Raw genomic sequence first — 57,671 nt, forward strand, 5'->3', positions numbered from 1 at the left:
AACGCCAATCCGGTGATCCCCTGATCGACCTGTTGCCGTGGAACGTGAACATCAGCGATATAATGTGAACTGCACGGTTTAATTGAGCGCTTACGTTTGAAATACTCAGCGGACAGACTTTCTACATACAACTAATTAGACTATCCTCGTTCTCCAGAAGTCGAGTAAGGTCCGCTGAAATCTATATTATGTAGCAAACTAACAGGCCACAGCTTTCGCCATACCATGAGCATCATTATCCATAAGCAGGGTTACAATACAGCTTGGATTGAAAGCCAACTTACCCCATTGATAAGAACTCTATCCGTGGTGCCACAACCATGAATCATGAGTAATATCTGGATAATACAGCAAGCCAGATATTTTTCCTTTTTTCGATTTGACAACCTCTTTTATATGGTGGACACATATATGAGTTTATCCAAGGATAACCAAAACTCTAATAAAGAGTGGGTAATGAACTACTCTGAATAAGAAAGAATCAAATACAAGATGTAGTTCTATGATTATTTTTATACAAATTACTGCTGTTTCCCTTTCTCATCGATTTAAATAATGAGAAAACTCCCATTCTTTATATTGCTGATTAATTTCTTTCACTGACATGAGTTTTATCTTGGGAATTGATAAGCTTTCGTAAATTTCAGTATGACGTTTTCTGCTTTTGGGTACAGCAAAAATAATGTGATGTATCATCTCCCATTTTATACGTTCTTTAGCTCCGAGAAGAGCACCATGTCGGTGACTTTGGAGTAAAGTCCTATTCATATATCGAGACAAGCTTAGCAAAGTAGGAATATCTAATAAAATTAATCCGGTAGCCCGGGAAAGACGCTGAGGAAGCGCTTTTTTATAGTTTCCATCTATAACCCATTTGTCTTCATTTATTACTTTATCGTGTAATGTAATAAATTCATCATAAGGGCGCGGTTGCCAATCTGAATCAGCCAAATGAAAAAGTTGGTCCAAATGAGTGGCTTTCAGATTGAGTTTTTCCGAAATTGCATTAGCCAGTGTGGATTTCCCGCTATTTGATGGTCCTATGATACATATTCTGCTACCAAGATCTGAGAGTTTCATTGCGGCTCCATTTATAAATATACCCTCTTGTCAGCTACATAAGAATGACCAGAGCTAGTAATTCGAAAGGGCGGAGATTTTATCAACTATTTCTGTCGAAAGAAAATCCGGGTGGTCTCAACTTTGGGATCAGGCTTCTTGTCTGTAAGCGAGTAAAGTCATTAGGACATCACCAAACCGATAAACTAAACGAGTATAAATCAGATATCCAAGCACATTGGTTACCTCTGTAGAGCTAAAGCCCTCCGTTTCCGCCACACGATAAATATCATTTCTATATGAGCAGGGATTTAATACGGTTTAGATTGATGTTGCAGTGGTATGGAGTTATTCAGATAGGTTGAAAAAGGGAGAGAGAAATAATGTGAGAGATTTGGAGAAAAGCACATGATATAACCATCTAAACATCAAAATGTCTAGATGGTTGATATCTGCAACACAAATCAACTTTATTTATGTCTTAAATACCTGAGTCTGGTGCCATTCAATAAATCTATCTGCTGGATAATACTGACGATTACGCGGCAGATAAAGGCTTTCGCCATCTCTGGCCCAGAACAATTGCTCAACAACCGGACTACGATTGACTCCATCAGAGATCTTAATCTTCAGATTCTCGTCTATGCCGATTGCACCTCTATCAAAAGCGGAATGATGAAGTGTGCAAAGTGCCAAACCATTCTCCACTAGGCAAGGGCCACCGAACTGTTTCCATTTGATGTGGGCGGCTTCCAGACCGACCAGCGAGCCATCCAGACGTAAATCATAGCCACAAACGGCGCAGCGGTAGTGATAAGCGCGTAAAACCATACCACGAAAACGTGGATCACGGCTATTTAGCCCCTTGTTAATATCAAAACCTAGTCGCTCAGCCAGGCTTACCTGAACGCTTTCCGGGAAATGTTCATTGAGGATCTGTTGTGCCAGTTCATCAGCAAGTGAAGGCTGACGGCGCAGTAGTTGGAAACTGGCTGAATCAAAACCTCCGGCAACCTGATACTCAATCAGTTCTTGTTTTGGTGGCTCTTTGCTTCTCGGACGTGGTGTGCAATGTTCTGCATTTTCCAGTTCCCAGAAGCCATCTCCCCGTAAACGCCAGAAAGGCATTGAAGGATAGTGTTTTTTGCGACTGGGGCCAAAATCAGTGAGTAATTGTAATAGTGGTTGATGAATTTCATCACCGTAATTAAACAGTTGCCCATGCCCTTTTTTGTACTCAGACAACACATACAATAGCAATAATGGCTTATGTGGTGCGCGTTGATCGCCTTTACGCCAGACGGTGAGTTTTGATATCGCTGTTTGCAGTGCTGCGGGTGAAGTCATAACTATTAGCTAAACTGGTGAATGAACTGCGATCATGCTCGCAAAAGTGAATGAGTTCAATACATAGTTGATGCTGAGTATTGAACAGTCTGTTCAGATAGGAAAAGAAAAGACCAAAATAGGTCAATTATTTATGAGGACCTTTTTTATAAATCAATCACATTTCACATCTTATCCCTTCAATTACAGCACACCTGATAAAACTAGAAATTTAACTTTGTGAAAACCCTGGATTCTCCTTAGTCTAGTAAACACCTCTAGCTTATTTAGTGAATAACTCCCAAGAATTTCATTATCTAGCCGATACTTTGCCAGCCAGTAGAACTATGTTGGATATTATGGAACTCGCAATGAATAGTGCAAGGTTAGGTTATTTCCCCGCAACCCGCCTTTTCCTGAAAGAACATATATGCCCATCACGAATCACTGTTTTCCACTTATCTCAAGTAAGCTATTTTAAAAACACGTATTAATGCTAAAATTTTTGTACCATTTCTACAGATGCGAAATCATACTCTTAACAAACTATTACAAAGATATCTTCGCTGATAATCCGATTGACTTTATTAATCTGTATTCGCAAACGCATAGCACTGTCTATTCAGAAGGAGAGCTTATGAAATCAAGAGCTGCTGTTGCATTCGGACCAGGCCGTCCCCTTGAAGTCGTTGAAATCGATGTAGCCCCGCCCCAAGCCGGTGAAGTGCTGGTCAAAATCAGTCATACCGGTGTATGTCATACGGATGCCTTCACCCTGTCAGGGGATGATCCGGAGGGCGCTTTTCCTGTCATACTCGGGCATGAAGGCGCCGGCGTAGTCGTTGAGGTTGGTGAAGGCGTCACCAGCGTTAAACCCGGTGATCACGTTATCCCTCTTTATACCGCAGAATGCGGAGAATGCCTGTTCTGCAAATCAGGAAAAACCAATCTGTGTGTGTCCGTGCGAGCAACTCAAGGAAAAGGCGTAATGCCGGACGGCACAACCCGTTTTTCCTACAAAGGGCAGCCTATTTATCATTATATGGGATGCTCCACATTCAGCGAATACACAGTCGTAGCCGAAGTATCACTGGCAAAAATCAACCCGGAAGCAAATCATGAAGAAGTGTGCCTGCTAGGCTGCGGTGTCACTACCGGCATCGGTGCAGTGCATAATACCGCTAAAGTACAGCCCGGTGATTCCGTTGCCGTCTTTGGGCTCGGCGGCATTGGCCTTGCCGTAATTCAAGGCGCTCGTCAGGCAAAAGCTGGCAGGATCATTGCCATCGATACAAATCCAGCAAAATTTGAGCTGGCAAGACAGTTCGGTGCAACCGACTGCCTGAACCCAAATGATTACGACAAACCTATTCAGCAAGTCATTATTGAAATGACAGAATGGGGAGTAGATCATACTTTTGAGTGTATTGGTAATGTCAATGTGATGCGTGCCGCACTCGAAAGCGCACATCGTGGTTGGGGGCAATCAGTGGTTATTGGTGTGGCCGGTGCAGGGCAGGAAATATCAACCCGACCATTCCAACTAGTCACCGGTCGTTCATGGCGAGGCACCGCCTTTGGTGGTGTAAAAGGCCGCAGTCAGTTGCCTAAAATGGTGGAAGAGGCAATGAAAGGTGAAATTGAGTTAAAACCTTTTGTGACTCACACCTTGCCGCTCGAACGTATCAATGAAGCATTCGATCTAATGCATGAGGGAAAATCCATTCGTACAGTTATCCATTACTAAGCTGTTCTAAGGGAGTTAAAGACCATGCTGTAATAAGCGGTTTTTAACAAAACAGGAAACGATAGCCTCAGGTTCACCGTCAAATGAGTGAACCTGTAGATTTTACAGAGAGGAAAAAGAATGGAGAGGATTGAACGCCACGCTTATTTTGGAGGATGGCAGGATGTTTATCAGCATGAATCGACCATGCTTGGCTGTACCATGAATTTTGCAGTCTACCTTCCTCCTCAGGCTGAACATCAGAAATTACCGGTGTTGTATTGGCTCTCGGGATTAACATGTAATGAGCAGAATTTCATCACTAAAGCAGGAGCTCAACGCTACGCTGCCGAACAGGGTATTATTCTCGTTGCCCCAGATACTAGCCCTCGCGGTGAGAAAGTTGCAGATGATGACGCCTATGATTTAGGTCAGGGAGCCGGTTTTTACCTCAACGCAACACAAGAACCTTGGGCTCCGCACTATCGCATGTATGATTATGTGGTGTCAGAGCTACCCGTACTGATCGAAGCACACTTGCCGGTGACAACCGCTCGGGCCATTAGTGGCCATTCGATGGGTGGTCATGGCGCACTGATAATCGCGCTACGCAATCCAGATCGTTACCACAGCGTATCGGCCTTTTCACCGATTGTCGCTCCTTCTCAAGTTCCTTGGGGAGAAAAAGCTTTTCGCGCTTATCTGGGAGAAGATCGTGACACATGGAAAACCTATGATGCAGTCGAGCTGCTGGCTAATAACGCCGAGCCATTGCATATGTTAATTGATATCGGTACCGATGACCCATTTCTTGAAGAGCAATTGCGCCCCGAGCTGTTGAAGGATGTATGCGAAAGCACTAAGCATCCCTACACACTGAACCTGCGCACCGGTTATGATCATAGCTACTATTTCGTCGCCAGTTTTATTGGTGAGCATATCGCATATCATGCCAACGTATTGAAGGAGGTTTGTACTGATAATCAATAAATTACATACGAATCCATTAATATTTTTACGATAAAGGATGACTAAACCAATACACTGTTGTGTCATTTAGTCGATTCGATACAAACTCAGACAAAAAGCCCTAGGTTAACAAGGTAGTAAAGACATTTTTTACCCTATTTACCTTGGGTCAATCCTGTAGAGTAGGCCGCTGGTTTGAAGTGCGTTCTCCAGCGGCATCCCACCAAATCCTGCAACAATTTTATGAAGAGTTACTTGAATAGCTTAATAAGGGAAGAAGATATTAGGAACAAACTTTTTATCGGTGACAAAATGGAAAATAAGATTAGTTATGAATAAACTGAATAATCTCCCACATCAGACATTAAGATACTAAACACCTAATGAATTATTTTTAAATTAAAAAATTATCTTATAATTTTAGATAAAATCATTTTCGCTTATTATGCAAATGTACAGACTTTAATTAAATGTTAAGAAATAAATGATTGTCATAAACCAATTAGATAATCGACTGAGAAAAAATCAGGATGTAAAACATCTAATAAGTTATTAAAGAAATACGAAATTATTTACTCACAGTGTGATTATTTCTCAGTTACTATGATAAACCGCCAAACATTATAAATTGAAATCATTACCAATTAAAACAATAAAATTGTCATTATATAAAATAAATACCTCATTGTATTATAAAGAAAAGATAGGGACTAGATTAAATATCTAACGAAAGGAAATTATTTATTATTGATACTTATCAAGATAATTTTTGTTTTTTCATAGAAAATATATGATAATTATTTGTCCTAGTGGTTTTAATGTGTTATTTATTTCACTCACTAAGATTTACTTTCATTTAACACATCTTAAACGGCTTATGTAGTTGAATAGCTAAATGTTATTAATTTTTTCTCAAAAGGAGACTGTAATGACATTACAAGAAATTGGCAAGATGAGTCTTAAAAATTCAGGTGGATTTGTTGCCAGAATCCAATTTAGTTATATGGATGGCGACGGTGAAAAGCATTTAAGTAAACAAGGTAATAATATTACTCTTGGATTAACAGATACTGTTGACCCTGGAGATCTTGGAGTTCCTGATGGCTCAATAGTTTTTATGCATGTATTTGTAGTATGGGGAAATGATAATGAAGCCCGTAAAGCTTTTTTATACAAAAAAGGAAGCCAAGCGCTTGCCAGCTACGATATCAGTGGTACGACATTAAGCAATGATCTTGGTTTGATCGATATTTCGTAATACATATATACCCAATGGATTTCAAGATGCATCGCGACGGCAAGGGAGCGAATCCCCGGGAGCATAGATAACTATGTGACCGGGGTGAGCGAGTGCAGCCAACAAAGAAGCAACTTGAAAGATGACGGGTATAAACCTTCCATTTTTAAACTGCCCCCTATGTACGGATTGATGTCCAACATTTGGGGGACAGTTCATGCTTGCACTCTCTCACATTCCAAGCCTGAGTACACATTTATCTGGCGTTGCTCCTAATGTTTCAGTCCCCCTTCTACATGTACGCCATCACATCAAGGGTGTGTTACTGTTTATAGTTATAGAAAAATTCTTCTTCGTGATTTCAGTTACAAAAATCCCTTTGGGAAAAAATAGTTCTGTTCATCTTCAATACAGTACTGTTATTTTAGTATAGTTATATCTTCTTATAGAGCTCCGGTATTAAATCATTACCTATTATTTGGTTGGAAATATAGAGGTGAAGACTTGAGCGACTTTGTATTCTCGAAAAACCATATTAACCCCTTTCAATCTCAGTTGGAGGAACTTGATTCAAAATTAGTTCCTATTGAGGGAGAGGTTCCTTCAGAGTTAAAAGGTACTTTCTTTAGAATTGGTCCCGGTCGCCTGCATAGGGGAGACGAATATTATAATCATCCATTTGATGGGGATGGGATGATATTTAAAGTAACGTTCAGTGATAATGGAATATTCTATAGAAACAGACATGTGTTAACAAAGGAATACTTAAAAGAGGAAGCAGCTCAAAGGTTACTGTATCGCTCGATTGGAACCGTCCCCAGAAAACTAAAACTCAGGATGAGATTTTTTATTATTAAAAATCCAGCAAATACAAATATTGTGTATCACTCTCATAAACTTCTGGCGTTATGGGAAGGAGGAATGCCACATTTAATTAATCCGGTAACTCTTGAGACAATTTCAAAATATGACTTTTCTGGAAAGCTAAAAGCACGATTTTCTTTCCTTCCCAAACTTAACCTTCGTGAAGTACCATTTACAGCACATCCTAAAAAAATACCAAATGATGATAATTTATATGGATTTGGTGTGACATATGGTATTGGGTCTAAGTTGACGCTATACAAAATAGACAGTGCCGGAGATATGACGGTTATACGCAACATTCCGCTTAGAAAAAGGTATTTAATTCATGATTTCATAGTGACAAAAAATTACTTTTTATTTTTTTTAGGTGGGCCGCATATAAATCTTAAGTTGAGGAATATAATTGGCAATGAAAGCATCCTTGCATCCATGAATGCACGTGAAAGTGAAGATGGCCGGGTTCTTTTAGTTTCAAGAGAATGCCATGATGCGAAATTCTATGATGCAGTTCCTGGATTTATTTTTCATTTCGCAAATGGCTATGAAGATGCCGATGGGAATGTGATTTTCGACGCCTCATTTTGGCGGTCGTTCCCAGTATTTACACAGAATATATTTAAAAATAATAGTTCAGAACTTTGTCGTTTTACTTTATGCACTGCATCCGGGAATGTTGATAAAGAAATTTTATTCAAGGGGAATACTGATTTCCCAGCCATAAACCCGACAGTCTGTGGTAGACAGCACAGATATGCCTGGTTCGTTTGTTGGGGGGATTCTGAAAGTGAAGGGAGATCAATAATTAAATTTGATTGTTTTGATAAGAGTGTATTAAGCCACAGTTTTGATAATGATTTGCCGGAAGAACCTGTTTTTGTAGCCAAACCGGGTGCTGTTAAAGAAGATGATGGTTGGCTTATTTTTAAGGTTTATGTCGAAAAATTGCACTGTACAGATGTCGTAGTTTTAAATGCTGATGATCTCTCAATGGCGTGCAGATTACGTTTGCCGCACCATATTCCAATGGGAATGCATCACTGCTGGATAAATGAAGTTATGCTATACCCAATGGATTTCAAGATGGATCGCGACGGCAAGGGAGCGAATCCCCGGGAGCATAGCAAACTATGTGACCGGGGTGAGCGAGTGCAGCCAACAAAGAAGCAACTTGAAAGATGACGGGTATATAAGCCTGAAAACTATTGTAATATAAGCTTATCATTGTTTTTCAAATGGCTTAGTGAAATTATTTACGTGATTCGGGAAATATTTATGAACGTCAGTACTGCACGAGCTATGAATTACGAAGAGACATTAATGGAGCTACAGAGTGCGCTACAACAGCACCTAGAACGGGTACTTCCTTCTGGAGCACCAGATGATAAAGTCTGCGCGGCCATGCGAGAAAGCACACTGGCGCCTGGAAAACGTATCCGCCCCCTCTTATTGCTACTCATAGTCCTGGATCTTGGAGAAAACCCCTGGAAGACTGACTTTCTACAGTTGGCATCTGCAATTGAAATAGTGCATGCAGCCTCATTAATTTTAGACGATCTTCCCTGTATGGATAATGCTGAGTATCGGCGCGGACGCCCGGCTATTCATCGGCAGTATGGTGAAAGTGTAGCGATCCTAGCGGCTGTAGCCTTGCTGAGCCGGGCTTTTGGTCTCATTGTAGAAACAAACCTTTCTGAACACGATAAATCCGCTGCTGTCGCCATACTTTCCCATGCAGTTGGTTTAAACGGTCTTGTCCAAGGGCAGTTTCGCGATCTGAACAATACATTATGTGCTGGTAATTATCATGCCATTGCTACCACCAACGATTTAAAAACGGGTTTGCTTTTCGACACAACATTTCAGTTAGCGGCAATTGCTGTGAATGCGCCTGATATAACTCGCCAGGCATTGCGTCATGTATCACAACATCTGGGGCAGGCGTTTCAATTACTGGATGACTTGAGCGATGACCTGAATAATACAGGGAAAGATATGTATCAGGATAAGGAAAAGTTAACAATGGTTACGCTACTTGGAAAATCTAAAGTGCATAAACACTTACGCAAGCACATCAGATATATTGATAAATATTTGGCGATAGTGTATCGCAGAAATTTAGCTTCACGATATTTTATACGACACTGGTTTGATAAAAATATTGCGATGTTTAATTAATTTCAACCTTGGCCCGAAAAAAATGAAAAAGATCGATCACACTCAGCGTAAGAATGAGCATCTGGATATTATATTCCGTCCTCCTCAAACTGAGCCTCAAGTAAGTACGGGGTTTGCTGAGTGGCGATTTCAGCATTGTGCTCTGCCAGAATTGGATCTGGACAGTATAGATCTTAAGTGTTCCCTCTTTGGAAAAATTTTACAGGCTCCACTGCTCATAAGCTCTATGACTGGAGGGGTTCATCGTGCTCATGCGATTAATCATCATCTTGCAGAGGCAGCTCAAGTATTGGGAATTTCAATGGGGGTCGGGTCGCAACGTGTTGCTCTTGAAAATGAAGCAAACGATGGGCTTAATCGCTCACTACGCCAGATAGCTCCTGATATTCTCCTTTTCGCTAATCTCGGGGCAGCCCAAATTCGTGGCGAGCGCGGGTTTAATTATGCTCTACGAGCAGTACAGATGATTGAAGCCGATGCTCTAATTATCCATCTGAATCCGCTACAGGAGGCGCTGCAACAGGAAGGAGACCGTAACTGGCGCCATATTCTATATGCTATTGAACAACTCGTAACAAAACTTGGGGTTCCTATAATTGTTAAAGAAGTAGGTTCAGGTTTATCGCTTCCTGTCGCACGCCAATTGGCAGAAGCTGGAGTCAGTATGCTGGATGTAGCCGGGGCTGGGGGAACCAGTTGGGCAGCGATTGAAGCAGAACGAGCATCCACACCGTATCACCGCGCATTAGCTATGGCATTTGCTGACTGGGGAATTCCGACCGCGACAGCACTGCGTGAAATACACGAGGCACTCCCAAATATGCCGTTGATCGCCTCTGGCGGTATCAGAAATGGTGTTGATGCTGCCAAAGCTTATTGCATGGGGGCACAATTGGTCGGCCAAGCCGCTGCCGTCATACATAGTGCTGCTCTCTCCACTGATGCAGTTATAGAACATTTCCAATTAATTATTGAGCAGATAAAAGTCGCCTGCTTTTGCACAGGAAGCGCCGATATTGCTGCGCTGCGTACAGCTGTTTTGCTACCAGCATGAGTTTTTCAGCTATGACTGAATATCTTTAATCTCTTTCAACAAACACGAATTTCCGTGATGGATGTGACTCTTGATGAGGTTAATAACTTTGTGATTGTCGGAGGATCAACAAAATGATGTACGACTGGGATCTGATTTTGGTGGGAGGAGGATTGGCCAACGGACTGATCGCAATGCGTTTCCAGCAGTGTAAACCCCATTTGCGAGTGTTGCTTATTGAAAGCACAGAAACAATAGGAGGCAATCACACGTGGTCATTTCATCAACATGATCTTACTGAGGCGGAACATAGGTGGATAGCACCGCTGATCACCTATCACTGGTCAGGTTACGACGTCATTTTTCCAGCATTTCAACGCACATTGCCACATTCATATTTCAGTATCACATCCCAACACTTTGCAAACATACTCCATGCGTATTTGGGCGAGCGTATACAGACTCGTGTATTGGTACAGGAGCTAACTCCACAGAAAGTCTACTTACAGGACGGCACATCTCTAAGTGCCGGCGCAGTCATTGACGGGAGAGGCTGGCGACCAGGACCATTTATGGGGAGTGGCGCCCAGGCATTTTTTGGTCAGGAATGGGAGCTGGAAGAGTCGCACTCTTTAACCCACCCGATTTTAATGGATACCAGTGTGGGGCAGGACACTGGTTATCGATTTATCTATGTCCTGCCGTTCTCCTCAACTCGTCTGCTGATAGAGGATACTCATTACGTTGATCGGAGGCCACCTGACAAAGCCTTGTCGCAAGCAACTATTGCAGAGTACGCGAAGAAGCATGGCTGGAAACTGGGTAAACTCATTCGAGAAGAGAGCGGTTGTCTTCCAATTACACTTACGGGAGATTTTACCTCTTTCTGGGCACAACTAGCAGGACAGCCCACCTGTGGGTTGCGTGCAGCTTTGTTTCACCCCACAACAGGCTACTCTCTGCCACACGCCATTCGGTTGGCAGATCGTATTGTTGCTCTGCCGGAGCTTACCGATACCTCCTTATTCATTACCCTCAGGGATTACGCACGACAGCAGTGGCAACATCAGCGCTTTTTCCGTCTTCTAAATCGCATGCTCTTCCTAGCTGGAGCTCCACAACAACGTTGGCAAGTAATGCAACGTTTCTATCAACTTTCCCCAGATCTGATTGCACGTTTCTATGCGGAGCAACTTAACTCCGTCGATAAGGCCCGGATTCTCATAGGTAAACCACCAGTGCCGATAAAGGGCGCCTTAAAGGCAATGTTTAAACAACACAAGAAGCTTCAGGGTTTTTATTATGATTAAAGCGCTGGTAATTGGTGCGGGTTTTGGTGGGCTGGCACTAGCAATAAGGCTCCAGTCTGCGGGAATTCCGACATGTATTTTGGAGCAACGGGATAAACCAGGTGGACGCGCTTATGTTTATAAGGAACAGGGGTTCACCTTTGATGCCGGCCCCACTGTAATTACCGCTCCCAATGTCATTGAAGAATTGTTTACACAGGCTGGTAAACGTATGGCTGATTACGTCGATTTACTTCCCGTGCGCCCTTTTTATCGGCTCTGTTGGGAGTCGGGTAAGATGTTTGATTACGATAATGATCAGCAACATCTGGAAGCACAAATCCATACATTTAATCCAAAAGATGTTAACGGGTATCGACGCTTTCTGGACTATTCCCGGGAAGCCTTTGATGAAGGCTATCTGAAACTTGGAACGGTGCCCTTCCTCTCTTTTCGCGACATGTTGAGTTCGGCTCCACAGTTGCTACGTCTACACGCATGGCGTAGTGTTTATAGTCAGGTGACGCGCTTTATCAAGGATGAGAACCTGCGCCAGGCATTTTCATTTCACTCGCTACTGATAGGAGGCAACCCCTTTGCTGTATCTTCTATCTATACTTTGATCCACGCGCTGGAACGAGAATGGGGAGTCTGGTTTCCGCGCGGAGGAACCAGCGCCCTAGTTGAGGCAATGGTGAAATTGTTTACTGACATTGGTGGAGAAATTGAGCTTAACGCAAAGGTAAAACGCTTCACCACCCATGACAATCGGGTCACAGGTGTCCAATTAACTGATGGACGAAATATGACATGTGACGTTGTGGCCTCAAATGCCGATGTTATTCATACCTATAAGCACCTGTTGGGTCAGCATCCGGTCGGAATAGCCCGCGCCCGAACACTGGTGCGTAAACGAATGAGCAACTCACTGTTCGTGCTTTATTTCGGTCTGAACCATCACCACTCGCAATTAGCCCATCATACAGTTTGCTTTGGTCCACGCTATAAGGAACTCATCGAAGATATTTTTTATCATGGCCGACTGGCGGAGGATTTTTCACTCTATCTCCATGCCCCTTCTGTTACTGACCCATCCCTTGCTCCCCGAGGATGCGCAAGTTACTACGTTCTGGCCCCTGTACCACATTTGGGGACAGCTAATTTAAACTGGGATATAGAGGGGCCACGCTTACGTGACCGTATTTTCGCGTATCTGGAAAAGTACTATATGCCCGGTCTGCTCAAGCAGTTAGTCGTTCATCGTATTTTTACCCCATTTGATTTTCGTGACCAACTCAATGCCCATCTCGGTTCGGCCTTCTCCTTTGAACCGTTGCTGACACAAAGCGCTTGGTTCCGACCACACAATCGGGACAGCCGCATTGATAATCTGTACCTCGTCGGCGCAGGCACGCATCCTGGAGCAGGTATTCCCGGCGTGATTGGATCAGCAAAAGCCACAGCCACATTGATGTTAGAGGATATCGCTAGATGAATCCCGCGCTACTTAAACACGTTACTCAGATAATGGAGCAAGGTTCAAAAAGTTTTGCCAGTGTCACCCGACTTTTCGATACAGCAACACGACACAGCACAATGATGCTGTACGCCTGGTGCCGTTATTGTGATGATATAATAGACGGGCAAGAGCTGGGGAGACAAATAAGCAGTGTTGATAAGCATAGCGCCCGCGAGAAACTTCAAATGCTGCAATACCTGACGAAGCAGGCTTATGACGGTTTACCGATGACCGAACCTGCTTTTGCAGCCTTTCAGATAGTAGCTCTGAGTCATGAAATCCCTCAGCAACAAGCCTTCGAACATCTGGAAGGATTCGCAATGGATGTACTCTGTGAGCCTTACAGAACGTTGGATGATACTCTGAGATATTGCTACCATGTCGCGGGAGTAGTTGGGCTGATGATGGCAAGGGTTATGGGGATTCACGAGACGAGTGTGCTGGATCGGGCCTGCGATCTAGGAATTGCTTTTCAGTTAACTAACATTGCTCGGGACATTATTGAGGATGCGAAGGCCGGTCGTTGCTATCTTCCGCTAGAATGGCTTTCCCAGGAAGGGCTAATGCCAGACACACTTATTTATACCGAAAACCGTCCTGCGCTAGCTCGGGTAGCATCCCGGTTGATTGTAGAAGCGGAGTCTTATTATACCTCCGCTCTGACAGGGCTTGTTAGTTTACCTTTGCGTTCAGCCTGGGTCATAGCTTCTGCTCATGGTATCTATCGTGAAATCGGCATTAAAGTGCAACAAGCAGGAGTACGGGCCTGGGAATGCAGACAAAGAACTAATCGTAGAGAGAAGATTACCTTATTAATGGCCGGCGCAATGCAGGCGCTTATGTCTCGGGTGGCGACAACAACGCCTCGCGATCCCAAATTGTGGCAGCGACCTCATTAAAAATTAACTTCACTTTGTGGTAAAAGAATCTGTTTATGTAAAACAAGAGTGGCTGGCGCAAAGTAAATTATTTCCCCCGCAACCAGCCTTTTCCTGACATGCTACACTCCCTCTTTCGAAGTGCAAACCCATTACTGAGTAAGGATTAATCAGGCTCTCAATAGGCTATGATTATCATAAGGAAATATGATAATCATTTGTTTTATAAAGAAAAATATCGAAATCAGAACGGAATATCATCATCAAAATCCATTGGTGGCTCATTGCTTTGTGGAGCGGAAGGTTGAGCTGGACGCGCAGGAGCGCCGCCACCGCTGAACTGCTGAGATTGTTGCTGTGGTTGTGGCTGCTGCGGCTGTCCCCAACCACCGCCTTGTGATTGTTGGCTATCCTGGAAACTACCACCACCAGCACGACCACCCAACATTTGCATGGTCCCCCCCATGTTTACCACTACTTCCGTGGTGTAACGCTCTTGACCGTTCTGATCCTGCCATTTGCGGGTTTGCAGAGAACCTTCAATATAAACCTGTGAACCTTTACGCAGGTATTCACCCGCGACTTCCGCCAGTTTGCCAAACAAAACAACCCGGTGCCATTCAGTCTTCTCTTTCATCTCGCCGGTCTGTTTATCGCGCCAGCTTTCAGAAGTCGCCAGAGTAATGTTAGTCACTGCACCGCCGTTTGGCATATAGCGGACTTCCGGGTCTTGCCCCAGGTTACCGATTAAAATAACTTTGTTTATGCCTCTGCTGGCCATTGGGAATACTCCTGATGAAATGAATTTCTACAATTATTAAGCAACACAGTTTAACATGCGATACTAAAAATGAAACGCAGCTGCTTTAGAACAGACTTTGCGAAGCTCACCGTAATTTAATTCCGTACTTATTACATTATTTCACTTAAATACTGTATATCTAATCAGTCAACTCTGTGTAATAATAACTCACTTATTATTATTTATGCACGTATGAATAACCCGGGAAATGGTTCATGGACAACATCGAAGTTCGGGGCGCACGTACCCACAATCTCAAAAATATCAATCTGATAATTCCCCGAGACAAGCTGATAGTTATCACCGGTTTGTCCGGTTCAGGTAAGTCTTCTCTGGCATTTGATACGCTTTATGCTGAGGGTCAGCGTCGTTATGTGGAATCGCTTTCAGCTTATGCGCGCCAGTTTCTGTCACTGATGGAGAAACCTGATGTTGACCATATTGAAGGGTTATCCCCGGCCATTTCCATTGAACAGAAATCTACTTCCCATAACCCACGTTCAACTGTGGGGACTATTACCGAAATTCATGATTATCTGCGTTTGCTGTTTGCCCGTGTAGGTGAACCACGTTGCCCAGATCACGATATTCCATTAACGGCACAGACTGTTAGTCAGATGGTAGATAATGTGCTAACACTGCCAGAAGGTCATCGTCTGATGTTGCTGGCGCCGATCGTGAAAGAGCGGAAAGGCGAGCATACTAAATTGTTGGATAATCTGGCAGCACAAGGTTATATCCGCGCCCGTATTGACGGTGAAGTCTGTGATCTATCCGATCCGCCGAAATTAGAATTACAGAAAAAACATACCATTGAAGTGGTCATTGATCGCTTTAAAGTTCGTGCCGATCTGGCACAACGCTTGGCTGAATCTTTTGAAACAGCGCTGGAACTTTCAGGCGGCACCGCTATTGTCGCCAATATCGATGATAATACAGCCGAAGAGCTGATTTTCTCTGCTAACTTTGCATGTCCTGCATGTGGCTATAGCATGAGTGAGCTGGAACCTCGCCTGTTCTCTTTTAATAATCCAGCCGGGGCTTGCCCGACTTGTGATGGTTTAGGTATTCAGCAATTTTTTGATCCCGATAGAGTCATTCAGAATGGTGATATCTCCCTGGCCGGTGGTGCAATTCGTGGTTGGGATCGCCGTAATTTCTACTATTTCCAAATGCTACGTTCATTGGCAGAACATTATAAATTCGACATCGAAGCACCCTTCAATTCCCTCAGCGCCAATATTCAGAAAATAGTGTTGTACGGCTCCGGTAAACAATCCATCGAATTTAAATACACCAATGACCGTGGCGATACCACAGTGCGTAACCATCCGTTCGAAGGCGTACTGCATAATATGGAGCGCCGTTATAAAGAGACGGAATCCACCGCCGTTCGGGAGGAACTGGCGAAATATATTAGTAATCGTTCATGTATTTCCTGCCACGGAACTCGCTTACGTAAAGAAGCCCGCTACGTATTTATTGAGAATACCACTCTCCCGGAGATCTCAGATTTCAGTATCGGCCATGCGATGGATTTTTTTCAAAACATGAAACTCAGTGGTCAACGTGCGCAAATTGCTGAAAAAGTACTGAAAGAGATCCGCGACCGTCTGAAATTCCTGGTTAATGTTGGTCTGAATTATCTGACTCTCTCTCGTTCTGCCGAAACTCTGTCCGGTGGCGAAGCTCAACGTATCCGCCTTGCCAGCCAGATTGGCGCCGGTTTAGTGGGAGTGATGTATGTACTTGATGAACCTTCTATCGGGTTACATCAGCGGGATAATGAACGCTTGCTGGAAACGCTAATCCACTTACGCAATCTGGGAAATACCGTGATTGTGGTTGAACACGATGAGGATGCCATCCGGGCTGCCGACCATATCATTGATATCGGCCCCGGCGCAGGCGTACATGGTGGTGAAATCGTGGCGGAAGGCTCAGTTAAAGACATTATGGTGAGCAAAGATTCACTAACAGGTCAATTCCTGAGTGGAGAGCGTGAAATTGCCATCCCAGAGAAGCGTATTCCGGCAGATCCGAAAAAGGTGCTGAAACTGATCGGAGCGAAAGGTAATAACCTGAAAAATGTGACGTTCAATCTGCCAGTTGGGTTATTTACTTGTATTACCGGGGTTTCTGGTTCCGGTAAATCAACGCTAATCAATGATACTCTATTCCCGATTGCCCAACGCCAGTTAAATGGCGCAACCAATATCACCCCTGCTCCTTATATCGATATCCAAGGGCTAGAGCATTTCGATAAAGTGATTGATATTGACCAGAGTCCGATTGGCCGAACTCCCCGCTCTAACCCGGCAACTTATACCGGCGTATTTACACCAGTCCGTGAATTGTTCGCTGGCGTACCTGAATCACGCGCCCGTGGTTACACACCTGGACGATTCAGTTTTAACGTTAAAGGTGGGCGCTGTGAAGCTTGCCAAGGTGATGGCGTTATTAAGGTAGAAATGCACTTCTTGCCTGATATTTATGTCCCTTGTGATCAGTGCAAAGGTAAGCGTTATAACCGTGAAACACTGGAAGTCAAATATAAGGGCAAGAATATCAATGAAGTATTGGATATGACGATCGAAGAAGCTCGTGAATTCTTTGATGCAGTTCCTGCTCTGGCCCGTAAGCTACAAACCCTCATGGACGTTGGTCTTTCTTACATCCGTCTGGGTCAATCAGCAACAACGTTATCAGGCGGTGAAGCGCAGCGGGTAAAACTGGCGCGTGAACTATCCAAACGCGGAACTGGGCAGACGTTATATATTCTTGATGAGCCAACAACAGGTTTGCATTTTGCTGATATTCAGCAGCTATTAGCGGTTCTGCATCAGTTACGCGATCAAGGGAATACCATTGTGGTTATTGAACATAACCTTGATGTGATTAAAACCGCTGACTGGATCGTAGATCTTGGCCCAGAAGGAGGTAGCGGCGGCGGTGAGATTCTGATTTCTGGTACCCCAGAAGAGGTCGCCAAATGTGAGAAATCACATACTGCACGTTTCCTGAAACCTATATTGAAGAAAGAAGCATAATCTGCAAACAGGGGCGATTTAAGCCCCTTTTTTCCTGTGTTCAGTTTCCTGTTCTCTGTTTTCTGTAACGACTGTTTTCCCAGTAACAACAGGCAATTTTCGCTGCCAGTTCAGCGTTATTAAGTACCAACTGAATATTGGCAGACAAGCTACCACCCCCAGTTAACTCAGCCACTCTGGATAACAAAAACGGCGTACACGCCTTGCCATTTACTCTCTGTTCTATGGATTCGCGTACTGCCTGTTCGATAGCGGCATTGATCTCCGCTTCCGGCATGGCGTATGGTTCAGGGATCGGATTGGCAACTACTAAACCGCCCTGTAATCCAGTCTCCCATTTTACTGCCATCGCCTGAGCTATCTGTTCTGGGGAATCCAGACGAATATTGACGGGAAATGGGCTGGTACGACAGAAAAACGCTGGTAAAGAGTGAGTCTGATAACCAATCAGCGGCACACCGTGAGTTTCAAGATATTCTGTTGTCAGGCCAAGATCCAAAATGGATTTAGCACCAGCACAGACTACCGCAACACTGGTTTTCGCTAATTCCTGTAAATCCGCCGAAATATCAAAAGTCTGTTCCGCTCCCCGGTGCACACCTCCAATACCGCCGGTAGCGAAGATTCTAATCCCGGCCATTGCCGCAATAATCATGGTAGAAGCTACCGTCGTCGCGCCATTTTTTCCGGCTGCGATAACAAAAGGTAAATCACGACGACTGACTTTAGTTATCTTGTCACCTTCTCTAGCCAAAAACGCTATTTCTTCATACGACAAACCTGCTTTCATCATCCCATTGATAACAGCAATTGTTGCAGGAACAGCGCCATTTTCCCTGATTTTCTGTTCAACTTGTAGCGCAGTCTTGACATTTTGCGGGTAAGGCATTCCATGAGCAATAATAGTAGATTCCAACGCCACAACCGGTCGGTTATGCTCTAAAGCCTCTATAACTTCCGGGGAAATATCCAAATATTTATTGCTAATAGCATGATTTTTCATGATTATAATTCCAGCAGTTTTTGGACACTGCCATTTGATAGATTTGGATTATTGGTAAATTCGCAAGAGAGCGTGAGCGCAGAGCACCCTTGAGCAAAGCGAACACTTTCTGCCAGCGTCATATTTTCTAGCCAGCAGTTCACCAATCCAGCCATCATGGCATCTCCGGCCCCTGTTACATTGACAATCTTGATACTGATAGGAAGTGACCAGCCTGCCACACCATCGCTTTCACTAAAGTAGACCCCCTCTCCCCCCATACTAAGCACTAACCGCTGCACACCTTGATCATGAAACCACCGCGCCACTGCCGGAACATCGGTAGGTTGAGTGATTTTCATTCCACTCAGTGCTTCCGCCTCCAGACAATTAGGTTTTAAGGTGTGAATATAGGAAAGCCAGTTTTTAATCTTAGGTGCTTTAAATGCAGATACTGTATCCACAAATACCGGCACCGTTCCGGCATTAGTCAACAGCCAAACCAAAGCTTCTTCAGATAAATTGCAATCAATAACCAGTACGCCGGCATGTTTAATAAGATCATAATGATTCGCTAACAACGATGGCGTCAATTTTTCCAAAATATGCATGTCATTAATGGCAACCAACATCTCCCCACCGTCATCTAATAAGGAAACATATGTCGAGGTATTTTCACCATAAAGCTTATAGCAGTAGTTGACATTAACACCTGCGCATCTGGCCTGATCCAGTAAAGTGCTACCATAGAAATCATCGCCAACAACAGAAATAAGATGACATTCTTTACCTAATAAAGCGATATTTTGGGCAATATTTCTTCCTACACCACCCGGGGTACATTTTATTTTTCCTGGGTTAGAATCTTGATAAATGAGTTTATCCGATGCATAACCGCAAACATCCATATTAATAGAACCAACCGTTACTACATAATTATGATCAGATAAAATATAACCTTTCCCTTTTATATATCCCTTATTCATTAAATTCATAATATGGCCAGCAACACCAGAGCGACTTATACCTAAAATATCGGCAATTTCCTGCTGTGGGATCAACGGATCTCGTCTCAGAAGTTGTAATATTTGTTTTTCCCGATTCGTCATTTTTGGACACTTGTTTGTTCTTAAACACGCGTTTGTTTTATGTGTTAAAGGAAAAATAGTAAAGTGGGATTTTTTACTTTACAACGAAGTTGGGAGAATGATCGTAAGAGTTTATGACTGGATTATCAGCCCTATTTTATGTGATAACCATCAAGTTAAATCCTGTTGAAAAATCTTTTTTGCTGAATATTAATAATCAACCGATGTTCTATATTAGAAATAAATTCAATAAAACAAAGCACTAAGTAAATCCTTGTCGAAAGCTAACAAATGTTTGGATATACCTTGAAATGGTGAAAATTATTTTTCACCATCTGAAACATGTTTCATGAAAAATTGATCTGTTTCACATTGAAAAAACATACTTCATAGCCGAAAATATCCACGAACAAATTATATACGCTGCGATTATACCCTATGGATTTCAAGATGCATCGCGACGGCAAGGGAGTGAATCCCCGGGAGCATAGGTAACTATGTGACCGGGGTGAGCGAGCGCAGCCAACAAAGAGGCAACTTGAAAGATGACGGATATAGAATAATTTTCACGTCAGATTTCATCCTATAAAGAATAAATCTAAATGTTCATAACTCTATTACGCTTATAAACAAAAATGCTTATAAACCTCTTGCTTATATAAACAAAAATGTTTATGTTTATTTTCAAGTTAAACAAACAGGAGGAGGCAGTGAAGCAAAGCGAGTTTCGCCGGTGGCTTAAAGCTCAGGGAGCAGAATTCAAAGATGGGACTAACCACTTGAAAGTTTTCCTGAACGGTAAGCAAACCACGATGCCAAGGCACCCTAGTAAAGAAATCCCAGAACCACTGAGGAAATTAATATTAAAACAGCTAGGCATCAAATGACAGACCGGCCCCAAGGGGCTGGTTACTCGCATAAATTCACTGAGTAAAAATATGCGATATCCAGTAAAATTCGAACATGACGAAACAGGTTGGGCTGTGATGTTCCCAGATATCCCAGAAGCCTTAACAGGCGGAGATACCAGAGAAGAAGCATTAGCTATGGCGCAGGATGCTCTGGTTACTGCGTTTGATTTCTACTTTGAAGACCGGCGCGAAATACCAACACCGTCGACTAAAGGTGAAGCTTTTGTCGAAGTACCAGCCAGTATAACGGCTAAGGTTTTACTGTTGAATACGATGCTTCAAACAAGAACAAGCAACGCAGAACTTGCACGGTTATTGGGAACTCGACCGCAAGAAATTCAACGTATAGTGTCATTAAGTCATAGCACTAAAATTGACACTATCGCGAATGCGTTAAATGCCTTGGGCAAACATCTGGAACTTGTTGCCATTTAAACATCTCCATCAAATAGTCTTAAACCTTGCCACAGCAAGGTTTAAGTAACTAAATTTAAATTACAACTTCATGACCATTTATTTCGATAGCCGAATGATTATTTAATACCAATATTTATCTGTTTCAATTTTATTTTTAAAATATGATTCAAGTGTTGTCATCCATTCTTTTTTTACATCGAATGCACCATTATTAATATTATCTTCAATAGGAAGCCCTAATTTTTCTATTACTGAACCATCATCGCCCAGATCTCTAGAATACTCCTCACCAATAAACTCTTCCGTTTTTTTATCAAACCACGCAATATTTAACTTTAATCCCATAACTTACCGCATAAAAATTTTTTAATGTTACGTTCTAATCATCCGCTGCTAATAACTCACCACATTAAATTAATATTAAAAAGAAAAATAAGCGCACTATTTATAGTGCGCTTCAAGGAGGTGTTTATTTCTATCTTACAAAATTGTCGATAGCAAATCATTTACATTAAAATTTATGACCTATTTACCGCCGCAAATGTTTCAGCAATACGTGCAACATTACGATGGTTGACACCCGCCATACAGACTCGGCCATTACCGACCAGATAAACAGCAAACTCTTGGCGCAAACGATCCACCTGTTTCTGGCTAAAACCGGTATAGCTGAACATCCCGCGCTGTTTCAGAAAATACTCAAAGTTTTTCTCTGGTAATGCGGTTTTCAGAGCATCCACCAGCACCGTACGCATTTCCAAAATACGCAAGCGCATATGTTCAACTTCTGTCAACCATTGTGCCTTCAAAGCAGGATCAGTCAGTACTTTCGCCACAACCTGTGCACCAAAATTCGGTGGGCTAGAGTAGACGCGACGCACACCCGCTTTCAACTGCCCCAATACCCGCTCTTTGGTCTGCTCGTCATCACAAATAACAGACAAGCCACCTACTCGCTCACCATACATAGAAAATATTTTGGAGAAAGAGTTGCTCACCAGACAAGGCAAACCGGCTGTCGCCATAGCACGAACAGCATAAGCATCTTTTTCCATCCCATCCGCAAGCCCCTGATAAGCAAGATCAAGGAATGGCAGTAATTCTCTCTCTTTAACAATCTGAACAACTTGATCCCATTGATCATAGGTCAGATCCGAACCGGTTGGGTTATGGCAACAAGGGTGCATCACAATAATGCTTTTTGCCGGCAATTTCCTGAATGTTTCCAGCATTTCATTGAATTTTACCCCTTTAGTCTGTGTATCAAAATAAGGGTAATAGTTCACCTTAATGCCAGCCCCAGCAAAAATAGCTGCGTGGTTTTCCCAAGTTGGATCACTGCACCACACTTCTGAATCAGGGAAATAGCGATGCAAAAAATCAGCACCAATTTTAAGGGCGCCAGAACCGCCTAATGATTGAATCGTTGCCACTATCCGTTGTTTCAACACCGGATGATCTTTACCAAATAACAGTTCCTGAACCGCAAGACGATATGATTCCAATCCCTCCATTGGTAGATAAAGAGAAGCAGTCTGTGACAACGCTCTAAGTTGTTCTTCTGCGGTAGCCACCGCCTGCAATTGCGGAGTCACACCCTGCTCATCGTAATACAGCCCGATGCTCAGATTAACTTTTTCCGCACGAGGATCTTTTTGAAATTCTTCAGCTAGCGAAAGAATCGGATCACCAGCATAAGCATCAACATTCTGGAACATCAGGCTCTACTCCTTATCAGTCAGTTATTTAATAAACCATATAATCTACAACATCATTCGTCCAGATATTCCATCACCACTCTGGAAGTAAGCTTAGTCACCAGCTCGTAAGTAATGATACCGGTGCGTTCAGCAATCCGTTCCACCGGCAGCACATCTCCCCAGAGCACCACTTCATCACCCACTTTATCTGTCGCATCAGGCCCCAAATCAACCGAGATCATATCCATCGAAACTCGGCCAGCAATCGGCACTTCACGGCCATTAATATATATTGGCGTTCCCGAAGGCGCACTGCGCGGATAACCATCACCATAACCGATAGCCACAACCCCAAGACAAGTATCACGTTCACTGACCCAAGTCCCACCATAGCCAACCGACTCGCCAGCGTTATGCTTACGAACAGCAATTAAGCTCGATTTTAAGGTCATCGCGGGGATCAGGTTAAAATCCACGGCCGTTTTATCAGACAATGGCGATACACCATACATCATCAGCCCAGGACGCACCCAATCTTGATGAACTTCCGGCCACAACAAGATACCTCCCGATGCATCAATAGATTTTTCTCCCGGTTTGTCCGCACAGAAAGCCTGAAAACAAGCTATCTGCTGGCTAGTTGTATCTACCATTGGCTCATCAGCCCTGCCGAAATGGCTGACAATATTGACGGGCTGCTGTACATTTTTACAACGACTTAGCCGTTGATAAAATTCTTCGGCATCTTCCGGCCGTACACCTAAGCGATGCATCCCGCTATCCAGTTTCATCCATACTTTTACCGGATGAGATAACTTAGCCTGCTCCAGTGCTTCCAACTGTTCAATGCTGTGAACCACAGTTTCAATATGGTTAGCAACCAATACTGGCAGGTCAGCCGCATCAAAGCATCCTTCCAGTAACAGAATCGGTTTGACGATACCACCATGACGCAATGTCAATGCTTCACCAATTCGCGCTACACCGAAACAATCGGCGTCGTCCAGCGTATGTGCTGTCTCCAGTAAACCGTGGCCATAAGCGTTTGCTTTCACAACTGCAATCAGATTGCTTTTAGGAGCAAGCTCCCTTACCCGTTGCAAGTTATGTCGCAGAGCGCGGCGGTCAATAATTGCGGTTGCCGCTTTCATTCTATTCCTTAAATTTATTAATTCTTTGGTGGTTAATACTTATTCGTCGTCATAACTTGGTCCGGCATAGTTATCAAACCGCGACCATTGACCATTAAACGTTAGACGAACTGTACCGATTGGACCGTTACGCTGCTTACCAAGAATGATTTCAGCCACACCTTTCATGTCGCTATTCTCATGGTAAACCTCGTCACGATAGATAAACATAATGAGGTCGGCATCCTGCTCAATAGAGCCGGATTCACGTAAATCAGAGTTAACCGGGCGCTTATCTGCCCGCTGCTCAAGGCTACGGTTGAGCTGAGAAAGTGCAACCACCGGCACTTGAAGCTCTTTAGCCAAGGCTTTGAGTGAACGGGAAATCTCCGCAATTTCCAAAGTACGATTATCGGATAAGGCCGGAACCCGCATTAATTGCAGGTAGTCGATCATGATCAGGCTCAATCCACCATTTTCGCGGAAGACGCGCCGAGCCCGGGAACGAACTTCGGTAGGCGTCAGGCCAGACGAATCATCAATGTACATATTGCGTTTTTCCAGCAATATCCCCATCGTACTGGAGATCCGCGCCCAATCTTCATCATCAAGCTGACCGGTACGGATACGGGTTTGATCCACCCGTGAAAGGGACGCCAGCATACGCATCATGATCTGGTTGCCGGGCATCTCAAGACTAAAGATCAAAACAGGCTTATCCTGCATCATGGCTGCGTTTTCACACAGGTTCATGGCAAAAGTGGTTTTACCCATAGAAGGACGCGCAGCCACAATGATCAAGTCTGATTTTTGTAAGCCTGCGGTTTTCTTATCCAAATCCTGATAACCGGTTGAAACACCGGTTACACCATCATGAGGGCGTTGATAGAGCTGCTCGATACGCTCGACGGTTTCTTCAAGGATCTGTTCTATTCCTTTCGGCCCTTCATCTTTACTGGCCCGATTTTCAGCGATCTGGAACACCCGTGATTCGGCCAGATCCAATAATTCTTCGCTGCTCCTGCCTTGAGGATCATAACCCGCATCTGCAATTTCATTTGCAACAGTGATCATCTCGCGGACAACAGCACGTTCGCGGACAATATCCGCATAAGCATTAATGTTCGCTGCACTTGGCGTATTTTTAGATAATTCAGCCAGATAAGCAAAACCCCCTACATTATTTAGCTCCCCGCTCTGTTCAAGGGATTCCGATAATGTAATCAGGTCGATAGGATTGCCCATCTCCAGCAACCGCTGCATTTCAGCAAAAATGCGCCGATGTGGACGGCTGAAAAAATCATTGCTAGTAACACGTTCGGAAACATTATCCCAACGTTCGTTATCTAGCATTAAGCCACCTAACACAGACTGCTCTGCTTCCAAAGAGTGCGGCGGAAGTTTCAGCCCTTCCATTTGGCGATCTTTTGGTTCAGCCATTTTGTTGTGAGTTGATTTTTTTCCCGCCATGAATCCTGCAATAATCCACTGATAAATTTACAACAGCACAGAGTATACGCTATGAAGTGCCTTGAGTAATTACATATAGTTTGTAATTATTTCTGGCACATTAAAGCCTGTTTACAATGAATTCAACTACTACGTGCACACACATTCCCCCTTATATTGATGAGGTTGAGTCATGGCAAAACATATCGAATTTTCCTCTATTGGCAGCCCCGAGGTCCTGCAATATTGTGAATTCACCCCCAAAGCTCCTGCTGACGATGAAGTACAAGTAGAAAATAGAGCGATTGGAATCAATTACATCGACACTTATATTCGTAGCGGGCTATACCCGCCGGCACAATTACCAAGCGGCTTGGGCACTGAGGCCGCAGGCGTAGTGACCAAAGTGGGTTCCGCTGTGACTACCATAAAAGTGGGTGACCGTGTAGTTTATGCGCAATCAACTTTGGGCGCTTACAGTGAGGTGCATAATGTCGCGGAAAACAAAGTCGCTGTTCTGCCAGATACCATCTCCTTCGAACAAGCTGCTGCTTCTTTCCTAAAAGGGCTGACAGTCTACTATCTTCTACGCCGTACCTACAAAATCCAGTCCGGCGAACCCTTTTTGTTTCATGCCGCCGCCGGTGGCGTTGGGCTAATTGCCTGCCAATGGGCAAAAGCTTTGGGTGCAAAACTGATTGGAACAGTCGGTTCTGAAGAGAAAGTACAACGCGCTAAAGATGCCGGTGCATGGCAGGTTATTAACTATAACCGTGAAAATATTGTCGAACGAGTTTATGAAATCACCAACGGTGAAAAAGTCGGTGTAGTTTATGATTCTGTTGGTAAATCGACCTGGCTGGATTCACTGGATTGCCTGAAACGCCACGGGTTAATGGTTAGCTTTGGCAATGCATCCGGGCCAGTTACCGGTGTCGATTTGGGGATTTTAAATCAGAAAGGCTCACTGTTTGTTACCCGCCCTTCTATCGCCGGCTATATTTCAACGCGCGAAGAGTTGGATGAGGCGAGCAAAGAATTATTTGATCTGATTGCCAGCGGCAAAATTAATGTGGACGTACCAGAAAATCAGAAGTTCCCGCTAAGTGAAGCGACAAGGGCACATCAGATTCTGGAAAGTCGGGCAACGCAAGGATCAAGTTTACTGATCCCTTAATGGTGAGATAAGTGGGTTATTAACTAAGCCATGCAAGCCTAATATACCCGTTATCTTTCAAGTTGCCTTTTGTGGCTGCACTCACTCACCCCGGTAACATAATTATCTATGTTTCCGGGGATTCGCTCCCTTGCCGTTGCGATGTATCTTGAAATCCATAGGAGATAGACAGAGCAATACCCCTATTGGTAGAGCATACCTCATGCAGATAAGTAACGATAAGATTGAGGCGCTGTTATCCCTTGACCAAGCATATTTAAAGGCAAAGGCTTATCGTATTTTTTAACATTACCAATACTAATTGCGACAGCCTTTTCTCTTCCCTCAAAATAACTATCAAAAAAATCCTTCGTTGTACCTGCAAATTTATGAGTCATTTCCCATACAACGGAAGGAGAGTTAGAAATGATCTCTTTAATTTCAAACTCACCGACAATCATTCCTATCGGCATAGTTGCATATATAACAACAGATTGAACTTGATTATTCTTAAAAGCAACTTTCCTAAATTCAAATTTCTTTGAACCATCAAGTATTCTATCAACATATTCAGGCTTAATTGATAATAAAACTTTCATTAACTTCACTCAGTTTGATGATTTTATTAAATTGATCATCGGTTAATTTCATCATACCCCAATAATCACTACTGTTTAAACCAACTTCATTAATGAGTCTATCACGAATAATTCTTTTGGGTAAAGCCATATTATAAGTAAATCTTATTATGTACGGGTACTTTCTTATTTTATATTTTTCAATTAATTCATTTTCACTAAAGACACTAAATTTACTACAATAATCAATATAGCTTTCTAACGTTGAGAACTCATTAATACACCTGACTTCTTCAACAACGCAAAGTGAACTAATCACAGATCTATACCGTGCTGGCCCTTGCTTATCAGCCGTTCTATATATAACAATAATATCCCCTCTCTTCATATGAAGAACATCTTTCATTGCACATATATATATTTTATGAATACTATTAGTATGTGAAACATCCCGAACAATATCAGGTGACTCAGTGAAAAGCCGCGAATCAGGGAAAAGACGTGTATGAAATTCTGGATATATTGATAATAAATATTTATTTTTTTCTTTATTAACTATCAACGGATAATCAAGAAGAATATCACCATTTGTCAATGTTAAGTCTCTAACATATACAAACTCTATACCATTGTCTGTATGTTTTTCGCCATGCTTATATACCCGTTATCTTTCAAGTTGCCTCTTTGTTGGCTGCACTCGCTCACCCCGGTCACATAGTTTGCTATGCTCCCGGGGATTCACTCCCTTGCCGCCTCGATGCATCTTGAAATCCATAGGGCATAGAAACCATATTTTTCAAATAAGCGAATAAGGTAATCATGTTTTTCAAAAACAGTCACATAGATATTATCAACTTCCATCACTATTGCTGTATCGAATACTTTCTTTATAAAACGCTGTCCACGCAATGTCCCTTTTGATTCAAATTTAAATGTACCTATTTTAAGATGAGTATTACCAGGTAAAGGAGGATCAACATCTGAAACATTATTCTCAAGTTTTAAATAAAGAAACCCGTCTATTTTACCAGTAGTATCATACAATACATAATCTGATTCATTATTTCTAGCTTTCTTATTTAACCAATCTGGAAATTCAATATAACTTTCTTTTAATGAGTTGAAAAAAGCGTCATTATGATTGAAATAGCTGAATTTTTCATATCTTAAACTATCCATAAACATCTAGCCTCCACAAGGGTAATTTTTCGTTCTGGTGTAACAGCCTAGTGGTTTTACTAACACCAGTGCTCTTATGTTTGTATTCTAATGTTATCCAAACATAAAAGTTTTATCTTGAATAACATCTCTTCTTACAAGCTATCATTAGTTACTTACCTTACTATGAGATATTTATTTAGTATCCATTAAGCAATCAATAACTTCTGGATATCTTAGTCCTTGTCTACTGTTAATAATCATAATATATCATTATCGAAAAAATAGAAATGCCTAATGTTCATACCTTCCGTTCTGGATAATACCTAACTAACTAGTTGCTATGTACTTACTATCAGCAAGAATCACGTAAACTGGGATATTATTGCTCGGAACAGTTGTCCAGATCCCAATATGACAAAATTAATTTATTCGAACAGCATCACAATATTTAGCAAAGATATATGGATATCTATTTTTGTCCGATAATGAAAAACTAACTCGAAAAAACAGATTAAAGCACAGTAAAAAATCACGCAATATCCATAAATATTTTAGTGCTCAATTCTCATATATGACTGTGCCTTTAACAGTAAAATGAGCGGATATTACATCCGCTCAGTCACCATAGCTAACGCCTGTTCCACGACAGAAACATCCGCGCCCGGTTTATGTGCATTTTCACTAAGATGACGACGCCACTGGCGTGCCCCTGGAATCCCTTGAAAAATACCTAAAATATGACGGGTAATATGCCCCAAATATGTTCCTTTTGATAGTTCCTGCTCTATATAAGGATAAAGTGCTTTGACCACCGCAACGGTATCAACCACCGGCATTGAAGCATCAAATAATTCATGATCAACCTGTGTCAAAATAGACGGGTTCTGATAAGCTTCACGCCCAACCATAATTCCATCCACATATTGTAAATGCTGTTTCGCTTCTTCCAGCGATTTAATACCGCCATTAATAGCAATCGTTAATTGAGGGAAATCCTTTTTCAATTGATAAACTCGTGGGTAATCCAGCGGGGGAATCTCACGGTTTTCTTTTGGACTTAAACCAGAAAGCCAAGCTTTACGAGCATGAATGGTAAATATATTGCAACCACTGCGTTGCACAACAACATCAATAAAATCACATAGGAATTGGTAACTGTCCTGTTCATCAATACCGATACGGGTTTTAACTGTCACCGGCACATTAACCACATCCTGCATGGCTTTGACGCAATCAGCGACCAGTTTAGCTTCCCCCATTAGGCACGCACCAAAACGGCCATTTTGCACCCGGTCAGAAGGACAACCGACGTTTAGGTTAATTTCATCATAGCCACGTTCCTGTGCAATCTTCGCACAATGCGCCAACGCCTGCGGATCACTGCCACCCAGTTGTAGTGCTATCGGATGTTCTTCTTCGCTGTATGCCAGATAATCGCCTTTACCATGAATAATCGCCCCGGTTGTCACCATTTCTGTATATAACAGCGTTTGCTGACTTAATAAACGATGGAAATAACGGCAATGGCGATCTGTCCAGTCCAACATAGGAGCTACGGAGAAACGGTTAGGACTATATTTGACTGTTTCTCTATCTTTCTCGCTGAATTTAAACGTTTTTTGAATTTCTTTACTTTGGTGCATTGCTATACTTTTTTAGATTATTTTGGCATTCTCAGTACCCCATAAATAAGGGAATATACTGCGGAGAATGATATTAAATTACGGCCTACTATAGCATAGTGAAACGTCCCCGTACTGATGACACTATTAGGTATCGTTGACAATTGACGTTAAGAAGTATCACAGGTGATTTAATGTAGAGCCGTACAATTTGCTATCAGGAATATTTTGGGGAAACGCAGAGTACGTTGACTTTAGCGTAATTATTTCAGCTAAAGGGATAAACGGGACCAAAGTCCCATTCCTTTTACTGATATTGAACGTTGAAGTTAATAACCGCGCCACACGCTGCCGCATAACGTTCCAAGGTCTTCATACTTGCGCCAAGAGGATTTTTTCAAGCCCTTGTCGGCCTCCTTATACGCAGCGATAGACTCCGCGTCATTCAACATCAACTCCTTCAATTCGATCAGTGATATTGGTTTCATTTGAACTCCTTAAGCCTCGTATGGGCTGTCTTGATGGCTGCTGCCGGGGTTTTGTCGGTCTTCTTCACGAATGCATGTAGCAGATAGATATTCTGACCTCTTGCAAACGCATACAGTGACCGGGTAATGTTTTTATCTCCTCTACCCTTTCGAGGTTACCTGATTGTGCTCATTTTCTCCCTCAATGTGACTACACATGGTCCTTCTATTTATGTTATTTTATATCCATATAGGTATAAATCAATGCACGGAATCTCGCGTAATGAAACCTCTTTATTGGGTTGGTAGCAGTAAAAAAGACCTCCAGTCGCTTCCCGATGATGTTCAAGACATTTTTGGCTATGCCCTACATGTTGCACAGACTGGGGGAAAACATTCGCAGGCCAAGCCATTGAAAGGATTTGGTGGTGCCGGTGTATTAGAAGTCGTAGAAGACTACATTGGCGACACTTACCGGGCGGTATATACCGTTAAATTTGGAACTGCTATCTATGTTCTGCATGTATTTCAGAAGAAATCATCGACAGGGATAGCAACACCTAAGCCAGATACGGATAAAATTCGTGAACGATTGAAAATCGCAGAAGACCATGCCAGAGGAACATAATATGAACCACAATATCGAAGTCAGTAGCGGTAACATTTATGCCGATCTCGGTACGGCAGATGCCGAAGAAATGCAAGTCAAAGCACAACTTGCTACCACCATCGGCAACATCATTAAAAGCCGCCGCCTAACACAGGAAAAAGCCGCACAATTGTTAGGCATGACTCAACCCCGCTTATCTAACATGCTACGTGGGCAGTTCCGGGGGATCAGCGAGGCAAAAATGCTAGATTGCCTGAATCGACTAGGGCGGGACGTTCAGATTGTGATCGGGAAACCACGCCGAACACCCGGTAGCCTTAAAGTCGTTTTTTCTTAATACAACTTTCACAATAGCCCAATCTTCTGGGCTATTTTTATCTGTCGTGCATATACTCAAGCTCAGTTCTTGTCAACAGATCTGACTGGTACCGAACCTTTGACTACAGCCCTTTTTCGTACAGTTCCTAATCCTGCTGTCGCTCAATTAAATCATTTTAAGCTGGTTGATAATAAAAGGATTCGCCTGAAGCAACAACAACAGTTTTCTTGATGCGCCAGTGGGATAACGGCGTTGGCTTTCCCAACTTTTCACCAAGTCATAACTTACCCCGACCGCCACAGCAAAATCTTGCTGCTTCAAGCCGGTAGCTTCGCGTATTGCTTTAACATCAATTTCGGTGAAAGTATGAACATGTTCCGGTTTCGGTGTCAGCTCACCATTCTCAATTTTCACCATTTCTTCTACACTGGCCAGCAGATCGGCAAATATTTCATCTTTCATGCGATTTCTCCGCTCTTTAAGCGTGGGAGTTACTCCCCATAAATAACGCAACTAATTCAGCCCATCCGAAGATACCTCACTACACTTGTAACGACACTATCTACCGTTTCAGGCAGCAGATCGACAAATAGAATAATTATTAAGCACTACTTAATCAGTGCCAATATCATCATGGCCTTCTTCAAATTCCCATTGAATATTATATTTGTCGATAAAATAAAAATATCTTATCTTGCCCATAATCTCGCAAGTTTCTTGCTTTAAAACAGAGTTTTTTTCATCCTCCTCGTTAAAGAACATAAATTCATCACTGGTAATTTCATCTATTTTGTATGGCTTATATAATAGTGATAAATTTATCAATCTTACATCAGGAAAGTTTTTTATATATTCAAATACACTATCTATATTTTGTATTCTAAGACAAATATGCCCAATACCACCAATATCATTAGCTTCCTTTATTTCAACCCTTTTTTCTCCCGTCGGATGATGATATTCCATTAACTCAATAAAAACCCTAGTTCCAGGAATTTCCAAAAATGCCATTGATACATCAATCTGTTCAGGGTTATCAATAAAACCCGCTGACTTTGCAAAACCCTTATTTTTAAAATGAGGAAAGAATTGTCTTGGTATTGCCCCAAATAGATTTTTATAAAAGTCTATTGCTGCCATCATGTCATCTACAACGATATTAATATGACCCAATCCTTTAAAGTCTATCATTATTTTCCCCATTAGTTTATATAGAATATAATCTCATATAAAATAAAGAATAATAAAATTAGCCTACAGAAGATAATCAACAATTAAGATTTAAATTGGAAGCCAGATATACCCCCAAAAAATCAAACAGGTCAATTTTGGGGGTGGATTGAAAAACTTCGTCTATTTATTCTTCAGGTTTTTCCGGCCAATCAATATCCATTGCCTGTGAAACATCTATCCGATTAAGTATTACTCTGTATTCTTTCCATGCCAATAAAGCTATTTTCTCTTCCTCAGTTGCAATACCTAAATCAACAGCGTCTTGCAGTGGTGCAATTTGATTGGTTGCCTCAGCAATAAGTTGTTGTTTTTGGAATTCAGCATGTTGCCGTAATTCATCTTTCGTTGGCGGGGGAATATCTGCCCACTCCGGCAAACCGTTTTTATTTGCTACACGGTGTTTCCCTTCTGGAGCATGATTAGCAGCATATTCCTGATAAATATCATGACTGACTTCTATAATATCATCAGGCAATGAACCAGCAGCAATATAATTTTGTTCCAATTCTACCGGGTAGAAAGCATTAGTTTTTGCACTGTAATAATACATAGTTAGTATCCTATCGCTATCCAAAAGAATGGGCTATCCCATTTGGCATTTACCCAAGAATTTAATAAATCGAAAGATGAATTATCAATTACATTTACATAGCCAACAGATGCCCCCATAAAACCCATTTTACTTTGAATAGAATTAATATTGACGGCATAATGCGTATTGGAAAAACTAATTGGCAATTGAATACGTTCTATATGGCCAGCATCAATGACCTTAGTACGACCCCATTGGTAAATAACGCCGGTATCTCCACATTTCCACCAACCATTAACCGCTTTACTGGCAGTATTCCTATTACCTTTGGCATTAACTTGGTTATCTACTTCTTCTTTTGTGTACACCCCAATATCCACAGCATCCAGATCAATATTCTCAGATAATTCCTTACCATTCACTTGCCGAATGTTGGGCACTCTGCTATTAATATTTTCACTAAGATAATTTACTATTTTCTGAGCAAGCTTTTGCGTAACAGCTAATATGTCACTATCACCGAGTACATCTGTAAGTTGAATAACACCTTTTTGTGTTAATGAAGCACTTGGAATTTCTATTAAAGCTTTTTTCTCTAAAGCTGTATTTAATTGGGCAGTGAGCTTATCTATATCACCGTCATCCAAAACATCATCACCACATTGTGTATAAATAAAATTAGCCACCACTGATGATATGGTTGACGATTGACGCAAGACCTTATTTAATAAATCAATGGAAATAACATTGGGAAGAATTCCCATATTCAATTCCTGACTCTCTTCATATTCTTCCTGAGAAACAATATTCGCATCTGGACTAATAGAAAAGGCTTTAAAGTCATTCTTATTACTCATGAGTTCTCCTTAAGGAAAAAACTTACGTTTTCATTAAATAAGACTTTGAGTTAATGAAAATTAAAATATCCACCTGATCATCACATATACTTTCTAGATTGCATTTCAATAATAGCCTTTTTCTGATAAGGAATGATGAAATATTTTTATAACTTAGTGAAATTAACTATTTTATTATAATTTATGTATCTAATAATTAAATATTTGAAACCAAATTTATACCCAAGTTTCTCATTTACATTCAGCATCCAAAGCCTCTCGGTTTGAACTGCGCCCCAAAAACTCAGGTAAGCAAATAAAATAAGCGACCATACTTTAATCTGAACTTTGTGATGTTCCTCTCACAACAAAGAATCACCAGTTCCAATCGGCTTTATCAGCTTATAAAAACATTCTTAAGGATTTATTAGCTTGAATTATCCAGAATAGGTCTATTCTTAATATGTGGACAAATTCTATTGTCAATACTTATTAAACCTACTAAGTAAGGGAAAATTATATGCCATCAAGAAGAGACGTCATAGTTGGAGGATTAAGTCTTGCTGCTGCCGGTACGCTATCTGCTGTATCCTCAGCCAACGCTGCAACTGCTAACATAAAACTGACAGGAGCCTACAAAACAAATAGTGCAGAAAAATCCCTTGATATTATTAATCTTTATGACCTGGAAGAAGAAGCGCGTAAATTGATTCCTGCGCCCCAATTTGGCTATATCAGCGGCGGCTCAGGTGATGAATGGACTCTACGTGAAAACACCAGAGCCTTTGACGATTTCCAAATTATTCCCCGCTATCTCGCAGGAATAAAAGAGCCTGACACAACAACCGAATTGCTCGGCAGTAAAGTGGATATACCTATTTTCATTCCCCCAATGGCAGCCCATGGGCTATCTCATACGACTGCTGAATTGGGAACAGCAAGAGGCGCTGCCGATGCTGGCACACTGTTTACCGCACAAACTCTGGCTAATTCACCTCTTGAAGAGATAGGGAAAGTGAGTAATGGCCCCAAATGGTTCCAAATTTATTTTACCAAAGATATGGGCATTAACCGCGAAATGATACGCCGAGCCAAAGCAATGGGGGCAACAGCAATCGTCTTTACGGTCGATTTAGAGTGGAGTGGTAACAGAGAAACCGATAAACGTAATAAATTTGTTTTCCCACATTCATTACCATTTCCGAATATTCCAGGCGTTCCCGCAGGGGCAAGCTTATCAGAGATTACAGCGCTCTTTAAACGGGATCTTGATTTTAATGACCTGGAGTTTCTCGCCAAGGAATCAGGTCTGCCAATCATCGTAAAAGGTATTCAATCCGCCGAAAATGCTAAAGAATGTGTTGATCACGGCGCCGCAGCGATTCAAGTTTCTAATCACGGCGGCCGACAGTTGGATACTGTCCCGGCAGCAATCGCTTCATTACCGCACATTATTGAAGCTGTCGGATCTAAAATCCCAGTCTATTTAGATGGCGGCATCCGCCGCGGTACCCATGTGTTTAAGGCTCTCGCATTAGGTGCCAAAGCTGTCGCTATCGGTAGGCCCATTTTATATGCGCTGGCATTAGGTGGAGCACCAGGAGTCACTTCCGTTTTAAACCTACTTAAAGATGAGCTAAAACTCTGCATGAAGTTGGCAGGATGTGCGGCCATTAAAGATATAGAGAGAAAATTTATTAATTTGATTTAACCCATTAACTAATAAAGCAAATATTGGCCCCGTTTCATTTGAAACAGGTGATTTCAGGAAACGGGGTAAATTATGTTGCCTTTAGAAATAATGGATACCATAACGAAAAAATCCGTTCTCTCACTTATTACACCATATTTCCTATATTAATTATTTATTTCCCTTTGAAATGTTCTTCAAAGGGAAACATTTCATGTAAATATTAATGGAGTACACGAGACGCTGACAGCTCAGTAATATCAAATTCATAACTTTGTTGCTCTTCCATGTTACTGCGTAAAACATCTTCTACTAATGCAGAAAAACCTGTCATCATCTGCTTTTCCATCATGACGCCTTTTGGTTCAGGCCACGGCAAACTAGCAATTGGCCAGTCACAATGTGACTTATAATAATTAAATTGTTCCAGCCGCTCTTTAGACCGATCAAAATCATTACTCCAGTAAGCATTGCCCAGCCGAAAATTTGTATAAAATTCATCAAAACTACCGAAGATTTCATAAACATAATCAGCGGTTTTCAGCATATTTTTCCATGCCATTTCCTCACTGATATAACCGGCGCAAAAACAGTTACGACTTAAAACAATCGCAAGCCACAAATCAAACCCCCACACTAATACAGGAGGGCGTCGATTAATAGGTTTGGCACATTTATGAATATAGTCAGGTGTTACTTCAACTAATTTGGCCAGCACTTTAAACATTTTCCCATCACTAAGAGCGGCATCAATCGCAAAATGTTTTGAATGTACCCCCTCCCACAAACCCGTTAGCATTTTCATATACCCTTCTTCATCAATAATTCCCCAGTCGCTATATAATTGGGATTGATGTTCTTGGGTCAGAGATAATGGAAGCAAGCAGTAACGATAGTTATCATGGGCAACCCGTGATTGTAGAGGATAATGCTCTAGAGTTTCACTCCAAAAACCTAGCCAATAGTCACTAACAATATTTAACCGTAACGCCTGGCGCTTCTCTTCTGGTAAAAGAGATAAACCTGCTTGTTGATAATAACGCCGTTGTTCCCATTCAGGCCGCTTAACAATGCGATAAATAATAACAGAGAGCAACATTACACCTAATAATGCTACACCTCCTACTTGTGCCAGAAGTAAATAATCGGCATCAGGGACAGATACATTACCTATTATAAATAAAACAATTGCTACAGATAATACAATACCCATACATACTGCAATTACAAATAAAATATTAATCAATGCATATAATGCTCTTAGAAAAGGTAACTTTCTTTTTTCACAGATAATATGCTTCATTACCTGATAGCCTTTAACTGGGAACTGTCTATAATGAGGCTGATTTTGTAAAAGCTCTTTCATCACAAATGCTTCCTTTCCGAAAATTATCTGTCATATACGATAATTCTTGTCTGTATTATCATAAACTTCAAGAAAACATTATTTTTGCTATTGAGTACCAATTTAGCCAAATTAACTCCATCAGGGGACAATCACAATGAACTTTACTGGATAATATTTTCTATTGAAGAAACATGATAACATCACAATATTATCATCGTACTGGTTGTAAGAGGCGCAATGAAATTGATTAATCAAAAAAAGTTACTGGAACAGGCCGAAGTTATTTGCCAGGCTCGTGGAGTCCGCTTTACTCCGCAGCGGCTTGAGGTTTTGCGTCTCATTTCAGAACAGCCAGGGGCAATCAGCGCTTATGATTTACTGGATTTGCTACGGGAAGCAGAGCCGCAGGCCAAACCGCCTACCGTATACCGAGCACTGGAATTTCTGCTGGAACAGGGGTTTATTCATAAAATAGAATCCACCAACAGTTATGTCCTATGTCACCATATCGAACAACCAAGTCACACTTCAGCGATGTTTATTTGTGACCGTTGTGGTTCTGTTACGGAACGAGATGGTGGAACCGTCGAATCCGCCATCCAACAACTAGCAAAAACAGCCGGGTTCAGTTTACGCCATACCATTATCGAAGCACATGGCTTATGCTCATCCTGTGAAGAGATCGAATCCTGCACTAAACGAGATGAATGCCAGCATGACCACCGCATTGAAGTAAAAAGAAACAGATAGTAAGTAAATACTTACTTTTGGTACAGAGCCAGACTGAAATAGACAACCGCAGAATCACGTTTAAGATAATCACAACGATAAATTCAACAACATGATTCTGCCGGAATATTGCAATTCTTTAACAATCTCAAAAACAACAATTTGATATTTTATTATCAAGACCAGTTGCCGCTACGAATCACCCCAACCGCCAATCCTTCAATTGTCAGGCTCTGCTCACGCAAATCCACCACAATTGGCTTAAATTCAGGGTTTTCTGCCAGCAATTCAACTCTGTTTCCAGTCTGTTTAAAACGTTTTACCGTCACTTCATCTTCAATGCGAGCAACAATAATCTGCCCATTACGAACATCTTGTGTTTTATGCACGGCCAACAGATCACCATCCATAATCCCAACATCTTTCATAGACATGCCGCTGACCCGCAACAGGAAATCTGCACTTGGCTTAAACAGTGCCGGATCAACCTGATAATGACTTTCAATATGCTCCTGTGCCAACAGTGGTTCACCTGCGGCGACACGGCCAATTAACGGTAAACCAGATTCTTCAACCAGCAAACGGATACCTCTAGATGCCCCAGCGACAATCTCTATCACCCCTTTACGAGCCAATGCTTTCAAATGCTCTTCAGCCGCGTTAGGTGAACGAAAACCAAGACGTGCTGCAATTTCAGCACGCGTTGGCGGCATCCCCGTTTGCGAAATATGGTCACGCACCAAGTCATAAACTTGCTGCTGCCTTGCGGTAAGTGCTTTCATTTCGTCCCCTGTTTGTTTATACAGTCAATATGTGAGTATATACAGCTAAATAACGATTGGGAACCTACCAGGGTAGAAAATTAGCCAATTATAATATAATACCTAACTATTAAACTAAATCATGCCATAAAATAGCGCCAAAGGATGGTCCCCCAGACAATTAACGACAGAATCATTGTTAGAAAGACAGCCGCCGATCCCATATCTTTCGCGCGACCGGACAGTTCATGGAACTCACTGCCAATACGATCAACCACGGCTTCAATAGCACTATTCAGAGTTTCCATAATCAACACCAGCATCACTGAACCAATCAGTAAAATGCGTTCAATTGCGCCGATATCCAGATAAAATGCAACCATCATAGCCAATATCGCTAAAACTATTTCCTGACGGAAAGCCGCCTCATTTTTCCATGTTGCCCGAATGCCCTTCACCGAATATACGATCGCTTTAATGATACGGGTCAAGCCCTTGGATTGATTCGCCATAAATTATTCACACCAAATGTAAGGTTATTTGACACTTTCCCCTTTTATTATTGTCTTAACACAACAGATCTCAACATCTGTTTCTGGTATGCTGGCAACGTGTTGCTAACAAGAGGCTTCAAGATATTTATGTCAAGTTGGCGTAAAATATATTATAAATTATTGAATTTACCACTAAAAATACTGGTAAAGAGCAAACTTATCCCCACAGATCCTATTACCGAATTGCGGCTTGATACGACACGCCCGATTCTGTACGTGCTGCCGTATCATTCCAAAGCAGACTTACTGGCATTACGTCAGCAATGTCTTGAACAGGATCTGCCGGACCCATTAAATTCACTGGAGATTGGTGACACTGAACTTCCTAGCTATGTATTTATCGATAATGGCCCACGTGTATTCCGCTATTGTGCGCCAAAGCAGGAATCCGTGAAAATTTTCCATGATTACCTAGATCTTCATCGCAATAATCCAAATCTGGATATCCAACTGCTGCCAGTTTCTGTCATGTTCGGCCGTTCCCCGGGACGCGAAGGGCAGAGCGCTCCACATTTGCGGCTACTCAATGGTATCCAAAAATTCTTTGCCATTCTCTGGCTAGGCCGAGATAGTTTTGTGCGCTTTTCAAACACAGTATCGCTACGCTATATGGCAACTGAGCATGGCACTGACAAGACGATTGCCCATAAGCTGGCTCGCGTGGCACGAATGCACTATTCACGTCAACGCCTGGCAGCCGTTGGGCCACGCCTGCCGGTTCGTCAAGAGTTGTTTAACAAGTTACTGGCATCGAAAGCAATAGAAAAGGCGGTCTCCGATGAGGCCCGCAGCAAGAAAATCTCACATGAGAAAGCCCGACAAAATGCCATTAATATGATGGAAGAGATTGCGGCGGATTTCTCTTATGAAACGGTACGGCTGTCAGGCCGCGTACTGGGTTGGACCTGGAATCGCCTGTATCAAGGGATCAATGTTCACAATGCTGAACGCATCCGCCGTCTGGCACAGGATGGCCACGAACTGGTTTATGCGCCCTGCCACCGTAGCCACATGGATTATTTGCTGCTCTCCTATGTGCTCTATCATCAAGGCTTGGTGCCGCCCCACATCGCCGCTGGCATCAACCTGAATTTTTGGCCGGCAGGGCCAATATTCCGCCGCCTTGGCGCATTTTTCATCCGCCGCACGTTTAAGGGTAATAAACTCTACGCCACGATATTCCGGGAATATCTAGGTGAGTTATTTGCCCGAGGTTATTCTGTTGAATACTTTATGGAAGGCGGTCGCTCCAGGACTGGTCGTTTACTCGATCCCAAAACGGGTACGCTGTCCATGACGTTACAGGCGCTGTTGAGAGGCGAATCACGCCCAATTACCATTATTCCGATCTATATCGGCTACGAACATGTGATGGAAGTTTCCACCTATGCCAAAGAGCTGCGTGGCGCAACCAAAGAGAAAGAGGGCTTTTTCCAGATGATACGCGGTTTGCGCAAACTTCGTAATCTGGGGCAAGGCTACGTCAACTTTGGCGAACCCATCCCGTTGATCCAATACCTTAACAACCATGTTCCTAGCTGGCGCGATTCTATTGATCCAATAGAATTCCATCGTCCCGAATGGTTCAATCCGACAGTCAGTCAACTGTCTGAAAAGATTATGGTAAGCATTAACAACACTGCAGCGGCTAACGCGATCAACTTATGTTCAACTGCCCTGCTTTCGTCACGTCAGCGAGCGCTAACTCGTGAGCAACTGCTTGAGCAACTGGATTGTTATATACAGCTCATGAGCAATGCGCCCTACGCTGCCGATGTCACTGTACCAAAGAAAACCGCAGAGGAGTTGTTAGAACACGCTCTGCAAATGGATAAGTTCGAGGTAGACAAAGACAGTATGGGCGACATTATCATTCTGCCGCGTGATCGGGCAGTTTTGATGACCTACTACCGCAACAATATTCAACATCTCTTAGTACTGCCATCGCTGATTGCCTGCATCGTGATTCATCATCGCCGCATCAGCCGCGAAGCGTTGTTAAACCAGGTCGCGATCATTTATCCACTCCTTAAAGCCGAACTGTTTATGCGTTATAGCAAAGCAGAGTTGCCAGAAGTGGTTAATACGCTGATCAACGAACTGACCCGCCAGTGCCTTATCTGCAACAAGGAGCATGGCATGCTGGTGCTTAATCCAGCACGTATCCGCCCCCTGCAATTACTGGCAGCCGGTGTCCGTGAAACACTGCAACGTTATGCCATCACCCTCTCTTTACTGAACGCCAACCCAATAATCAGCCGGGGAGCGCTGGAAAAAGAGAGTCGAATGTTAGCGCAACGTCTGTCGGTATTGCATGGCATCAACGCACCTGAATTCTTTGATAAGGCGGTATTTACTACGTCAGTAAATACACTACGTGAAGAAGGTTATATCAGTGACAGTGGCAATGCGATTACAGCAAATACCCACGATCTGTATCAGGTATTGGGTGAACTGATGTCACCTGAGATTCGTCTTACGATCGAGAGTGTTAGTTTGCCGCCAGAGCATAACGATACCGAAGAGAGTGCCAAGGAAGGATAATCTTCTTAAATACTGGTGATAATGGTTATTCACATTATCACCAGATATTTCAGACATAGCTGAAAAAAATGCCAAGGAATAACACCAAACCTACATAGTTATTATTGAGGAATGCCTGGAAACACAGTGTTCTTTCCCGGTCGGCGATCAGTTTCTGCTGATAAATAAATAGCGTACCCGCAAGCAACAGTGACCAATAATAGATACCGCCCAGATTCATCATATAACCCACCAGCGCCAGCACCAGTAACATAGTCAATTGCAATAACCCTATAATCAATTTATCGAAACGACCAAACAGGATAGCTGTGGACTTAACACCAATTTTTAAATCATCGTTTCGATCGACCATCGCATATTGTGTATCATAAATAACCGACCAGAAGATATTAACCAGGAATAATAACCAACACTCTAGTGGTAAAGACTCACTAACCGCAGCAAATCCCATAGGAATAGCCCAACCGTAAGCTGCCCCTAGCACAAACTGAGGAAGATGACTAAACCGTTTAACAAAGGGGTAAAACCAAGCCAGAACCAACCCAACAACTGACAACCCGATCGCCATTTTATTCAAGGTCAGCACCAGCCCAAAAGAGATCAGCGCCAGCACGACAAACAGGATCTTACTCTCTTTCTCGCTGATGGACCCACTCGGCAGGGGACGTGCTTTTGTGCGTTCAACATAACCATCAAACTTTCTGTCAGCAAAATCATTGATTACACATCCCGCTGCACGCATCAGAAACACACCGGCAGTAAAGACCAATAATATGTGCATATCCGGAATCCCTTTCCCGGCCATCCACAAGGCCCAGAAAGTCGGCCACAACAACAATAATGCACCTATAGGCTTATCAATACGCATTAAACGGCAATAGGCCAGCCATTTACTTTGCGCCATACTTCCCGCCACTTCGGTTTCCCCCTTTTAAATTTTACCTTTATATACAGGTGATTCAGGTAAAAAGACTTCGGTTAATAATAATGGCTTGCCTGATAACCTTAGCAATGATCGTCTTGCCCAACGGTTTACCTGCTGCCCCACATGAATATAGTCCCGCGTCAATTTATTACCACTAAAAAGATACCGTCCCAGCGGGACTGTTCCTAAATCAACCAAACTTTCATCAGGGCCTGTTAATGTTGCTTCTGGGATTAACGTCCGCCCCAATAGCCAGGGGATATTATCGCCACACAGCACGATCTCACGCAGCCAATATCTTTGACTCGTTGGCAAACACTCACTTTCATCAGAAAGTTGTTCGGCGGTAATAAAACATTCTCTGAATGGTATGATACACACACGATTACAATATTGCTCAAAACGGCGAGTCATTGAGCCCAATTCCATCAACCAATCTAAAATCTCATCAGACAAAATGGGCGAGTCCACCGAAAGCCACTGAATAGGCTCCGTTGTTAATATTGAGTCAGTTAACATACGATTTTCCATTAGGACAAATTTCTTTTATCCGACAGTACAATTGATAACCGTAGAGAATACCACGTTGTAGGTATACAGAATAAAAAGTTATAACGGATTCTATAAATATTGTTGAGTAAAAATAAGCGAATTATGATGAACATAATTCGCTTATATCGATTAAATTCCTGACTCAGAATAAGTGACTAACGCCATGCTTTAAAACGATTAATCAACCCATTTGTCGAACTATCGTGGCTGATAACCTCTTCACTATCCTCAAGCTCCGGCAAAATACGGTTAGCCAATTGCTTACCCAATTCAACCCCCCACTGGTCAAAAGTAAAGATGTTGAGAATCGCCCCTTGTACAAATATCTTATGTTCATACATGGCAATCAACGCCCCCAAACTAAATGGGGTAATTTCACGTAACAGAATAGAATTAGTCGGGCGATTTCCTTCAAACACTTTAGATGGCGCAACATGTTCAACTTCAACCGCACTTTTACCGCTAGCAACAAATTCAACATCCACCTGCTCACGAGATTTACCAAAGGCTAATGCTTCCGTCTGAGCAAAGAAGTTAGATAACAATTTGCTGTGATGGTCGCTCAATGGGTTATGGCTGATGGCTGGCGCAATAAAATCGCAGGGGATCAGTTTAGTTCCCTGATGAATAAGCTGATAGAACGCGTGCTGACCATTTGTTCCAGGCTCTCCCCAGATGATTGGGCCGGTTTGGTAATCCACCGGATGACCATTACGATCGATATATTTACCATTGGATTCCATATTGCCTTGCTGGAAATAAGCCGCAAAACGATGCATATATTGATCGTATGGCAGAATCGCTTCAGTTTCCGAGCCAAAGAAATTGTTGTACCAAATACCAATTAACGCCAGCAATACAGGAATATTCCGCTCAAATGGGGTATTGGCAAAGTGCTGATCCATTGCATGCGCCCCACTAAGCAATTGTTCAAAATTTTCAAACCCGACAGAAAGTGCAATAGACAAACCAATCGCTGACCACAATGAATAACGGCCGCCAACCCAATCCCAAAACTCAAACATATTTTTGGTATCAATACCAAATCGCTTAACTTCCGGCTCATTTGTAGAAAGCGCCGCAAAATGCTTTGCAATATGCCCTTCATCACTCGCACTTTTTAGGAACCAGTCACGGGCAGAGTGAGCATTGGTCATCGTTTCCTGAGTAGTGAACGTCTTGGAAGCAATGAGAAACAATGTCGTTTCCGGGTCAAGCGCTTTCAAAGTCTCCGCTATATGGGTTCCATCAACATTAGAAACAAAATGCATATTCAAGTGATTCTTATAAGGTTTCAGCGCTTCCGTCACCATATAAGGGCCAAGATCTGAACCACCGATACCAATATTCACCACATCAGTAATCACCTTACCGGTATAACCTTTCCACTCGCCATTAATCACACGCTCACTGAAATCTTTCATTTTTGCCAACACCGCGTTGACCTGCCGCGTAACATCATCTCCATCAACCACAATCGGGGTGTTGCTGCGATTACGTAGTGCAATATGCAGTACAGCGCGATCTTCAGTACGATTAATTTTCTCACCAGAAAACATACTGCGAATAGCCTCGGCAACATCCGTCTCTTTAGCAAGCGCCTGTAACTTTTCTAATGTCTCCGTTGTGATGCGATTTTTTGAAAAATCCACCAGGATCTGGTCATCGAATGTCGCTGAGAACTTAGCAAAACGATTTGGGTCCTGTTCAAACAATTCACGTATGTGAATATCCTTTATCTGCGCAAAATGCTGTTCTAACGCTTTCCAAGCTGAGGTTTGACTAGGATTGATATTTTTCATAGCTATGCTCTCTATCAACTGGCTGTAATTAATTGGGAGTAAAGAAAGATTGTAACCTGTAATTCTATGATTCGAGCCTCTTTTCCTTTAATCGCTGATATTGGTCAAAACGATTAAGTTTTTCTAGTTCTATTTACTGAGGTGTATACCTTATAGATTTCAAGATGCATCGCGACGGCAAAGGAGCGAATCCCCGGGAGCATAGCAAACTATGTGACCGGGGTGAGTGAGTGCAGCCAACAAAGAGGCAACTTGAAAGATGACGGGTATATAAAAAATAATTGCCTCTCTCGACTATCCTCAATTTATTTTATGATTCTTATCGCGTCATGAAAGATATTGATGTCACTCTTCACCCCGTTGACTCAAACCCGTTAACCCGATATTTCTAAAAGACTATCCAGTTAACAGAAGGTTATCGCAATGAGTGCTGTTTCATCCCAATGCCCTGAAATTGGCGGGCATATAGTCGCAAAATTTGGTGGTACCAGCGTGGCAAATTTCGATGCCATGAATAACAGTGCAGATATCGTACTGGCAAATAAAGCAGTACGTGTGGTTGTGCTGTCTGCTTCCGCCGGTATAACCAACTTATTAGTTGCATTAGCGGCAGGCTGCGATGCAGATAAGCGGGTTGACTATTTGAAACAGATCCACGCCATTCAATACGCAATTATTGATCGCTTGCATGAATCCGATACTATTCGTCAAGAGATTAATCGTCTACTGGAAAGTATTAAAACCCTTGCTAAGGCCGCATCTCTGGCAACCTCTGCGGCTCTGACAGATGAATTAGTCAGCCACGGTGAACTGATGTCCACACGATTATTTACCGAATTGCTTCGCCAGCGTGGTAAAGATGTCGAATGGTTTGATATACGCAAGGTAATGTATACCAATGATTATTTTGGCCGTGCAGAACCAAACCATGAACAACTTCAATCGTTGGCAACAGAACATCTCTTACCACAACTGAAAAATACCCTGGTTGTCACCCAAGGCTTTATTGGTCGTGAAGAGAACGGTCGTACCACTACACTGGGGCGCGGTGGCAGCGATTATACTGCGGCGCTCTTGGGAGAAGCCCTTGGCCTGAAACGCGTTGATATCTGGACAGATGTTCCGGGCATTTACACCACTGACCCGCGAGTCGTTCCAACCGCCCAACGAATTGATCAGATTGCCTTTGATGAAGCGGCGGAAATGGCAACATTTGGCGCCAAAATTCTACATCCGGCAACGCTGTTTCCTGCTATTCGCTGTGGCATTCCAGTATTTGTCGGCTCTAGTAAAAACCCACAGGCTGGCGGTACGCTGGTCTGTGATACCACAGAAGCCCCCCCACAGTTCCGCGCTATTACCCTGCGCCAGAAACAGACGTTACTGACATTACACAGCCTGAAAATGCTGCACGCACAAGGATTTTTGGCCGAAATATTTACTATTCTGTCACGTCATAATATCTCGGTGGATTTGATCACCACCTCGGAAGTCAATGTGGCATTAACACTCGACACCACTGGCTCCACCAGCACGAATGGCAGCCTGCTGACCAATGCGCTTATGACGGAGCTTTCGACACTGTGTCGGGTTGAAGTGGAAGAAGATCTAGCGCTGGTGGCAATTATTGGTAATCAGCTTTCCCAAACCAACGGATTAGGAAAAAAGGTTTTTAGTGTGCTGGAAAGATTCAATCTCCGCATGATCAGTCATGGCGCCAGTAACCATAACCTGTGCTTGCTTGTTCAAGGCAAAGATGCAGAACAAATTGTTCAAACCCTTCATCAGCGTTTGTTTGAATAAGTATAGTTTTTCAGGTAGTTAATATCCCATTCAGTCTTCTGGCTGAGCGGGATATTACAATAAATCCATCATTTTACTCCCTAATCATTTACTGTGTAGGGATCTCAGTACTGACTCTCATGTTAAAAGAGCAATAAACATCTTCTCAAGTGAATAGAAATAGCCTATCTCTAAAATAAAAAATGGCTGCTATAGCAAGGCTAAACAGATCTCCATAATAGTAGTACCCTCTCTTTCTTCATTCCCTTTAGTGCGGAAATGCAGATTCACCGGAAGGATCATGAAAATTCCTTTTAATTTTACTATTTATTTTTAAATAGCTTTCTGTTGAAAATCCCAGTGTGAATTAGTCGGCATTTTTATTTACACATTTAATTATATTGAGGGATAGTAAATCATAGGGTATTTTAAAAAGAACATTATTTTCTCATTTATTAGTAAATTGTACGCAGAACAATCATATTATCTTGATAAAAAAAGGACTATCAATTAGTATGCATCACGATTAAAACTGAGATATTGATATCCCATACTGTTTAATAACATATGTAAAATCAATCAAACGAACTGAAGGAATAACAGTTATATTAGCAAGCAAATATACTTTAGCTTGTGCGGTAGCTATTATTTTTTCTAGCCATCAAGCAGTACTTATTATAAATAAATCATACAAATACAATCTTGGTATAAAAGGATAATATATGGAACTTGAACAGCAAATATTATCGATAGTCAACAAAATTGCCAGAAAAAATGTTGAATTAGATGATGAGCTTTTGAAGCAAAATTTAATAGATTCAATTACTACAGTCGATCTCATCCTGGAATTACAAGAGGAATTCGATTGCTACATATCAGCAACTGATGCTGAATCTATTCTCGAAACCCCTAAGTCAATTATCCACTATTTAAACAGCTTGAAATGATGTTAAAAAAGATATCTATTAATATCGCAGCGTTATTATTCGCAGCAATTATTTTTTCATCCATTATAGTATTTATTAATAGTTTCCATGCGAAAATAGTAGAATACAAATATATTGAAGACGATAATAAATCGATCAACTATATACCTACTATTACAGATCAACACAATGCCATTGACTTCCCAAAAGAAAAATCATTTGAATACGGTTTTAAAAATAATCATGTCATTTTATTTGGATCTTCCGAATTAACCAGCAGAGCACATAAATTCATTCCATATAATTTTTTAACAAAAAATTTAAATATTCCGACAATAGGTGTTGGTAAAGCGCATTTTGAGTTATTAGCAATTTATGGTTATTTATCAGCTTATCAAGAATATTTAAATAAAGATAGCAGAATAGTCATTATCCTATCGCCGGGATGGTTTGAAAAAACAGATCTGCTGCCACAAGCATACAATTCTCATTTCCCATCCTATATCGCCAATAAACTCGCAAATGATGAGAATGCAAAAAATATATTTTCCAACTATCTCAATAAAAACAAAAATGACTTTAAAAATTTAAACTCCACCCAATTAAAATTAATTTATAAAGACAATATAATAGTATCATCAGTTACAAATTCTTTAAATTACATAGCAGACGCAAGAGTAAACATCCAAAACATAATAAACGACAATCATAAAATTAAAGTTGAAAATATTTATGTATCTCATGAATATCCTTTAATGAAAAAACAATTTGAAATCGCTAATACCGAAGTTCAATGGCTAAATCTAGCTAATGATGCTAAAAATATTGAACTTAACAATATGAGCAAAGAGACGCAATGGGTAAATAAAAAATACTATGAAAAGTATGTAAAGGATAAAAAAAGTAAAAAAGCATTCCCTAACGGAATCAATTACAGCAAAGAAATACATGCCCTTGACAACTTATTAAATTTATTGGCGAAATATAATGTCGATGCTCTATTTATTATGCAGCCATTAAACCCTTATGTATACACAGATACAAATAACTTTAATCCCGTTGAAAATATTATATCAGAGAAAGTAAAATCTCATAGCATGGGATATTTAAATCTTATTGAAGAACAATATCAACCAGGAGTATTAACTGATATTATGCATATGGGGGAATATGGTTGGTTATTAACTGATAAAGCTATTGTGGAGCATTTTGCTAAATGAAATATTTTATAAAGGCTTTTTTATTATATTTTTTTCTAATGCTTACCTTATTTTATCATTCTGATTCTATCGTCAATGGTAGCAGTGAAGTTAAAGTAAAATATGAATATCAGCAATTTTAGAATAGAAAAGGCATAAAAAGACATGTTTGCAAATTTTAACTTTTTCATTTATCTATTTTCAGCCTCAATTGTTTTTTCTTTATTCTTTCTATTTTTTAATAAAAAAATAAATTCTAAAATTGCATTAAGTATATTTTCTATTATCTGCTGGTGTATTATTTTTAGATATAAAATTTATATACCTATAGCATTATCTATTTATTTCTATTTAATAACTTTAATTTTCAAAAAGAATATAATTAATAAATTAGTATCTTCTCTGCTAATAATTTCACCTTTATTTTTAGTAAAATTAAATTTAGAATTTAGTCATCTACTTAGCGTTATCGGTTTATCCTTTTTTACATTCAGGGCTATAGATGTCATTTTATTCTCTAGTAAGAAACAGAAAATAGTAATTTATGAATATTTTTCCTATTTATTCTTACCATTAGTTTGGCTGGCTGGCCCTATGTATCGATGGAACAGCTTCAAACGTGATTTATTTGAATTACAAGCGCCAGTCTCTTTAGAAAAATGGTTTGCCGGTGCTGGACAAATATTATATGGCGTAGTTCAGAAATTTTTATTCGCAGCCCTTATCTATAATGTATTTTTATCTGACTATATCAATAAAGACACTATTGAATCATACTTAGTAGTTGCTATAAGTTATAGCTTTTACTTATATTTTGATTTTGCAGGTTATACCAATATGGCTTGTGGCGCAGGCAAGCTATTTGGCATAAACTTACCTATTAATTTCCATTATCCAATTTTAGCCAAAAACCCACAGGACTTTTGGCGTAGATTTCATATTAGTTTATCTGAATGGTTAAGAGACGTCATATTTATGCCATTATATAAGATGCTAATGGAGAAAGAATTTTTCAAAAATCATAGACTTTTTGCCCAGAATATCAGTATCTTTATCACATTATTTTGTATGGGTATTTGGAATGGACTAGAACTTAATTACATTATAAGTGGTGCTTTATTTGGTTCTTACTCAGTAATGCATAACTGTTTAATTAATTACACCAGAGATAAAGGAAATATCACTAATATCCTAAATACAAAGATCATATCTTTCTTTGGCAGACTGACAACGTTAACTTTAATTTGTTTTTCTTTATATATTTTTAGTGGATACAGTTTTATAAAATGAAATATCTCAACGAATATAGCGAATCAAACTTTGATTTATTCATTAACGATAGAATTATAGCGCCTTCTCATCCAGACACCCCCGTCATCGTGGGTTCAGATCAAGTCATTTATTGGCGTGATTTATATGATGAAATTAAAAAGTGGCATTCTAAATATTTAGAATTAAACTTACACCGCAACACGCCTTTGATCTTATACGGACACAAAGAAGCTAATTTTTTAGTTTCAATTTATGCATGTATAACCTATAAGATCCCATTTATTCCAATCGATATAATTTATCCAATACAACGCTTGTTAGAAATTGCATCACTATCCAACACGCCTTATTACTACGATGTAATTAACAATCAATTCAAAACGACAAACGTTGATTATATTGAGTTTGATGAAGATAATGTTGCCTATATCATGTTCACATCCGGTAGCACAGGAAAACCTAAAGGAGTAGTCATTGGACGTGAAAGCGTTTATGATCTTATGCGATGGATGTACAATGATTTCAAACTTGGTGAAAAACCTGTTTTCATGAATCAAGCGCTATTTAATTTTGATTTATCCATGTATGAAACATTTGGCACATTGGTATACGGTGGCACATGTATTTGCATTTCTCAAGAAACAACAGTTGATTCTGAAAAATTCTATCAAGTTTTAAATCATTATCAACCGACAGTATGGGTTTCCACACCCTCTTTTTCCTATAAGCAGTTGCTATCGCAAAATTTTAATTATTCCTTTTTAAAAAATCTAAAACATTTTCTATTTTGTGGTGAAATCCTAAGTAAAAGTCTCGTTAAGCATTTAAGGAAAAGATTTCCATTTGCAATTATCTATAATACTTACGGTCCCACAGAAGCTACCGTGGCAACAACGTTAATTGAAATTAGCGATCAACATCTCCATTCTGATATGGAATTATTGCCAATTGGAAAGTCAAGATCAGGTTCTACTCTAACATTAGAAAATGACGAAATTGTCATCTCTGGCGCTCATGTTATGAGAAAATATATTGGCGCCAAAGTGGAAGACAATAATAGATTGACAATTAATCAACATGGAATGAGAAGTTTTCGAACTGGAGATATCGGCAAATTAATTGACAATATCTGGTATTGCTTTGGCAGGAAAGATAACCAAATAAAACTAAATGGATATCGTATTGAGCTACATGAAATTGAAGAAAGGCTGATGAATCTTCCTATCGTTGATAGCGCTGTTGTTTTGCCATTAAAAAAAGAAGATGGTTCTATTGTTCGCTTGGTTGCTTTCTGTAAATTCAAAACCATTATTGATAAGGAAAATTTAGTTAACCTTCTTAAAAAGAATTTACCTTCCTATATGATACCCAGTGAATTTATCAATATTGATAATTTTCCAGTCACCAATAACAGTAAAATTGATACAAAATCTTTACTGTCAAGATATAACAATAATGAATGTGAAATTATAAAATAATTAACATAAAGCCGAAAATAAAAAGAAAAACAATTTCAAATATAGACGCTCAGTAAAATAGATTTACCATAGAAAATATATCAATATGACAGGTGATCAGCCAAATATTTTTAGCCCCGACTGATCACCTGTTACCTAACATTAAGAAAAGGCTAAATACTATTAGTCGTTCGCAATGTTGACCATAATGCTTTCATAGCTTTTCCTCTGGGGAAAGCAATATATTCCGGTTCAATTAACGACGGCCGCCAGCTCATTTTATATTGACGTTGCGAAGCAGCTGGATAAACAATGCCGCCTTTTGATGACAACCATTTGGCAATTTTATAAAAGATCGCCGAGTCATTAATGTATCCCTCCTCGCCGAACTCCACCAAAGGGGTGAAGCCCAAATGTAGGTAGGAAACTACCCCCTCTTTCAGGAAGTCATTAATCGCAGTTTCATTAATAAATTGCATCGTGCCGTCGGGTATACCCGGTTTTTTTCGAGATAGGTTATGAAACCATCCCGATGTCTCCCCCCAAGTGTAACTATAAACAATATATGCCTGAATTTGTTCTCCCTGTGTTGCAATATAAACTCTGTGCTCGCCTGAATTCACTTCTACGGTGTTAAAATCAATCACCAATTTTTTCAGGACCTTCGCATGTTTTTCTTTCAACCAAAGCTGATTAATATGTTCTAGTTGTGGTTTAAATCGATAATATTCCTCTTGCGAGCAGATCTCTCGAACGGAAATCCCCGCTCTTCTGGATTTACTGATTTTATTTCTAAGCTGCTGAAACCGTTTGCCTTGCATATTATATCCATCAAGACTCAATGAATAACTCGCGCCAAGCTGGTTCACAGAAAAACCATTATTTTTCAACAATACAAAATCACTCTCATCACCGTGCAGAAAAACCGGGAAAGCCCGCTTTTCTCTGGTGAAGTTGAGAAAAGAGTGTAAAAGCGCAGCTCGTTCTTCGACAGGAGCCAAAATACCGCCTACACACATATGCAGATTTTTGTCCTGGAAAAAACCCATAGCCCCCCTTTGATTAGTAAACCAATATGTTTCACTATTGAACAACAGGCTACTCAATGGGTGCTTCGCATAGCAAAGCATTTTTCTGAGATGACTGTTGCCAAGAACATCTTGAGCGTTCCCGGTGGCAATAATCTGAGGAGCATCAAGCAACATGCTCATAACGCTCACCTTGATTATTTCGGGAATACTGGACAGGGATGAACCCATGCTTCCTGGCGATATCCCGAATCGCCAATGCATCATTATAATCAATAGATTTACCGATGCTTTGATGAACACTCACCCCTTCAAGCGCCACAGCGATAGTCTCTGATAAACAGGCGAGATTTACCCCCGCAGGTACATCGATCACGTTGCTATCGCTATAGGTCACTTTCTCAGGCTGATAGACCAACCCCCCTTCGTAAATTTGACGATTGCCGTCCCGAATGAAATCGAAAGGTCTGGCCGCATCAAAAACGATAGCGGAATCTTTCAAGTAATGTGTATTCAAGAAAGGCTTTCCTTCACTCGTTGCCGAGACGATAAAATCAGCCTGATTCAAGGAATGTTCATAACTCTCTATCGCTTCCAAACCAAAGGCACCAACAACTTCAAGAACTTGCTGATGTAATACTTGTGCATCTGTCACCCCCGGATTTTGTTTAAAAAGCCATTTTCTCATCTTATCCATGACTGAATCTGGCTGGATAACATCATGAGTCCTTAATACCGAGGAGAGCAGTGCTTTAGTCAGTTCAGAGAGCAATACGCGTGCTTTATTTGGACGACTAACCAAAATAATCCGGCCAAAGTTATGCGCTAAACCAATGACTGAAAGCCTGCCTACGGAGCCTCTGGCGCCTACTACCGCCAATGTTTGCCGGGATGCATTTTCTGTCAACATTGAGCGTATCCCCTCAATCACCGCCATCGCTGTCAGAGAGTTGCCATTAGTCAATATCCTGCCCTGCCGATTATTCACCAAACTATGACCACCGTTAGTAATAACCGAGGTGTAAGCCCCTAAACCGACAATTTCAGCACCATTTTTCTCTGCCACATCAAGATATTCCTTCATCAATACCGCCCGTTCTTTCGCCGATAATGCCATCATATCTTCGGGACTGATAGGTGAGAAAAGGAGCATACCATTGGCATATGCCGCTGAACTTTCAACACCAAATTCAATAGCGACATCAGGATTAAAATCAATCGAGGAAACCTGCATGATCCAGTCACTGAGCTGTTTCTGCTGCTCCAGCGTGTAATTCTCCTTTATTGACAGGCAATAAGTGTGAGCAAGCTCATTAACTGAAGTAGTATGCATCAAGAAAGCGAATTTCTTACCCTCCACCAATCCAGAGATGGGCGCTTTAATCTGAGCAATATTATTGTTTCTTGAAATTGGATAACTCACCGAAGGTGGCGGGAGATTCGCAACAGGTATGTCTATCAAGTGTGAAAAAAGAATGTCATATCGTCCATTCTGAACCAGTTGACATACCTCATCAAAAGCCGTGAAAAACGTCTTGATATCCTCTTTGGAAACGTTAAGCGGTGGTTCAAAACGTACAGAACAAGGGCGAGACATTAACGGCATGGTGAAAAGGCCATAATATTTCAATAAGAAACTACAAATGATATAAGCCAGACCACCGCTTCTTTGACTGAAATTGATAAAGATATTGGAAGCCGCTTTGCTGTCCTGTATTTCAAGACCACGCATCAACCCAGCCCCTTGCCAGTAAAAATGCTCCGGGTATTTAGCAGACAATTGTTCAAGACATTCATCAACATAGCGGCTGACTTCTTGAATATGGGTTAACGCCTTACCATCATCTTTAGTCAAATGCTCAATAACAGCAATCCCCATCGTCGCTGCCAGAACGTTATTGGCAAAAGTAGAGCTATGTTTCCTGTCAAACTCGGATAAATAAAGCTCATGTGAATACAACATCGCGCCAATCGGCGAGATACCTGCTCCTAACGCCTTGGAAAACAGGATCACATCCGGTTTCAAAGCATAGAGCGTGGCTGCACAGAATGACCCAAGCCTACCGATACCCGTCTGAACTTCATCAAATACCGACAATGTGCCATTCCCTTTACACAGTGCCAAAATATTGGACAAGGTATCTGGTGGAATCACTTTCATTCCGCCTTCTCCTTGCACCGGTTCAATGATAAATGCGGCAAACTCCCGGCTCTCCAGCTTTCTTTTTATTTCATCTAAATCTTCACTATCAACCTGCTCATATAATTTATCATCGTAAATGAAATCGGCTTTAAACCGATGTGATCCTGTAGCGGATAATGCCGAATAGGTTTTACCATGAAAACTGCGATGCAAACTCAGAATACGCTTTCTGCCAGTAAACAGACGGGTAAATTTAATCGCAGCTTCTACTGTTTCAGCGCCACTGTTAGTAAAAGTACAGTGGGTATATTTTTCCTTATCTATTTGCTCTGCAAGCATTTCAGCTAATAGCCGTACCTTTTTGTGAATATTGGGCTGAAAGAAGATAGGTTCTTTATTTTCAGTGAATCTATTAATTTCAGCGATAGCGAAGTCAGGATTATGCCCAAATGGCAGTGCGCCATATTGAGCCAAAAAATCCTTAACAACCTGGCCATCCGATAATGTAAGCCGATTATCTTGAGCAGACTTAATGTCCAATTCAAGGCCCACAGAGCTTAATAAATTCTCACGATATTGATTAACAAACATAGTTTTCTCTCTTTTTTTAGGTGCACAAAGTCATGCTGTAAACAGCACGAAAAAATCCTTGAGTTATAAATAGGTGATTCTAAAAAGTAATTAATCTTGTTGCATGATCTGGTTAATCATTTGGAATTCTCCTATCGGATGAAATTTAAATAACTGTACTGCCAAATAGAAATTCATAATTTCTGGTGTTGTCATTACCTTAATCCCACCACAACATCGGAATATGAAACTGGCAGTTTCCTCAAGGATCTTTTCCAAGGTATAACGTAACGCGAGAATCTTATGGACGGCATTTTCATCCTGGCTAGCATAAAAGGCAATAATCAATATCTGATCGAGAATAACATTAATTTTATAATTAGCTTGAGTCAGGTTATATTTAATAGGCTGCTGTTCTACTACTTTCTCAGGAATAAAGCGAGTAAGCCCATCAAGAATTCCAGAATAAGTATTTGCAGCAAAATAATTAAATAGTGATAAACCGTAGGAAAGCAACAGCTGTTGTTCAATCCCCTTATAATGAGAAAGTCGTTTAGGTGATACTTCGGCATCCAAGAATTTGATTTCTTGATTATCACTTTCAGTCAAAATTCCCAATTTCCAAAAAGGAATAACCTTAAGATTCTGCGCCGATTTAGAAATCAGCACGACTCTCATCTCATTATCATGATCAGTATCGCTGACTGATAACACATAATAGTCGGCAATCGAAGATAGAGAACAAGGCTTCTTCGAACCATTAACAAACAGCGTTCCCCCTTTTGAATGCATTTTAAGTGATGGTGTAAAAATATTCGTTCCAGGTAGTCCCTCAGCAAAAGCAGAAGCAACCAACGCTTTTGATGCCATGACTTCATTCAATAATACGTTGCTGTCTTCGAATATATCAGGAAATTTACTGCAAGCCAGTACAATATGATTATGCATTGTTAAGGCAATCCCAACAGCGGGAAGCCACGTAGAAGCTTCACGGATAGTATTACCCACTTGATGAAGCCCATCCATACTGGATTGAGCCATCAAACGCAGGCATTGTGAGGCGGCCTCAGAACCCAATAACAATCTTTTCAATCTATCTGGTGTCAAATGTTGGTATTTCCCGCTATTCTTCCTGAGTTCTTCAACAATATTTGTCATTTTTAATTCTCCTTTGCCTATTCAAACAACGTGCTGAGTAAGGCCAATATCTACGCTAAGCCCATGTATTTAAGGCGCGACTGCTGCATCTGTTCAACCAAAGAATGAGATAGTTCAAGGCGAGATTCCACCGTAGAATCGGACAACAGCATCCCAGGCGCTAATTCATAACCTTCAATCAAGCGCAAATGGTTCTGCATACCCCGTTGATAGAACATTTCACGCTCTACAAACAAGTCATCAACAGATACCTTGTTCCATAACGCCAATCCTTCTTCTATACACTCAAGAGCCGATGGCTTTAGAGAATTATCATTTTCAAGCGCCATCTTGACGATATTTGCACACACCGTCAGATGTCTTAATTCATCAGCATTCGCTCTGGCCTGTGTCTCAGCCGCCGTAATATCAAAGGGACGCCACTTGATTTCGCTGAGTTCCGAAGTTGGCGCAAGTACGCCTTCCAAAACGACAGTAATAATCAACACACCTGCAATATAATCATTTTTCAATACCACCCATTTGTCGAAATAGGTTCTTAATGTCTCCAACATATTGGTCATTTTTCCTCGTAAGAGGCTTTCCATCTTTCCGGCCACATTGTCGATGTCCGCAAAGCCTATTCTGACCAGATGTTCTCTGAATAATTTAGCATGTCTGCCTTCATCAAATATCTGAGTCAGCATATAATCGAAGTTGATATTGTCAGGTGCCTTATCTGCAAGTAACAATAACGCTTTCGTTGCTTCATATTCCGAAATCGATTTAAAAGAAAGCTCCCGGATCAGAGACTCCCGTAAATCACCCGGCAAATAGGTTAATTTAGGATCATTGGCATAATGGCTTCTTTTTCTTTGTTCAACACTTATCTGTTCAGTGAACCACTCATCCAAACCCCAATCTTTTGCCTGCATTTCTATTTCCGATGCCTGTTTAATTAAGCTCATAATATAAGTTCCTCTCCAAATAAGTTATCTCTCTACAATGATTTATTTCAATGAACAGTGGGTTGTTTAAATATATTAATAGATAACTTAGGAAAATTTCCCAGTACACCACGATCCAGACAGATATGGACAAATAGCGCAATAACGCTGTAATTGTCCTTAA

General features: G+C 41.3%; 51 protein-coding genes and 2 pseudogenes (1 of these 53 running past the window's edge). 24 read left to right on the forward strand and 29 right to left on the reverse strand.

Annotated features, from left to right (window positions below; genetic code table 11):
- Positions 1-195: 195 nt before the first annotated feature.
- Positions 196-329: pseudogene (locus BA1DRAFT_RS23760) on the forward strand (integrase); the annotation flags it as partial.
- 211 nt (positions 330-540) lie between these two features.
- On the opposite strand, the gene BA1DRAFT_RS08835 reads toward BA1DRAFT_RS23760, so the two are convergent.
- The gene (locus BA1DRAFT_RS08835) at positions 541-1,080 is read right to left on the reverse strand and encodes a GTPase (protein WP_036778069.1); all 540 of its coding nucleotides are present in this window, start codon (positions 1,078-1,080) and stop codon (positions 541-543) included.
- 453 nt (positions 1,081-1,533) lie between these two features.
- Positions 1,534-2,406 carry a phosphorothioated DNA-binding restriction endonuclease gene (locus tag BA1DRAFT_RS08840; RefSeq protein WP_036778070.1) on the reverse strand — a complete coding sequence of 291 codons (873 nt, stop codon included), beginning with the start codon at positions 2,404-2,406 and terminating at the stop codon, positions 1,534-1,536.
- Positions 2,407-3,022: 616 nt separating this feature from the next.
- Between BA1DRAFT_RS08840 and BA1DRAFT_RS08845 the strand changes: the two genes are divergently transcribed.
- From BA1DRAFT_RS08845 to crtB, 9 genes are all read left to right on the forward strand, one after another.
- A complete protein-coding gene (locus tag BA1DRAFT_RS08845) occupies positions 3,023-4,132 on the forward strand; it encodes an S-(hydroxymethyl)glutathione dehydrogenase/class III alcohol dehydrogenase (protein WP_036778072.1) in 1,110 nt (369 codons plus the stop codon).
- Between the two features lie 120 nt (positions 4,133-4,252).
- Entirely contained in the window at positions 4,253-5,101 is an 849-nt protein-coding gene (fghA, locus tag BA1DRAFT_RS08850; RefSeq protein WP_036778073.1) for an S-formylglutathione hydrolase, read from the forward strand.
- Positions 5,102-6,008: 907 nt separating this feature from the next.
- The gene (locus BA1DRAFT_RS08855; protein ID WP_036778075.1) at positions 6,009-6,338 is read left to right on the forward strand and encodes a hypothetical protein; all 330 of its coding nucleotides are present in this window, start codon (positions 6,009-6,011) and stop codon (positions 6,336-6,338) included.
- Between the two features lie 483 nt (positions 6,339-6,821).
- Positions 6,822-8,363 (forward strand): carotenoid oxygenase family protein, encoded by a 1,542-nt coding sequence (locus BA1DRAFT_RS08860; RefSeq protein WP_036778076.1) that lies wholly within the window; start codon positions 6,822-6,824, stop codon positions 8,361-8,363.
- A 93-nt stretch (positions 8,364-8,456) separates the two neighbouring features.
- On the forward strand, positions 8,457-9,359 hold the full coding sequence (locus BA1DRAFT_RS08865; RefSeq protein WP_036778078.1) for a polyprenyl synthetase family protein: 903 nt from the start codon (positions 8,457-8,459) through the stop codon (positions 9,357-9,359).
- A gap of 22 nt (positions 9,360-9,381) precedes the next feature.
- Complete coding sequence (gene fni, locus BA1DRAFT_RS08870; RefSeq protein ID WP_036778154.1) at positions 9,382-10,413, forward strand: type 2 isopentenyl-diphosphate Delta-isomerase; 1,032 nt, start codon at positions 9,382-9,384, stop codon at positions 10,411-10,413.
- A 113-nt stretch (positions 10,414-10,526) separates the two neighbouring features.
- Complete coding sequence (crtY, locus tag BA1DRAFT_RS08875; RefSeq protein WP_036778079.1) at positions 10,527-11,702, forward strand: lycopene beta-cyclase CrtY; 1,176 nt, start codon at positions 10,527-10,529, stop codon at positions 11,700-11,702.
- Entirely contained in the window at positions 11,695-13,176 is a 1,482-nt protein-coding gene (locus tag BA1DRAFT_RS08880) for a phytoene desaturase (protein WP_036778080.1), read from the forward strand. Before crtY ends, BA1DRAFT_RS08880 begins: the two co-directional genes overlap by 8 nt.
- Positions 13,173-14,099 carry a 15-cis-phytoene synthase CrtB gene (gene crtB, locus BA1DRAFT_RS08885; RefSeq protein WP_036778081.1) on the forward strand — a complete coding sequence of 309 codons (927 nt, stop codon included), beginning with the start codon at positions 13,173-13,175 and terminating at the stop codon, positions 14,097-14,099. Before BA1DRAFT_RS08880 ends, crtB begins: the two co-directional genes overlap by 4 nt.
- A gap of 223 nt (positions 14,100-14,322) precedes the next feature.
- Here crtB and BA1DRAFT_RS08890 read toward each other — a convergent pair whose 3' ends face one another.
- Positions 14,323-14,859 (reverse strand): single-stranded DNA-binding protein, encoded by a 537-nt coding sequence (locus BA1DRAFT_RS08890; protein ID WP_036778082.1) that lies wholly within the window; start codon positions 14,857-14,859, stop codon positions 14,323-14,325.
- A 236-nt stretch (positions 14,860-15,095) separates the two neighbouring features.
- Between BA1DRAFT_RS08890 and uvrA the strand changes: the two genes are divergently transcribed.
- The gene (gene uvrA, locus BA1DRAFT_RS08895) at positions 15,096-17,930 is read left to right on the forward strand and encodes an excinuclease ABC subunit UvrA (RefSeq protein ID WP_036778083.1); all 2,835 of its coding nucleotides are present in this window, start codon (positions 15,096-15,098) and stop codon (positions 17,928-17,930) included.
- Between the two features lie 40 nt (positions 17,931-17,970).
- On the opposite strand, the gene BA1DRAFT_RS08900 is transcribed toward uvrA, so the two are convergent.
- Together BA1DRAFT_RS08900 and BA1DRAFT_RS08905 are read right to left on the reverse strand one after the other, a co-directional pair.
- Positions 17,971-18,933, reverse strand: coding sequence for a pseudouridine-5'-phosphate glycosidase (locus tag BA1DRAFT_RS08900; RefSeq protein ID WP_036778085.1), 963 nt, complete (start codon positions 18,931-18,933; stop codon positions 17,971-17,973).
- A gap of 2 nt (positions 18,934-18,935) precedes the next feature.
- Entirely contained in the window at positions 18,936-20,021 is a 1,086-nt protein-coding gene (locus tag BA1DRAFT_RS08905) for a PfkB family carbohydrate kinase (protein WP_036778087.1), read from the reverse strand.
- Between the two features lie 689 nt (positions 20,022-20,710).
- Between BA1DRAFT_RS08905 and BA1DRAFT_RS08910 the strand changes: the two genes are divergently transcribed.
- A complete protein-coding gene (locus BA1DRAFT_RS08910) occupies positions 20,711-20,887 on the forward strand; it encodes a type II toxin-antitoxin system HicA family toxin (protein ID WP_036778089.1) in 177 nt (58 codons plus the stop codon).
- Between the two features lie 51 nt (positions 20,888-20,938).
- Complete coding sequence (locus tag BA1DRAFT_RS08915; protein WP_036778090.1) at positions 20,939-21,346, forward strand: type II toxin-antitoxin system HicB family antitoxin; 408 nt, start codon at positions 20,939-20,941, stop codon at positions 21,344-21,346.
- A gap of 102 nt (positions 21,347-21,448) precedes the next feature.
- Here BA1DRAFT_RS08915 and BA1DRAFT_RS08920 read toward each other — a convergent pair whose 3' ends face one another.
- From BA1DRAFT_RS08920 to dnaB, 4 genes are all read right to left on the reverse strand, one after another.
- Positions 21,449-21,673, reverse strand: a complete 225-nt coding sequence (locus BA1DRAFT_RS08920; protein WP_036778091.1) for a colicin E3-like toxin immunity protein — start codon at positions 21,671-21,673, stop codon at positions 21,449-21,451.
- A gap of 173 nt (positions 21,674-21,846) precedes the next feature.
- A complete protein-coding gene (locus BA1DRAFT_RS08925; protein ID WP_036778093.1) occupies positions 21,847-23,046 on the reverse strand; it encodes an amino acid aminotransferase in 1,200 nt (399 codons plus the stop codon).
- Between the two features lie 53 nt (positions 23,047-23,099).
- Positions 23,100-24,179: an alanine racemase gene (gene alr, locus BA1DRAFT_RS08930; RefSeq protein ID WP_036778095.1), complete on the reverse strand. Its 1,080-nt coding sequence runs from the start codon at positions 24,177-24,179 to the stop codon at positions 23,100-23,102.
- Between the two features lie 39 nt (positions 24,180-24,218).
- Positions 24,219-25,628 carry a replicative DNA helicase gene (gene dnaB / locus BA1DRAFT_RS08935; RefSeq protein ID WP_036778097.1) on the reverse strand — a complete coding sequence of 470 codons (1,410 nt, stop codon included), beginning with the start codon at positions 25,626-25,628 and terminating at the stop codon, positions 24,219-24,221.
- A gap of 172 nt (positions 25,629-25,800) precedes the next feature.
- Between dnaB and BA1DRAFT_RS08940 the strand changes: the two genes are divergently transcribed.
- Positions 25,801-26,784 (forward strand): quinone oxidoreductase, encoded by a 984-nt coding sequence (locus BA1DRAFT_RS08940; RefSeq protein ID WP_036778099.1) that lies wholly within the window; start codon positions 25,801-25,803, stop codon positions 26,782-26,784.
- A gap of 200 nt (positions 26,785-26,984) precedes the next feature.
- Here BA1DRAFT_RS08940 and BA1DRAFT_RS08945 read toward each other — a convergent pair whose 3' ends face one another.
- The 5 genes and pseudogenes from BA1DRAFT_RS08945 to BA1DRAFT_RS21900 form a co-directional block, all read right to left on the reverse strand.
- On the reverse strand, positions 26,985-27,362 hold the full coding sequence (locus BA1DRAFT_RS08945; RefSeq protein WP_036778100.1) for an ASCH domain-containing protein: 378 nt from the start codon (positions 27,360-27,362) through the stop codon (positions 26,985-26,987).
- Positions 27,340-28,520 (reverse strand): annotated as a pseudogene (locus BA1DRAFT_RS24630) (N-acetyltransferase). The gene BA1DRAFT_RS08945 and the pseudogene BA1DRAFT_RS24630 overlap by 23 nt, the downstream one beginning before the upstream one ends.
- Positions 28,521-29,107: 587 nt before the next feature.
- The gene (gene dusA / locus BA1DRAFT_RS08960) at positions 29,108-30,145 is read right to left on the reverse strand and encodes a tRNA dihydrouridine(20/20a) synthase DusA (protein ID WP_036778102.1); all 1,038 of its coding nucleotides are present in this window, start codon (positions 30,143-30,145) and stop codon (positions 29,108-29,110) included.
- Between the two features lie 308 nt (positions 30,146-30,453).
- Complete coding sequence (locus BA1DRAFT_RS21895; protein WP_338049278.1) at positions 30,454-30,612, reverse strand: hypothetical protein; 159 nt, start codon at positions 30,610-30,612, stop codon at positions 30,454-30,456.
- Positions 30,609-30,740 carry a type II toxin-antitoxin system RelE/ParE family toxin gene (locus tag BA1DRAFT_RS21900; RefSeq protein ID WP_082303661.1) on the reverse strand — a complete coding sequence of 44 codons (132 nt, stop codon included), beginning with the start codon at positions 30,738-30,740 and terminating at the stop codon, positions 30,609-30,611. Before BA1DRAFT_RS21900 ends, BA1DRAFT_RS21895 begins: the two co-directional genes overlap by 4 nt.
- Before the next feature lie 134 nt (positions 30,741-30,874).
- Between BA1DRAFT_RS21900 and BA1DRAFT_RS08965 the strand changes: the two genes are divergently transcribed.
- Positions 30,875-31,219 (forward strand): type II toxin-antitoxin system RelE/ParE family toxin, encoded by a 345-nt coding sequence (locus BA1DRAFT_RS08965; protein ID WP_036778159.1) that lies wholly within the window; start codon positions 30,875-30,877, stop codon positions 31,217-31,219.
- 1 nt (position 31,220) lies between these two features.
- On the forward strand, positions 31,221-31,538 hold the full coding sequence (locus BA1DRAFT_RS08970; RefSeq protein ID WP_036778104.1) for a helix-turn-helix domain-containing protein: 318 nt from the start codon (positions 31,221-31,223) through the stop codon (positions 31,536-31,538).
- Between the two features lie 147 nt (positions 31,539-31,685).
- Here the strand turns inward: BA1DRAFT_RS08970 and nadS are convergent, their stop codons facing one another.
- From nadS to BA1DRAFT_RS08990, 4 genes are all read right to left on the reverse strand, one after another.
- Positions 31,686-31,982: a NadS family protein gene (gene nadS / locus BA1DRAFT_RS08975; RefSeq protein WP_036778106.1), complete on the reverse strand. Its 297-nt coding sequence runs from the start codon at positions 31,980-31,982 to the stop codon at positions 31,686-31,688.
- A 150-nt stretch (positions 31,983-32,132) separates the two neighbouring features.
- Positions 32,133-32,711: a VOC family protein gene (locus BA1DRAFT_RS08980; RefSeq protein WP_036778107.1), complete on the reverse strand. Its 579-nt coding sequence runs from the start codon at positions 32,709-32,711 to the stop codon at positions 32,133-32,135.
- Positions 32,712-32,877: 166 nt separating this feature from the next.
- Positions 32,878-33,303 (reverse strand): tail fiber assembly protein, encoded by a 426-nt coding sequence (locus tag BA1DRAFT_RS08985; RefSeq protein WP_036778108.1) that lies wholly within the window; start codon positions 33,301-33,303, stop codon positions 32,878-32,880.
- 2 nt (positions 33,304-33,305) lie between these two features.
- A complete protein-coding gene (locus tag BA1DRAFT_RS08990; RefSeq protein ID WP_036778110.1) occupies positions 33,306-34,142 on the reverse strand; it encodes a gp53-like domain-containing protein in 837 nt (278 codons plus the stop codon).
- A gap of 499 nt (positions 34,143-34,641) precedes the next feature.
- Here BA1DRAFT_RS08990 and BA1DRAFT_RS08995 point away from each other — a divergent pair, with 499 nt between their 5' ends.
- On the forward strand, positions 34,642-35,832 hold the full coding sequence (locus BA1DRAFT_RS08995) for a lactate oxidase (RefSeq protein ID WP_235201001.1): 1,191 nt from the start codon (positions 34,642-34,644) through the stop codon (positions 35,830-35,832).
- 202 nt (positions 35,833-36,034) lie between these two features.
- Here BA1DRAFT_RS08995 and BA1DRAFT_RS09000 read toward each other — a convergent pair whose 3' ends face one another.
- On the reverse strand, positions 36,035-37,177 hold the full coding sequence (locus BA1DRAFT_RS09000; RefSeq protein ID WP_036778112.1) for a DUF1266 domain-containing protein: 1,143 nt from the start codon (positions 37,175-37,177) through the stop codon (positions 36,035-36,037).
- A gap of 219 nt (positions 37,178-37,396) precedes the next feature.
- Between BA1DRAFT_RS09000 and zur the strand changes: the two genes are divergently transcribed.
- Positions 37,397-37,909, forward strand: coding sequence for a zinc uptake transcriptional repressor Zur (zur, locus tag BA1DRAFT_RS09005; protein ID WP_036778114.1), 513 nt, complete (start codon positions 37,397-37,399; stop codon positions 37,907-37,909).
- A 155-nt stretch (positions 37,910-38,064) separates the two neighbouring features.
- Here the strand turns inward: zur and lexA are convergent, their stop codons facing one another.
- The gene (gene lexA / locus BA1DRAFT_RS09010; protein WP_036778115.1) at positions 38,065-38,670 is read right to left on the reverse strand and encodes a transcriptional repressor LexA; all 606 of its coding nucleotides are present in this window, start codon (positions 38,668-38,670) and stop codon (positions 38,065-38,067) included.
- Positions 38,671-38,789: 119 nt separating this feature from the next.
- A complete protein-coding gene (locus BA1DRAFT_RS09015; protein WP_036778117.1) occupies positions 38,790-39,161 on the reverse strand; it encodes a diacylglycerol kinase in 372 nt (123 codons plus the stop codon).
- A 129-nt stretch (positions 39,162-39,290) separates the two neighbouring features.
- On the opposite strand from BA1DRAFT_RS09015, the gene plsB reads away from it, so the two are divergent.
- Complete coding sequence (gene plsB, locus BA1DRAFT_RS09020) at positions 39,291-41,747, forward strand: glycerol-3-phosphate 1-O-acyltransferase PlsB (RefSeq protein WP_036778119.1); 2,457 nt, start codon at positions 39,291-39,293, stop codon at positions 41,745-41,747.
- A 49-nt stretch (positions 41,748-41,796) separates the two neighbouring features.
- On the opposite strand, the gene ubiA is transcribed toward plsB, so the two are convergent.
- The 3 genes from ubiA to pgi form a co-directional block, all read right to left on the reverse strand.
- On the reverse strand, positions 41,797-42,651 hold the full coding sequence (ubiA, locus tag BA1DRAFT_RS09025; RefSeq protein ID WP_036778161.1) for a 4-hydroxybenzoate octaprenyltransferase: 855 nt from the start codon (positions 42,649-42,651) through the stop codon (positions 41,797-41,799).
- Positions 42,652-42,678: 27 nt separating this feature from the next.
- Positions 42,679-43,191, reverse strand: a complete 513-nt coding sequence (gene ubiC, locus BA1DRAFT_RS09030) for a chorismate lyase (RefSeq protein WP_036778121.1) — start codon at positions 43,189-43,191, stop codon at positions 42,679-42,681.
- Between the two features lie 188 nt (positions 43,192-43,379).
- Positions 43,380-45,026, reverse strand: coding sequence for a glucose-6-phosphate isomerase (gene pgi / locus BA1DRAFT_RS09035; RefSeq protein WP_036778123.1), 1,647 nt, complete (start codon positions 45,024-45,026; stop codon positions 43,380-43,382).
- A gap of 423 nt (positions 45,027-45,449) precedes the next feature.
- Between pgi and lysC the strand changes: the two genes are divergently transcribed.
- From lysC to BA1DRAFT_RS09060, 5 genes are all read left to right on the forward strand, one after another.
- The gene (lysC, locus tag BA1DRAFT_RS09040; protein WP_036778125.1) at positions 45,450-46,829 is read left to right on the forward strand and encodes a lysine-sensitive aspartokinase 3; all 1,380 of its coding nucleotides are present in this window, start codon (positions 45,450-45,452) and stop codon (positions 46,827-46,829) included.
- 701 nt (positions 46,830-47,530) lie between these two features.
- Positions 47,531-47,755 (forward strand): phosphopantetheine-binding protein, encoded by a 225-nt coding sequence (locus BA1DRAFT_RS09045; RefSeq protein WP_036778127.1) that lies wholly within the window; start codon positions 47,531-47,533, stop codon positions 47,753-47,755.
- Entirely contained in the window at positions 47,752-48,954 is a 1,203-nt protein-coding gene (locus BA1DRAFT_RS09050; RefSeq protein WP_082303660.1) for a D-alanyl-lipoteichoic acid biosynthesis protein DltD, read from the forward strand. The genes BA1DRAFT_RS09045 and BA1DRAFT_RS09050 overlap by 4 nt, the downstream gene beginning before the upstream one ends.
- A 144-nt stretch (positions 48,955-49,098) precedes the next feature.
- Positions 49,099-50,223 (forward strand): MBOAT family O-acyltransferase, encoded by a 1,125-nt coding sequence (locus tag BA1DRAFT_RS09055; RefSeq protein WP_036778129.1) that lies wholly within the window; start codon positions 49,099-49,101, stop codon positions 50,221-50,223.
- The gene (locus tag BA1DRAFT_RS09060; RefSeq protein WP_036778130.1) at positions 50,220-51,683 is read left to right on the forward strand and encodes an AMP-binding protein; all 1,464 of its coding nucleotides are present in this window, start codon (positions 50,220-50,222) and stop codon (positions 51,681-51,683) included. Before BA1DRAFT_RS09055 ends, BA1DRAFT_RS09060 begins: the two co-directional genes overlap by 4 nt.
- Positions 51,684-51,835: 152 nt before the next feature.
- Here the strand turns inward: BA1DRAFT_RS09060 and BA1DRAFT_RS09065 are convergent, their stop codons facing one another.
- The 5 genes from BA1DRAFT_RS09065 to BA1DRAFT_RS09085 all read right to left on the reverse strand — a co-directional run.
- Complete coding sequence (locus BA1DRAFT_RS09065; protein WP_036778132.1) at positions 51,836-52,873, reverse strand: DUF2156 domain-containing protein; 1,038 nt, start codon at positions 52,871-52,873, stop codon at positions 51,836-51,838.
- A complete protein-coding gene (locus BA1DRAFT_RS09070; protein ID WP_036778133.1) occupies positions 52,857-55,424 on the reverse strand; it encodes an aminotransferase class III-fold pyridoxal phosphate-dependent enzyme in 2,568 nt (855 codons plus the stop codon). Before BA1DRAFT_RS09070 ends, BA1DRAFT_RS09065 begins: the two co-directional genes overlap by 17 nt.
- A 90-nt stretch (positions 55,425-55,514) precedes the next feature.
- Positions 55,515-56,561: an acyl-CoA dehydrogenase middle domain-containing protein gene (locus BA1DRAFT_RS09075; RefSeq protein ID WP_036778135.1), complete on the reverse strand. Its 1,047-nt coding sequence runs from the start codon at positions 56,559-56,561 to the stop codon at positions 55,515-55,517.
- Between the two features lie 50 nt (positions 56,562-56,611).
- Complete coding sequence (locus tag BA1DRAFT_RS09080; protein ID WP_036778136.1) at positions 56,612-57,508, reverse strand: hypothetical protein; 897 nt, start codon at positions 57,506-57,508, stop codon at positions 56,612-56,614.
- A gap of 47 nt (positions 57,509-57,555) precedes the next feature.
- Positions 57,556-57,671, reverse strand: the final stretch of a protein-coding gene (locus BA1DRAFT_RS09085) for a membrane protein (RefSeq protein WP_036778138.1). The gene runs 268 nt beyond the window's last position; the window shows 116 of its 384 coding nt (coding positions 269-384); its start codon lies beyond the right edge, outside the window; the stop codon is at positions 57,556-57,558.

Source organism: Photorhabdus aegyptia (assembly GCF_000612035.1).
In the GTDB taxonomy this organism is placed as follows: Bacteria; Pseudomonadota; Gammaproteobacteria; order Enterobacterales; family Enterobacteriaceae; genus Photorhabdus; species Photorhabdus akhurstii.

Bases quoted from the DNA above. Each gene is read 5' to 3' on its own strand.
- BA1DRAFT_RS08835 (WP_036778069.1), bottom strand. From the start codon at position 1,080: ATGAAACTCTCAGATCTTGGTAGCAGAATATGTATCATAGGACCATCA.
- BA1DRAFT_RS08840 (WP_036778070.1), bottom strand. From the start codon at position 2,406: ATGACTTCACCCGCAGCACTGCAAACAGCGATATCAAAACTCACCGTC.
- BA1DRAFT_RS08845 (WP_036778072.1), top strand. From the start codon at position 3,023: ATGAAATCAAGAGCTGCTGTTGCATTCGGACCAGGCCGTCCCCTTGAA.
- fghA (WP_036778073.1), top strand. From the start codon at position 4,253: ATGGAGAGGATTGAACGCCACGCTTATTTTGGAGGATGGCAGGATGTT.
- BA1DRAFT_RS08855 (WP_036778075.1), top strand. From the start codon at position 6,009: ATGACATTACAAGAAATTGGCAAGATGAGTCTTAAAAATTCAGGTGGA.
- BA1DRAFT_RS08865 (WP_036778078.1), top strand. From the start codon at position 8,457: ATGAACGTCAGTACTGCACGAGCTATGAATTACGAAGAGACATTAATG.
- fni (WP_036778154.1), top strand. From the start codon at position 9,382: ATGAAAAAGATCGATCACACTCAGCGTAAGAATGAGCATCTGGATATT.
- crtY (WP_036778079.1), top strand. From the start codon at position 10,527: ATGATGTACGACTGGGATCTGATTTTGGTGGGAGGAGGATTGGCCAAC.
- BA1DRAFT_RS08880 (WP_036778080.1), top strand. From the start codon at position 11,695: ATGATTAAAGCGCTGGTAATTGGTGCGGGTTTTGGTGGGCTGGCACTA.
- crtB (WP_036778081.1), top strand. From the start codon at position 13,173: ATGAATCCCGCGCTACTTAAACACGTTACTCAGATAATGGAGCAAGGT.
- BA1DRAFT_RS08890 (WP_036778082.1), bottom strand. From the start codon at position 14,859: ATGGCCAGCAGAGGCATAAACAAAGTTATTTTAATCGGTAACCTGGGG.
- uvrA (WP_036778083.1), top strand. From the start codon at position 15,096: ATGGACAACATCGAAGTTCGGGGCGCACGTACCCACAATCTCAAAAAT.
- BA1DRAFT_RS08900 (WP_036778085.1), bottom strand. From the start codon at position 18,933: ATGAAAAATCATGCTATTAGCAATAAATATTTGGATATTTCCCCGGAA.
- BA1DRAFT_RS08905 (WP_036778087.1), bottom strand. From the start codon at position 20,021: ATGACGAATCGGGAAAAACAAATATTACAACTTCTGAGACGAGATCCG.
- BA1DRAFT_RS08915 (WP_036778090.1), top strand. From the start codon at position 20,939: ATGCGATATCCAGTAAAATTCGAACATGACGAAACAGGTTGGGCTGTG.
- BA1DRAFT_RS08920 (WP_036778091.1), bottom strand. From the start codon at position 21,673: ATGGGATTAAAGTTAAATATTGCGTGGTTTGATAAAAAAACGGAAGAG.
- BA1DRAFT_RS08925 (WP_036778093.1), bottom strand. From the start codon at position 23,046: ATGTTCCAGAATGTTGATGCTTATGCTGGTGATCCGATTCTTTCGCTA.
- alr (WP_036778095.1), bottom strand. From the start codon at position 24,179: ATGAAAGCGGCAACCGCAATTATTGACCGCCGCGCTCTGCGACATAAC.
- dnaB (WP_036778097.1), bottom strand. From the start codon at position 25,628: ATGGCGGGAAAAAAATCAACTCACAACAAAATGGCTGAACCAAAAGAT.
- BA1DRAFT_RS08940 (WP_036778099.1), top strand. From the start codon at position 25,801: ATGGCAAAACATATCGAATTTTCCTCTATTGGCAGCCCCGAGGTCCTG.
- BA1DRAFT_RS08945 (WP_036778100.1), bottom strand. From the start codon at position 27,362: ATGAAAGTTTTATTATCAATTAAGCCTGAATATGTTGATAGAATACTT.
- dusA (WP_036778102.1), bottom strand. From the start codon at position 30,145: ATGCACCAAAGTAAAGAAATTCAAAAAACGTTTAAATTCAGCGAGAAA.
- BA1DRAFT_RS21895 (WP_338049278.1), bottom strand. From the start codon at position 30,612: ATGAAACCAATATCACTGATCGAATTGAAGGAGTTGATGTTGAATGAC.
- BA1DRAFT_RS08965 (WP_036778159.1), top strand. From the start codon at position 30,875: ATGAAACCTCTTTATTGGGTTGGTAGCAGTAAAAAAGACCTCCAGTCG.
- BA1DRAFT_RS08970 (WP_036778104.1), top strand. From the start codon at position 31,221: ATGAACCACAATATCGAAGTCAGTAGCGGTAACATTTATGCCGATCTC.
- nadS (WP_036778106.1), bottom strand. From the start codon at position 31,982: ATGAAAGATGAAATATTTGCCGATCTGCTGGCCAGTGTAGAAGAAATG.
- BA1DRAFT_RS08980 (WP_036778107.1), bottom strand. From the start codon at position 32,711: ATGATAGACTTTAAAGGATTGGGTCATATTAATATCGTTGTAGATGAC.
- BA1DRAFT_RS08985 (WP_036778108.1), bottom strand. From the start codon at position 33,303: ATGTATTATTACAGTGCAAAAACTAATGCTTTCTACCCGGTAGAATTG.
- BA1DRAFT_RS08990 (WP_036778110.1), bottom strand. From the start codon at position 34,142: ATGAGTAATAAGAATGACTTTAAAGCCTTTTCTATTAGTCCAGATGCG.
- BA1DRAFT_RS08995 (WP_235201001.1), top strand. From the start codon at position 34,642: ATGCCATCAAGAAGAGACGTCATAGTTGGAGGATTAAGTCTTGCTGCT.
- BA1DRAFT_RS09000 (WP_036778112.1), bottom strand. From the start codon at position 37,177: ATGAAAGAGCTTTTACAAAATCAGCCTCATTATAGACAGTTCCCAGTT.
- zur (WP_036778114.1), top strand. From the start codon at position 37,397: ATGAAATTGATTAATCAAAAAAAGTTACTGGAACAGGCCGAAGTTATT.
- lexA (WP_036778115.1), bottom strand. From the start codon at position 38,670: ATGAAAGCACTTACCGCAAGGCAGCAGCAAGTTTATGACTTGGTGCGT.
- BA1DRAFT_RS09015 (WP_036778117.1), bottom strand. From the start codon at position 39,161: ATGGCGAATCAATCCAAGGGCTTGACCCGTATCATTAAAGCGATCGTA.
- plsB (WP_036778119.1), top strand. From the start codon at position 39,291: ATGTCAAGTTGGCGTAAAATATATTATAAATTATTGAATTTACCACTA.
- ubiA (WP_036778161.1), bottom strand. From the start codon at position 42,651: ATGGCGCAAAGTAAATGGCTGGCCTATTGCCGTTTAATGCGTATTGAT.
- ubiC (WP_036778121.1), bottom strand. From the start codon at position 43,191: ATGTTAACTGACTCAATATTAACAACGGAGCCTATTCAGTGGCTTTCG.
- pgi (WP_036778123.1), bottom strand. From the start codon at position 45,026: ATGAAAAATATCAATCCTAGTCAAACCTCAGCTTGGAAAGCGTTAGAA.
- lysC (WP_036778125.1), top strand. From the start codon at position 45,450: ATGAGTGCTGTTTCATCCCAATGCCCTGAAATTGGCGGGCATATAGTC.
- BA1DRAFT_RS09045 (WP_036778127.1), top strand. From the start codon at position 47,531: ATGGAACTTGAACAGCAAATATTATCGATAGTCAACAAAATTGCCAGA.
- BA1DRAFT_RS09050 (WP_082303660.1), top strand. From the start codon at position 47,752: ATGATGTTAAAAAAGATATCTATTAATATCGCAGCGTTATTATTCGCA.
- BA1DRAFT_RS09055 (WP_036778129.1), top strand. From the start codon at position 49,099: ATGTTTGCAAATTTTAACTTTTTCATTTATCTATTTTCAGCCTCAATT.
- BA1DRAFT_RS09060 (WP_036778130.1), top strand. From the start codon at position 50,220: ATGAAATATCTCAACGAATATAGCGAATCAAACTTTGATTTATTCATT.
- BA1DRAFT_RS09065 (WP_036778132.1), bottom strand. From the start codon at position 52,873: ATGAGCATGTTGCTTGATGCTCCTCAGATTATTGCCACCGGGAACGCT.
- BA1DRAFT_RS09070 (WP_036778133.1), bottom strand. From the start codon at position 55,424: ATGTTTGTTAATCAATATCGTGAGAATTTATTAAGCTCTGTGGGCCTT.
- BA1DRAFT_RS09075 (WP_036778135.1), bottom strand. From the start codon at position 56,561: ATGACAAATATTGTTGAAGAACTCAGGAAGAATAGCGGGAAATACCAA.
- BA1DRAFT_RS09080 (WP_036778136.1), bottom strand. From the start codon at position 57,508: ATGAGCTTAATTAAACAGGCATCGGAAATAGAAATGCAGGCAAAAGAT.